Source organism: Erythrobacter sp. SG61-1L, assembly GCF_001305965.1.
Lineage (GTDB): Bacteria > Pseudomonadota > Alphaproteobacteria > Sphingomonadales > Sphingomonadaceae > Andeanibacterium.
The window spans coordinates 681,420-736,888 of sequence record NZ_JXQC01000003.1; the positions used below are offsets into that span (position 1 = coordinate 681,420).

General features: G+C 61.1%; 60 protein-coding genes (1 of these 60 only partly in view). 27 read left to right on the top strand and 33 right to left on the bottom strand.

Translation table 11 applies throughout. From position 1 onward, the window contains the following. The 4 genes from SZ64_RS03515 to SZ64_RS03530 all read left to right on the top strand — a co-directional run. On the top strand, window positions 1–469 hold the 3' end of the coding sequence (locus SZ64_RS03515) for a DUF2493 domain-containing protein (protein ID WP_054529550.1). Its footprint begins 485 nt before the window's first position; 469 of the gene's 954 nt are visible here — the last part of the coding sequence; the start codon falls outside the window, past its left edge; its stop codon occupies window positions 467–469. Between the two features lie 117 nt (window positions 470–586). Continuing rightward, window positions 587–1,024 carry a DUF6878 family protein gene (locus SZ64_RS03520; protein WP_054529551.1) on the top strand — a complete coding sequence of 146 codons (438 nt, stop codon included), beginning with the start codon at window positions 587–589 and terminating at the stop codon, window positions 1,022–1,024. A gap of 10 nt (window positions 1,025–1,034) precedes the next feature. Then, entirely contained in the window at window positions 1,035–1,463 is a 429-nt protein-coding gene (locus SZ64_RS03525; protein ID WP_054529552.1) for a hypothetical protein, read from the top strand. Between the two features lie 298 nt (window positions 1,464–1,761). Further along, on the top strand, window positions 1,762–2,151 hold the full coding sequence (locus SZ64_RS03530) for a single-stranded DNA-binding protein (RefSeq protein ID WP_054529553.1): 390 nt from the start codon (window positions 1,762–1,764) through the stop codon (window positions 2,149–2,151). Between the two features lie 116 nt (window positions 2,152–2,267). Here the strand turns inward: SZ64_RS03530 and SZ64_RS03535 are convergent, their stop codons facing one another. Continuing rightward, entirely contained in the window at window positions 2,268–2,498 is a 231-nt protein-coding gene (locus tag SZ64_RS03535; RefSeq protein ID WP_054532069.1) for a DUF6437 family protein, read from the bottom strand. A 326-nt stretch (window positions 2,499–2,824) separates the two neighbouring features. Here SZ64_RS03535 and SZ64_RS03540 point away from each other — a divergent pair, with 326 nt between their 5' ends. Beyond that, on the top strand, window positions 2,825–3,061 hold the full coding sequence (locus tag SZ64_RS03540; RefSeq protein ID WP_013832744.1) for a hypothetical protein: 237 nt from the start codon (window positions 2,825–2,827) through the stop codon (window positions 3,059–3,061). 102 nt (window positions 3,062–3,163) lie between these two features. Here SZ64_RS03540 and SZ64_RS19065 read toward each other — a convergent pair whose 3' ends face one another. Then, complete coding sequence (locus SZ64_RS19065; protein ID WP_054529554.1) at window positions 3,164–3,358, bottom strand: hypothetical protein; 195 nt, start codon at window positions 3,356–3,358, stop codon at window positions 3,164–3,166. A 441-nt stretch (window positions 3,359–3,799) separates the two neighbouring features. On the opposite strand from SZ64_RS19065, the gene SZ64_RS03550 reads away from it, so the two are divergent. The 4 genes from SZ64_RS03550 (at window position 3,800) to SZ64_RS03565 (ending at window position 9,792) form a co-directional block, all read left to right on the top strand. Then, a complete protein-coding gene (locus tag SZ64_RS03550; RefSeq protein WP_054529555.1) occupies window positions 3,800–4,132 on the top strand; it encodes a ribbon-helix-helix protein, CopG family in 333 nt (110 codons plus the stop codon). Further along, window positions 4,122–6,506, top strand: coding sequence for a type IV secretion system DNA-binding domain-containing protein (locus SZ64_RS03555; protein ID WP_054529556.1), 2,385 nt, complete (start codon window positions 4,122–4,124; stop codon window positions 6,504–6,506). The genes SZ64_RS03550 and SZ64_RS03555 overlap by 11 nt, the downstream gene beginning before the upstream one ends. A gap of 37 nt (window positions 6,507–6,543) precedes the next feature. Further along, complete coding sequence (mobF, locus tag SZ64_RS03560; RefSeq protein WP_054529557.1) at window positions 6,544–9,480, top strand: MobF family relaxase; 2,937 nt, start codon at window positions 6,544–6,546, stop codon at window positions 9,478–9,480. A gap of 72 nt (window positions 9,481–9,552) precedes the next feature. Continuing rightward, complete coding sequence (locus SZ64_RS03565; RefSeq protein WP_054532070.1) at window positions 9,553–9,792, top strand: hypothetical protein; 240 nt, start codon at window positions 9,553–9,555, stop codon at window positions 9,790–9,792. 33 nt (window positions 9,793–9,825) lie between these two features. Here the strand turns inward: SZ64_RS03565 and SZ64_RS03570 are convergent, their stop codons facing one another. From SZ64_RS03570 to SZ64_RS03580, 4 genes are read right to left on the bottom strand one after another with little or no spacing between them, the layout of a single operon-like run. Continuing rightward, window positions 9,826–10,023, bottom strand: coding sequence for a hypothetical protein (locus tag SZ64_RS03570; protein ID WP_054529558.1), 198 nt, complete (start codon window positions 10,021–10,023; stop codon window positions 9,826–9,828). Then, window positions 10,023–10,331, bottom strand: a complete 309-nt coding sequence (locus tag SZ64_RS18905; RefSeq protein ID WP_054529559.1) for a DUF5818 domain-containing protein — start codon at window positions 10,329–10,331, stop codon at window positions 10,023–10,025. The genes SZ64_RS03570 and SZ64_RS18905 overlap by 1 nt, the downstream gene beginning before the upstream one ends. Next, window positions 10,322–10,747 (bottom strand): hypothetical protein, encoded by a 426-nt coding sequence (locus tag SZ64_RS18910; RefSeq protein ID WP_082384421.1) that lies wholly within the window; start codon window positions 10,745–10,747, stop codon window positions 10,322–10,324. Before SZ64_RS18910 ends, SZ64_RS18905 begins: the two co-directional genes overlap by 10 nt. Before the next feature lie 11 nt (window positions 10,748–10,758). Continuing rightward, on the bottom strand, window positions 10,759–11,403 hold the full coding sequence (locus SZ64_RS03580) for a S24 family peptidase (protein ID WP_054529560.1): 645 nt from the start codon (window positions 11,401–11,403) through the stop codon (window positions 10,759–10,761). A 359-nt stretch (window positions 11,404–11,762) separates the two neighbouring features. On the opposite strand from SZ64_RS03580, the gene SZ64_RS03585 reads away from it, so the two are divergent. From SZ64_RS03585 to SZ64_RS03595, 3 genes are read left to right on the top strand one after another with little or no spacing between them, the layout of a single operon-like run. Then, the gene (locus tag SZ64_RS03585) at window positions 11,763–14,516 is read left to right on the top strand and encodes a DNA methyltransferase (RefSeq protein WP_054529561.1); all 2,754 of its coding nucleotides are present in this window, start codon (window positions 11,763–11,765) and stop codon (window positions 14,514–14,516) included. A 5-nt stretch (window positions 14,517–14,521) separates the two neighbouring features. After that, window positions 14,522–16,585: a DEAD/DEAH box helicase gene (locus tag SZ64_RS03590; protein WP_054529562.1), complete on the top strand. Its 2,064-nt coding sequence runs from the start codon at window positions 14,522–14,524 to the stop codon at window positions 16,583–16,585. Then, the gene (locus SZ64_RS03595; protein WP_054532071.1) at window positions 16,578–17,765 is read left to right on the top strand and encodes a GIY-YIG nuclease family protein; all 1,188 of its coding nucleotides are present in this window, start codon (window positions 16,578–16,580) and stop codon (window positions 17,763–17,765) included. The genes SZ64_RS03590 and SZ64_RS03595 overlap by 8 nt, the downstream gene beginning before the upstream one ends. A gap of 201 nt (window positions 17,766–17,966) precedes the next feature. Here SZ64_RS03595 and SZ64_RS03600 read toward each other — a convergent pair whose 3' ends face one another. Together SZ64_RS03600 and SZ64_RS03605 are read right to left on the bottom strand one after the other, a co-directional pair. Continuing rightward, window positions 17,967–18,869 (bottom strand): ImmA/IrrE family metallo-endopeptidase, encoded by a 903-nt coding sequence (locus SZ64_RS03600; RefSeq protein WP_054529563.1) that lies wholly within the window; start codon window positions 18,867–18,869, stop codon window positions 17,967–17,969. Next, a complete protein-coding gene (locus SZ64_RS03605; protein ID WP_038577034.1) occupies window positions 18,866–19,189 on the bottom strand; it encodes a helix-turn-helix transcriptional regulator in 324 nt (107 codons plus the stop codon). The genes SZ64_RS03600 and SZ64_RS03605 overlap by 4 nt, the downstream gene beginning before the upstream one ends. Window positions 19,190–19,320: 131 nt before the next feature. Between SZ64_RS03605 and SZ64_RS03610 the strand changes: the two genes are divergently transcribed. From SZ64_RS03610 to SZ64_RS03640, 6 genes are all read left to right on the top strand, one after another. Next, entirely contained in the window at window positions 19,321–19,554 is a 234-nt protein-coding gene (locus SZ64_RS03610; RefSeq protein ID WP_038575574.1) for a DUF2188 domain-containing protein, read from the top strand. A 52-nt stretch (window positions 19,555–19,606) separates the two neighbouring features. Beyond that, window positions 19,607–21,184 (top strand): adenylate/guanylate cyclase domain-containing protein, encoded by a 1,578-nt coding sequence (locus tag SZ64_RS03620; RefSeq protein WP_082384422.1) that lies wholly within the window; start codon window positions 19,607–19,609, stop codon window positions 21,182–21,184. 6 nt (window positions 21,185–21,190) lie between these two features. After that, window positions 21,191–21,913, top strand: a complete 723-nt coding sequence (locus SZ64_RS18470) for an E2 domain-containing protein (protein WP_347230274.1) — start codon at window positions 21,191–21,193, stop codon at window positions 21,911–21,913. A gap of 17 nt (window positions 21,914–21,930) precedes the next feature. Next, complete coding sequence (locus SZ64_RS03630; protein WP_082384423.1) at window positions 21,931–22,866, top strand: TIR domain-containing protein; 936 nt, start codon at window positions 21,931–21,933, stop codon at window positions 22,864–22,866. 20 nt (window positions 22,867–22,886) lie between these two features. Continuing rightward, window positions 22,887–23,600: an adenylate/guanylate cyclase domain-containing protein gene (locus SZ64_RS03635; RefSeq protein WP_054529568.1), complete on the top strand. Its 714-nt coding sequence runs from the start codon at window positions 22,887–22,889 to the stop codon at window positions 23,598–23,600. A gap of 260 nt (window positions 23,601–23,860) precedes the next feature. Further along, window positions 23,861–24,091 carry a hypothetical protein gene (locus SZ64_RS03640; RefSeq protein ID WP_054529569.1) on the top strand — a complete coding sequence of 77 codons (231 nt, stop codon included), beginning with the start codon at window positions 23,861–23,863 and terminating at the stop codon, window positions 24,089–24,091. Between the two features lie 12 nt (window positions 24,092–24,103). Here SZ64_RS03640 and SZ64_RS03645 read toward each other — a convergent pair whose 3' ends face one another. Genes SZ64_RS03645 through SZ64_RS03730 form a run of 18 tightly spaced genes read right to left on the bottom strand, consistent with a single transcriptional unit; the run spans window position 24,104 to window position 42,087 of the window. Next, window positions 24,104–26,806 carry a conjugal transfer protein TraG N-terminal domain-containing protein gene (locus tag SZ64_RS03645; RefSeq protein WP_054529570.1) on the bottom strand — a complete coding sequence of 901 codons (2,703 nt, stop codon included), beginning with the start codon at window positions 26,804–26,806 and terminating at the stop codon, window positions 24,104–24,106. A gap of 39 nt (window positions 26,807–26,845) precedes the next feature. Further along, window positions 26,846–28,270: a conjugal transfer protein TraH gene (locus SZ64_RS03650; RefSeq protein ID WP_054529571.1), complete on the bottom strand. Its 1,425-nt coding sequence runs from the start codon at window positions 28,268–28,270 to the stop codon at window positions 26,846–26,848. Window position 28,271: 1 nt separating this feature from the next. Further along, a complete protein-coding gene (locus tag SZ64_RS03655) occupies window positions 28,272–29,108 on the bottom strand; it encodes a conjugal transfer protein TraF (protein WP_054529572.1) in 837 nt (278 codons plus the stop codon). Then, a complete protein-coding gene (locus SZ64_RS03660; RefSeq protein ID WP_054529573.1) occupies window positions 29,089–30,810 on the bottom strand; it encodes a conjugal transfer protein TraN in 1,722 nt (573 codons plus the stop codon). Before SZ64_RS03660 ends, SZ64_RS03655 begins: the two co-directional genes overlap by 20 nt. Next, window positions 30,807–31,517, bottom strand: a complete 711-nt coding sequence (gene trbC, locus SZ64_RS03665; protein WP_241772975.1) for a type-F conjugative transfer system pilin assembly protein TrbC — start codon at window positions 31,515–31,517, stop codon at window positions 30,807–30,809. Before trbC ends, SZ64_RS03660 begins: the two co-directional genes overlap by 4 nt. A gap of 50 nt (window positions 31,518–31,567) precedes the next feature. Next, window positions 31,568–32,596, bottom strand: coding sequence for a conjugal transfer pilus assembly protein TraU (traU, locus tag SZ64_RS03670; RefSeq protein ID WP_054529575.1), 1,029 nt, complete (start codon window positions 32,594–32,596; stop codon window positions 31,568–31,570). Continuing rightward, window positions 32,593–33,237: a type-F conjugative transfer system protein TraW gene (traW, locus tag SZ64_RS03675; RefSeq protein ID WP_082384424.1), complete on the bottom strand. Its 645-nt coding sequence runs from the start codon at window positions 33,235–33,237 to the stop codon at window positions 32,593–32,595. Before traW ends, traU begins: the two co-directional genes overlap by 4 nt. After that, on the bottom strand, window positions 33,234–33,758 hold the full coding sequence (locus tag SZ64_RS03680) for a S26 family signal peptidase (protein WP_054529577.1): 525 nt from the start codon (window positions 33,756–33,758) through the stop codon (window positions 33,234–33,236). The genes traW and SZ64_RS03680 overlap by 4 nt, the downstream gene beginning before the upstream one ends. Further along, the gene (locus SZ64_RS03685) at window positions 33,745–34,152 is read right to left on the bottom strand and encodes a type-F conjugative transfer system protein TrbI (RefSeq protein WP_054529578.1); all 408 of its coding nucleotides are present in this window, start codon (window positions 34,150–34,152) and stop codon (window positions 33,745–33,747) included. The genes SZ64_RS03680 and SZ64_RS03685 overlap by 14 nt, the downstream gene beginning before the upstream one ends. Then, the gene (locus SZ64_RS03690) at window positions 34,149–34,544 is read right to left on the bottom strand and encodes a hypothetical protein (RefSeq protein WP_054529579.1); all 396 of its coding nucleotides are present in this window, start codon (window positions 34,542–34,544) and stop codon (window positions 34,149–34,151) included. Before SZ64_RS03690 ends, SZ64_RS03685 begins: the two co-directional genes overlap by 4 nt. A 32-nt stretch (window positions 34,545–34,576) precedes the next feature. Continuing rightward, on the bottom strand, window positions 34,577–37,123 hold the full coding sequence (gene traC, locus SZ64_RS03695; protein WP_054529580.1) for a type IV secretion system protein TraC: 2,547 nt from the start codon (window positions 37,121–37,123) through the stop codon (window positions 34,577–34,579). Beyond that, on the bottom strand, window positions 37,123–37,866 hold the full coding sequence (locus tag SZ64_RS03700) for a conjugal transfer protein TraV (RefSeq protein ID WP_054529581.1): 744 nt from the start codon (window positions 37,864–37,866) through the stop codon (window positions 37,123–37,125). Before SZ64_RS03700 ends, traC begins: the two co-directional genes overlap by 1 nt. A 5-nt stretch (window positions 37,867–37,871) precedes the next feature. Then, the gene (locus tag SZ64_RS03705; protein ID WP_082384425.1) at window positions 37,872–38,762 is read right to left on the bottom strand and encodes a DsbC family protein; all 891 of its coding nucleotides are present in this window, start codon (window positions 38,760–38,762) and stop codon (window positions 37,872–37,874) included. Further along, window positions 38,759–40,093 carry a TrbI/VirB10 family protein gene (locus SZ64_RS03710; RefSeq protein WP_054529582.1) on the bottom strand — a complete coding sequence of 445 codons (1,335 nt, stop codon included), beginning with the start codon at window positions 40,091–40,093 and terminating at the stop codon, window positions 38,759–38,761. Before SZ64_RS03710 ends, SZ64_RS03705 begins: the two co-directional genes overlap by 4 nt. Then, a complete protein-coding gene (locus SZ64_RS03715) occupies window positions 40,086–40,844 on the bottom strand; it encodes a type-F conjugative transfer system secretin TraK (protein ID WP_054529583.1) in 759 nt (252 codons plus the stop codon). The genes SZ64_RS03710 and SZ64_RS03715 overlap by 8 nt, the downstream gene beginning before the upstream one ends. Beyond that, a complete protein-coding gene (locus SZ64_RS03720; RefSeq protein WP_054529584.1) occupies window positions 40,844–41,416 on the bottom strand; it encodes a type IV conjugative transfer system protein TraE in 573 nt (190 codons plus the stop codon). Before SZ64_RS03720 ends, SZ64_RS03715 begins: the two co-directional genes overlap by 1 nt. Before the next feature lie 12 nt (window positions 41,417–41,428). Then, the gene (gene traL, locus SZ64_RS03725; protein ID WP_007011018.1) at window positions 41,429–41,716 is read right to left on the bottom strand and encodes a type IV conjugative transfer system protein TraL; all 288 of its coding nucleotides are present in this window, start codon (window positions 41,714–41,716) and stop codon (window positions 41,429–41,431) included. A gap of 26 nt (window positions 41,717–41,742) precedes the next feature. After that, window positions 41,743–42,087 (bottom strand): TrbC/VirB2 family protein, encoded by a 345-nt coding sequence (locus SZ64_RS03730; RefSeq protein WP_054532073.1) that lies wholly within the window; start codon window positions 42,085–42,087, stop codon window positions 41,743–41,745. A 348-nt stretch (window positions 42,088–42,435) separates the two neighbouring features. Here SZ64_RS03730 and SZ64_RS03735 point away from each other — a divergent pair, with 348 nt between their 5' ends. Both SZ64_RS03735 and SZ64_RS03740 read left to right on the top strand, forming a co-directional pair. Beyond that, entirely contained in the window at window positions 42,436–42,897 is a 462-nt protein-coding gene (locus tag SZ64_RS03735) for a transcriptional regulator (RefSeq protein ID WP_054529585.1), read from the top strand. 49 nt (window positions 42,898–42,946) lie between these two features. Next, window positions 42,947–43,198, top strand: coding sequence for an AlpA family phage regulatory protein (locus SZ64_RS03740; RefSeq protein WP_054529586.1), 252 nt, complete (start codon window positions 42,947–42,949; stop codon window positions 43,196–43,198). A 174-nt stretch (window positions 43,199–43,372) separates the two neighbouring features. Here the strand turns inward: SZ64_RS03740 and SZ64_RS03745 are convergent, their stop codons facing one another. Further along, on the bottom strand, window positions 43,373–44,005 hold the full coding sequence (locus SZ64_RS03745; protein ID WP_054529587.1) for a cation transporter: 633 nt from the start codon (window positions 44,003–44,005) through the stop codon (window positions 43,373–43,375). Window positions 44,006–44,136: 131 nt separating this feature from the next. Between SZ64_RS03745 and SZ64_RS03750 the strand changes: the two genes are divergently transcribed. The 7 genes from SZ64_RS03750 (at window position 44,137) to SZ64_RS03780 (ending at window position 52,032) form a co-directional block, all read left to right on the top strand. Further along, on the top strand, window positions 44,137–44,529 hold the full coding sequence (locus SZ64_RS03750) for a helix-turn-helix domain-containing protein (RefSeq protein ID WP_054529588.1): 393 nt from the start codon (window positions 44,137–44,139) through the stop codon (window positions 44,527–44,529). A 74-nt stretch (window positions 44,530–44,603) separates the two neighbouring features. Beyond that, on the top strand, window positions 44,604–45,224 hold the full coding sequence (locus SZ64_RS03755; protein WP_199797065.1) for a class I SAM-dependent methyltransferase: 621 nt from the start codon (window positions 44,604–44,606) through the stop codon (window positions 45,222–45,224). Between the two features lie 74 nt (window positions 45,225–45,298). Then, a complete protein-coding gene (locus tag SZ64_RS03760) occupies window positions 45,299–45,664 on the top strand; it encodes a hypothetical protein (RefSeq protein WP_054529590.1) in 366 nt (121 codons plus the stop codon). A gap of 113 nt (window positions 45,665–45,777) precedes the next feature. Next, the gene (locus tag SZ64_RS03765; RefSeq protein WP_054529591.1) at window positions 45,778–47,004 is read left to right on the top strand and encodes a TolC family protein; all 1,227 of its coding nucleotides are present in this window, start codon (window positions 45,778–45,780) and stop codon (window positions 47,002–47,004) included. Next, window positions 47,001–48,506 (top strand): efflux RND transporter periplasmic adaptor subunit, encoded by a 1,506-nt coding sequence (locus tag SZ64_RS03770; RefSeq protein WP_067184696.1) that lies wholly within the window; start codon window positions 47,001–47,003, stop codon window positions 48,504–48,506. The genes SZ64_RS03765 and SZ64_RS03770 overlap by 4 nt, the downstream gene beginning before the upstream one ends. Continuing rightward, a complete protein-coding gene (locus SZ64_RS03775; RefSeq protein ID WP_054529593.1) occupies window positions 48,503–51,667 on the top strand; it encodes an efflux RND transporter permease subunit in 3,165 nt (1,054 codons plus the stop codon). The genes SZ64_RS03770 and SZ64_RS03775 overlap by 4 nt, the downstream gene beginning before the upstream one ends. Further along, window positions 51,646–52,032: a copper-binding protein gene (locus SZ64_RS03780; protein ID WP_237233518.1), complete on the top strand. Its 387-nt coding sequence runs from the start codon at window positions 51,646–51,648 to the stop codon at window positions 52,030–52,032. Before SZ64_RS03775 ends, SZ64_RS03780 begins: the two co-directional genes overlap by 22 nt. 98 nt (window positions 52,033–52,130) lie before the next feature. On the opposite strand, the gene SZ64_RS03785 is transcribed toward SZ64_RS03780, so the two are convergent. The 6 genes from SZ64_RS03785 to SZ64_RS03815 form a co-directional block, all read right to left on the bottom strand. Then, complete coding sequence (locus SZ64_RS03785) at window positions 52,131–52,517, bottom strand: DUF302 domain-containing protein (RefSeq protein ID WP_054529595.1); 387 nt, start codon at window positions 52,515–52,517, stop codon at window positions 52,131–52,133. 22 nt (window positions 52,518–52,539) lie between these two features. Beyond that, a protein-coding gene (locus SZ64_RS18155; protein ID WP_193391501.1) for an IS630 family transposase occupies window positions 52,540–53,603 on the bottom strand; the annotation gives its coding sequence in 2 pieces (ribosomal slippage) (window positions 52,540–53,109 and window positions 53,112–53,603; 1,062 coding nt in all). A gap of 68 nt (window positions 53,604–53,671) precedes the next feature. Beyond that, complete coding sequence (locus SZ64_RS03800) at window positions 53,672–54,010, bottom strand: hypothetical protein (RefSeq protein WP_241772976.1); 339 nt, start codon at window positions 54,008–54,010, stop codon at window positions 53,672–53,674. Between the two features lie 35 nt (window positions 54,011–54,045). Further along, a complete protein-coding gene (locus tag SZ64_RS03805) occupies window positions 54,046–54,531 on the bottom strand; it encodes a DUF6692 family protein (protein WP_054529596.1) in 486 nt (161 codons plus the stop codon). Next, complete coding sequence (locus SZ64_RS03810; protein ID WP_054532075.1) at window positions 54,528–55,040, bottom strand: DUF305 domain-containing protein; 513 nt, start codon at window positions 55,038–55,040, stop codon at window positions 54,528–54,530. The genes SZ64_RS03805 and SZ64_RS03810 overlap by 4 nt, the downstream gene beginning before the upstream one ends. Window positions 55,041–55,104: 64 nt before the next feature. Continuing rightward, window positions 55,105–55,455, bottom strand: coding sequence for an ion channel (locus SZ64_RS03815; RefSeq protein WP_082384710.1), 351 nt, complete (start codon window positions 55,453–55,455; stop codon window positions 55,105–55,107). Window positions 55,456–55,469: the final 14 nt, after the last annotated feature.

Sequence of the window (55,469 nt, forward strand, 5' to 3'; positions counted from 1 at the left end):
CCGCGAGTTCGTCCGAGCCCGGTCCGAAGCGAAACGCCGCGCCGCCATGCCAGAAGGTACGCCGGTGATCTTTGCCGGTGGCCGCACACGCCATCCAAACGAGCAGGACGCTCTTACTTTCGCCAACAACGTCTGGGCTACTCTGGACAAGGTTCACGACCGGGTTCCTGACATGGTGCTTGTCCATGGTGGCGACACCAAGGGCGTTGACCGTCTGGCATCCTCGTGGGCCGAACGACGCAACATCCCGCAATTCAGCTTCTCCCTCGACATGCGCCTCGGGGCACGCGCAGGCTTCAAGCGCAACGAGCGTATGCTCTCGCTCGACCCCCGTTATGTCGTGGCCTTTCCCGGAAACGGGGTCCTGGAGCGCCTCGTCATCGAAGCGAAATCCCGACGGATTACCGTCGTCGATCGCCGCGGTCCGCTTGGAACTTCTCCTAAGCGCGCGGCTCAAGATGCCGACTGATGCGTTTGGCATCGCGCCAGCGCCATCGGCGCTGGCGCAGCCCTTCAGAGGAAAGAATTCGCCTGTTTTCGTGGGCAAGACGATCGGTGCTTGCCAGCACATCTCAGGAGAAACTTCATGACTGATTTTCAGGCAATCATGGCGGACTTTGCTGTCCGCCAGGCCGAACGCGCTGCGCAGGCACAAAGTGAAATCCAACGGCTCAAGGCAGCTATCATTGCCCCTCTGCGGAATGCCGAAATTGCCCGCGTAGAAATCCGCTTCGATGGGTGCGGCGACAGCGGTGCGGTTGAAGAATTCGTATTCTCTGACGCCGTCGGGGCGAGTGTTCCGTGTCCCGAAGTGACGATCGATTGTGCTGGAGAAGGCGACGACCAGAGCCTCAGTTCCGCCCTCGAGCAACTGACTTACCTTGCTCTCGAACGCCATCATCCCGGATGGGAAATCAATGATGGCGCCTGCGGCGAACTGGTCATCGACGTGGCTACGCCGAGTTTCGCTCTGGACTGCCAGCTGCGTTACACGGCGACCGACGACCATTCGACTGATCTCTAGGAGAGGTGCGATGGCTCATTGCTATTATCACGCCCTATCGTCGGTCCGGAAATGGGGAGGGGTGGTGGAAGATTACCTGCCGCTCCACCAATGGTTTGACCAGTCGAAGGCGATCTTTGCTGATCCGCGGCACCGGGCCCTTCGGCACCATGCCGAAGGCATATTCATGCTCGAAACGCTGTTCGGGCCTACTATCGTCAACGCCGACAGCCGTGTCGTGCCCGTTCGCCTTGTAGGCGAGCAGCACATCCGCGAGGACTTGGGTACGATTCCTTCCTTTGCGGATTGGGGGCGCCTCATCACGCCCCAAGACTGGATGTTGCGGGGTCATCGTCTGGACGAGCCTATGCCGCTTGGTACTGTGGAGACTGGTGCCGACGGTGCGTTTTCAGGTGGTCATTCGTCGGCTTCGGGAGGAGCTTTCGTTGTCGAGATATGATGTCGCCTTCGAGGTAGGCGAGGTCAGGGGGCACGTCGCAGCCCGATAGTACGAAAAGTCATGGCTTAACCTGTGCAAGGCACTCGGGACCAATCCGGCCTGTAAGCAAACCTTTCCTGAAGCACCCCCGTCGAGACGCGCAACCCCGATCAGGTCCGGCCGAGTTGCCGGGCTGCGCCCGGCTGCCCGCACCACCCGAACCAGATCGAGGTTTCCCTTCGGTGCGCTTCGCCGTGGCCGCTTCCTAGTCGGGTTTGCAGCCGGGATGGACCCGGAATGCTCGATCAGGAGAAAGACCATGACCAATCTCGTTATCCTCGTTGGCCGCATCGCTCGCGATCCCGAAACCCGCACCACCCAGGGCGGCACCAGCATCACCTCGATCTCGGTCGTCACCGACCGTCCCGCCCGCAAGGACGGCAAGACCTACAAGGACGAAAACGGCTACACCGCCAAGGACAGCGAATTCCACCGCGTGACCTGCTTCAACGGTCTCGGCCAGAACGTCGCCAAATACTGCACCAAGGGTCAACTCGTGACGGTAGAGGGTCGCATCCACTACACGCAGTGGGAAGACCAGGACGGCACCAAGCGCTACGGCTGCGAGATCATCGCTGACAAGGTGGATTTCCTCACCAAGGGGCGGGCGTCGAACAATGAGGGTGCGCCCGACATCGATGAGGACTGAGCGCCTTCCGCAAACCACAAGGCTCCGATGGTTCGCGCCATCGGGGCCTTTTTTTTGCTCGCTGGCGTGAACGGCGGGGCGGGGCATCGAGCCCACACCCCGCCGCGGTTGAAGTGTCAGGCGGGGGAAAGCCGCTTGAGAGCATCGTCGATCCCGATGGTAAGCGATGCGCGGATGAGCTGCTTCAGTTGCGCGGGTTCGATAGTCTCGGCTCCGCATTCAAGAAGAACCTTGCCCAGTTCGCCGGCTGCTTCATCACGGAGCTTGGCCTCCTGTGCATCGAGTTCTTCGCGCTGCTCGCGCAGCTTCTTGAGCGCATTACGCGCGCTCGGTTTGGACCTGGCCATCAGATTGTCCTTTCGCTGGCCGTTGGTCCCCTCCACGCGCGACAGTGCCAGCATGGGGCCATGTAGGAAAACGGTTTTTGCCGCGATGCCAGTGCTGCTTACGCTGACGTTGGAGAGGTCTCTCTCGCAGAAAGACCAAGTGTGATGCGGGCTTTGGGGCCGCGTCAAGGACGACGGGGCCCCACCATTTTTACCGGGCAAGCCCGGCAAAAATCGTTTCCCCCATCGCCGCTTCGCGGCCGCGCTACGCGCGGTCCCTGACCCGGCTCGTCACCCACATCCTCGCAGCTCCTGATGCGACGCATCGAACATCAGGAGGAAAGATCATGTACGCTTCACTGAATATCGCGCAGGGTTCATTCCAGGCAGATCAGGCAGCCTTCGTTGCCGCACTCGACAAGGCTCATGCCCGGTCCCTTCACAGCTACTTCACCCAATATGTCCTGACCGATGGTGAGGCAGGTTACATCGCGGTCGATGAGGGCGATTACGGCGCACTGCCCAAGGCCATGCTGGACCGGGTCATCGACACAGTGCCTGGAAAGCTGAGCGATGAATTCTGAGGCTACGCACAAGGAGGAAGTCCGTCAGGGCTTCCTCCTTTCTTTTTGCTCGGGTCCCGTATTGTCGCTCCCGTAGGTATCGCGCGAGCATTCCCTGCAGCATCAGTCCTCAGCGTCCGACGCATCGAATTTCTCCAGCCGATCAGGCATGTCGAGTACCTTCATGGCCGCTGCTGAAATGGCTTCAGCCTTCGTCGGAAAGGCTTCTGCCGAACAGATCGAAACGCCGCTCGAATAGGTCACGGTCGCCTGGAATCCGTTGCCTTTGGGTGTCGCGCTCAGTGTTACATCCGCCATAGCCATGCTCCCGGTGGGATCCCCGCGACACCATTCTTCCTGCCGGCGGACTCGATCGATCCTTAACACAAACGGCAATCGAACGGCATCAACTTCATCCCTTGGACTTGGGACTTCAAAACCGCCGATCCCGTGCTGGTGATGACACTGGGACCTACCCTCTAAGCTGGGGACAGAGGTGCACACCGTACGCGACAAATCGCAAGCGGGATGCGGTAAAAAAGAGGGTAAAGACAGCGTGTTGATGGATTTTTGCAAAAATGGCAGCTTCTCAATCAGAAATGAATGGTCGCCAATTCGCCAATCGGATTTGATTGAAGGCAGCCAGAAATGGCGCATTCCTGCGCATCTCACATGTTCTTGACATGTTCTCGTTTTTGATTTAGACAATAGCCGCCTTTCGCAGTGCCTTCCGGGCTCCTGACCACAAGGAGTCCGTGCATGACACGGCCAAAATCTCTCCAGGTACATGTCACCGTTGAGCTCGCTGAGCGGGTTCGTGCTGCAGCAAAGCGGCGCGATATCAGCGTCAGCGAATGGATCCGGTCGCTGCTTTCGCAGGCATGCGAAAACGACGATCTTGTATCGAAGCTCGAGACATCGGTGGACCGCGTCAGCCGTCAATCGGTGTTCACGATGGTCGGCGTCGATGCCCTTCTTGCAGGGCATGCCGATCACGGTCTGCGTGAGCGAGCCCATCAAGCATACGCGCGTAAATGCAAGGAACTGGGGCTCACCGCAAACGCCGGCGAGGGAGGTTCCGATGAAGCGTAACCTCGTTAACTTCACGCGCGGAAGTCAGTTGCTTGGGCACTTCAGCTTCATGTTTGCAGCGGGTCTCAAGGGGCCGCTGATCATCGCCGCCATCGGCATTTCCTGGACAAGCTGGTGGACCATTTCGGCAGGGCTGAGCGATCACGAAGCCTACCTCGTCTGGATGCGAATTTATGCTGCCATCTACGGCTTCATGGAGTTCGATCCGGCGAAACAGGTCGCACTCGAAACGGGGTTGGGAGGCACCGTCCAGCTACCCATCATCATGCTCGATGCCTATCCGCCGGTGATCCGTGCGTGGGATCATCTGATCGACTTGCTGGGCGATGCTCTGGTGCGTTCGGCCTTGCTTCTCGTGCCGGCGTTCGTGCTGTTCTACTGGTTCGCAGCGCGCTTCGGCAGCCGTTCGAAAGAGCGCAAGCATGAGCGCGGGGCCATGCTCGTGACACTCCCTGAACTGGTTGATGAGCTGCGCGGGCACAACCAGCGCGAGCGCGCCCGTGAGCTTTCGAGCGTCCTGGGTTGGAAATGGCATCTGTGTTCGCCCAAGGAACTGTCTTCGGCATTTCCATACCGGCCCTCGCATCTTGCAACGGTTGTCTATCCCTGGCGGCTCGAACAGAGCCACGCCATGCTCATCGGGACTACCGGCATGGGCAAGACTGTCGCCATGTCGGACATGATTGCCGAAGCCCGCGCCAAGGGACAGCGCTGTGTCGTATTCGACCTCACCGGCGCTTTTATCGAACACTTCTACCAGGCCGATCAGGACATTATTCTGAACCCGCTCGACGCGCGCTGTCCGCAATGGAGCCTCTTCGACGAATGCCGCACCGAAGGTGAATTCTGGGCGGCAGCGGAAGCCCTCGTACCCCATGACGGGGGCGGGGAGGCGCAGTTTTGGGTCATCGCGGCGCGTGCGCTGTTCGTCGAATTCTGCCTCAAGCTGGTGGCCGAAGGACGGGGCACCAATGCCGCGCTTGCCCGCGAACTGATGACTGCCGATCTCTCGCGGGTCCACGCCATGATGCGAGGCACGATCGCTGATCCCCTGACCGCTCCCGAAGCCGCGCGCATGGCGGAATCGATCCGGGCAGTGTTCAACGTGAACGCCAAGGCGCTGAAGCTGCTGCCCACTTCGGGGCGCCGCTTTTCGGTCCGCGACTGGATCGAGGAGGGCGCCCATGAAGACGAAGGCGCAAACGCCAAGAGAAGTGGCTCGATGGTCTTCATCTCCGCGCGCTACGTCGACATGAGCGTGTGCGCGCAGCTGCTCACGCTGTGGCTCGATACTGCGATGAATACGCTGATGACGATGCCCCGCACCAAGGATCTCAAATGCTGGTTCTTCATCGACGAGCTGGGCGCGCTTCACCGGCTCCCCGCTCTCGAAAAAGGCCTGCAGACGGCGCGCAATTTCGGCGGCGCGATCGTCACCGGCATCCATGCCTATGCCAAGCTCAAAGAGGTCTACGGTGAGAACATGGCGATGACGCTTGCATCGCTTGCCAGGACAAAATTGATCCTCGGTACGGCAGACCGCGAGACAGCTACCTGGTGTTCCGACTTCATCGGCCATCGCCAGGTTCGCGACATGGAAGAAGGCTACACCTATGGCTACAACAATGCCCGCGACGCCGTCAGCCTGACACCGCGCAAGCATATCGAGCCTTTGCTGCTGCCGGACCAGTTGATGAACCTTCCGCGCCTGTCGGGCTTCATCAAATTCCCCGACGGCTTTCCGGCAGCGCCGGTCCGCCTGAAGCCGATAGACCGGGAAAGAATCGCACATGTTTTCGTCGGTCGGGCTAAGGATCGACAGCCAATCCGGAAAGTCGAAGGCAAGAGTGAAGGCGGCGAGACAGTTGCCAATCCCCCAGCAAATCAGAGCGAACATCCCTCGTCGAACGATGACGGGGCGGGCAAGCCGGTTGTACCAAAGCAAGGTACTCTTCCGCTAGAGCCGGTAGTCGAGGCGGATGCCAAGCAATTGCGCCAGCAGGCGGCGAAACAGGATGAGAAGGACATTCCCGACGACCCCAGGAAGCCGTCAGGCAAGTCCGGTTATCCGCGAAAATCGTCGCCCAAAGCGCACAAGGCAACGCCGCGCAATTCCCGTCCGCTGCTGCCGACGAATGCGGCGCTCCGCAAAGGCGATCATCCCGATGAGAAGGATCCATCGAATAGCGTGAAGGAGGGACGCCGAAGCGACTTGCCGAGGGCCAATCCGCCCTCGGATAAGCCGCAAGCCGTCGACCGGACAACCCAGCGCCAGCGAGAGACAGAAGCACGCAAGCTCATGCTCGAAGACGGCGTTCCCGAGCAGGATCAGCCATCGCACGAGGGTCCCGATCTCGGCGATTTTGAACTGTGACGCACGAGGCAGACGTCGCCTGGCGGAGTGAGACCTGATGCTCTCTGTAGCCAATGTCCGTACCGCCGGCGGCGCTGCCAACTACTTTGCCGCCGACAACTACTATACCCGCGCCGACGCCGAGAGATCTGGCGAGTGGCTTGGCAAAGGCGCGGAGACGCTTGGACTGCGAGGCGTTATCGAAGCCTCGCAGTTCGAGGCCGTGCTCAAGGGCATGCTGCCCGATGGAAGCCGTGTCGGGAGCGACAACAAGGCGCATCGCGCCGGCACCGACCTCACATTCTCGATGCCCAAGAGCTGGTCCATCCTTGCCCTCGTCGGCGGCGACAGGCGTATCCTCGATGCCTATGGCGCCGCCGTCCGCGAGACGCTGGCCTGGGCCGAGAAGAATCTCGCCGAAACCCGCATGGATGTCCGAGGCAAGGAGCGAGTGGTCGCGACGCGCAATCTCGTGATCGGGCTGTTCCAGCACGATACGAACCGCAATCAGGAACCCAACGCGCACTTTCACGCCGTGATTGCCAATGTCACACAGGGACCCGATGGCAAATGGCGAGCGCTGAGAAACGACAAGCTCTGGGAGCACAACACGCTGCTCAATGCCATGACCATGGCGCGCTTCCGCCTGGCGGTCGAAAAGCTCGGCTACCAGGTTGGGGAATACGGCAAGCATGGCAATTTCGAAGCGGTGGGCGTTCCTAAACCCGTGCGTGATGCCTTCAGTTCGCGCCGCGCCGAGATCCTCGACAAGCTTTCGACGATGGAGAGCAAGGGCCTCGCGGCGCGCAACGCGGCCAATCTGATGACCCGCGCCGACAAAGGGCCAGTGGCAGACCGCCAGGCTCTCGTGAGCCAATGGCGTGAGGCAGCCGCGCAGCTGGACTTTGATCCGAGACTTGTCATTGCGCAGGCCAATGCACGGGCCGCCACCGACATTGGCTCCGTCTCCGGAATTGGAAATTCGGTGCGATCGATCGGCCAGCGGGCGCGCCTTCTGGCTGCGACCTTCGCGGAGCGTCTGGGGCTACGTGAGGGCGACCCGCTTGTGCCTCGCGACATGGGGCGCCGGACGCCCGAGCAGATCGCGGCGGTTCATGCGGTTGCATCGGCGATCCGGCACTTGGGCGAACGCGAGGCGGCCTTCTCGCGGACCGAGATTTATCGCTCAGCGCTTGGCTTTGCTTTGCCCACCACGCTCACCGACATCGAACACCGCGTCGACCAATTGCTGCGCCAAGGCCACCTGCAAAAAGGCAGGGGCGCAGATCGGAATCTTGTCACAACCCGCGATGCGATCGGGCTTGAACAGCGGATCATTGCGGCCGTCGAAAGCGGACGGGGACATGGCACAGCCGTGGTCGAAGCTGATGTAGCCGGAGAGCGCCTTCAGGCACTCTCCCAGCTCAAATATGGCCTGACCTTGAACCACGGCCAGGAAGGGGCAGGGCGCCTGCTTCTCGCCTCGCACAACCGGATTGTCGCGATTCAAGGCGTAGCTGGCGCCGGTAAGAGTACCGTTCTCAAACCCGTTGCAGACATCTTACGCGAGGAAGGCAAGTCCGTGCTCGGGCTCGCAGTCCAGAACACGCTCGTGCAGATGCTCGAGCGTGACACCGGCATACCCTCGATGACGGTTGCGCGCTTTTTACGCCAACATCAGGGCCTTCTGGAAGGAGCGGACCAGGCGAGGCTGGCCGAAGCGCGCGCGGCCTTGCGCGGCACCACAGTGCTGCTCGACGAAGCCTCGATGGTCGGCAATGCGGACAAGGAAAAGCTCGTGCGTATCGCCAACCTGCTTCAGCTGGACCGCTTCGCCAGCATTGGGGACAGGAAGCAATTGGGGGCGGTCGATGCGGGTAAACCATTCGATGTGATGCAGAAGGCAGGCGTCGAAACCGCGATCATGAGCACCAATCTGCGCGCCCGCGAAAGAGCCTTGCGCGATGCCCAATATGCAGCCCAGGGCGGACATATCGATGAGGCCTTGCGGCATCTTGGTCCGCATGTCGTCGCTTCGGGCAATACAGCCGCCGTCGACGCTGCGGCCGCCTGGCTCTCGCTATCGCCGGCCGAGCGCGAGGTCACCGCGATCTATGCATCGGGTCGCAACTTGCGCGGACAGGTCAACGAAGCGGTCCAGACCGGGCTCAAGGCTAATGGGGAATTGGGGCCGGGTTCCTTGCGTCTCAATGTGCTGTCGCGGGTCAATCTGACGCGTGAGGAAATGCGCTATGCGCGCAGCTATGCAGTCGGCATGGTGCTCGAAGTTGACCGCCGGCAAAGGGGGCAAGGGCTGCAGAAGGGCCGCTATGACGTGATCGCGACCGATCCCTCCCGCGAACGCGTGATGCTGCAGAGCGAGCGGGGCAAGCGCTTTGAATTCCGGCCGGGCCAAACGCGACCGCAAGGTGATCAGGATCCGCTGCGTCTGTTTGAGGTTCGCCCGCTAGAAATCCACGATGGCGACCGCATTCGCTGGACGGCGACCGATCACAAGCGCGGCCTGCTCAACGCCGATCAGGCGCGCATCGTGGCGGTTGATCCGAAGGGTGTCACAGTGAAAACCTCGCTTGGCGTCGAGCACCGGCTGGGGCCGGGCGACCCCATGCTCGAGCGTCTTGACCTCGCCTACGCGCTCAACGCGCATATGGCGCAGGGCCTGACCTCCGACCGCGGGATTGCCGTCATGGACAGCCGCGAACGCAATCTTGCGAACCAGCAGACATTCCTCGTGACGATAACCCGTCTGCGCGATGGTCTGACCCTGTTTGTCGACAATGCGGGCAAGCTCGAAGCTTCGGTTGAGCGCAATCCGGGCATGAAGCGCTCGGCACTCGAAACGGTCGATCAACTGCGCGATGCGGCAGCAATGGGCCAGGCGAAGGGCAAAGCGAGGGACAAGGCGCCGGAACCCCGCCGTGAGCCGCCCGAACTCGATCGCTCGATCACCAAGCCTTTCGAAATCGGGATCTGACACAGCGTATATCCGCATGGGTCCATATGGCACCGGTTGACTGTTAGTTCTGTTTTTGTTCTCATGGCGACCATGTCCCGAATCGCCGATGAGATCCTGTTTACGCACATCGAGGTCGCGCTTGCGGTTGCGTCCGAAGCAACGCTTGTCGGGCTCGGTGCTGACGACCCGCGAACCCAGCGCAATGCTCGTGTCGATCTCGCGCGCCATCTGGTCGAACGCATGCAGGGTTTGGAGTTCGAAGGAGAGGGGAATGCCGGCAGGAGCTCTCAGCCCACTCTCTTTCCGGGCGATCTCTCGCCGATGGGCTAACCAGCATTGAGACGTGGTTGAGGTAATATTGGCTTATTGCAGCCGCGTCAGGCGATCCTTGCCCATCAGCTCTGCCACGCGTTTGGCGATGGCTTTCCAGGTGGCGATGCCCGTCTCGTCCTGTGCCAGCGCGAGCGCGCCGATCTGCTCGGCGACATGAAGCGGTGCATTCTCACCATGGGTCTTCAGGACGTGGTTGGCACATGCCCAGAGTTCCCAATCGCTCAGCATCAGCCGAGACGTCCAACAAGGCCCATGAAGAATGCGATCAAACCATAGCCCACGACACTGCACGCCAGGAGAAGTTCAATATTGAATTTGGAGCGAGGAGGGCGGGGGTGTCCTGCTGGCCAGATCTGATCGCAGATGAGCTCGTTGAACCCGGCGCGGCGTCCGCAGACTTCCACCTCGCGTCCGAGCAATCGACGTGCTCCACGCCCGGTGTCGAGCTCCCACACGCCGCCTCCCGAATGGAGTTCAAGTCCGAAGGGGCCTTCGGCAAGACGGCCTGTCAGATAGAGTTCCGGGCCTAGCGGCATGCGGGCCCTTTCCAGTAGCGATCCCAACGCAGCACTGTGCGTGTCTGGATCATCGAGCAGGAGAGATTGGCTCCGTTCGGCAGTCGGCACCAGGCAGCCGTCCGGTTGCCGCCTGCCGAACCTTCCGACCGGCATGTCAATCTCGGTCCACGAACCACGACGTGCCCTGTCGAGATGGTCCCTCGAGGGCCGCCAAGAAGATCGACGAGCGCGTCGCGCGCTTCGATAGCCGACCCGTCGGGGCAGGGCTGGTTGGTCCGGCATGTTCCGTCCATTTCGCGCGCGGCGATCCCGGCGATGCGAACATGAGCGCCTTCGGCGCACCATATGGGCCCGTCGCCATCCCAGACATGCGTGGGTGTGCAGGTAAAGGTCTGGCCGGCAGCGACGATCGAGGCAGCAAGAAGCGCAAGCATGGGTTCGCTACCTAGCGCAGCGCGCGACCGAACCAAAGCACGCGGCCGACAATATTGATCGTCCGCTTCTCCAGACCGCGCCAGCTAGGATAGGCCAGATTGTCGCTGAGTACCGAGACCCGCTTGCCTTGCGGCTCGATTGCGACCCGCTTGACGCTGAGCATGTCATCCATGCGCAGCACATAGATCCCGTCGCGCAGCCGCGACTGTCCATCATTCAGATCAACCATGACTTCATCGCCATCGTGCAGGGTCGGTTCCATCGAATCCCCGTGCACGGCGATGATCGAAAGGCTCGTCGCTTTGCTTGCGGTCAGACGGCGCAGCCACTTCTCGTCGAACCCGAACTGGGCGCATTTGGATTCCATCTCGGCCAAAGCGCCGTGCCCTGCCGAGGCTTCGACATCGAGAACCGGGACATGGACCAGTTCGACGACAGGGCCGGATCGCCGCTCGGGCGCGCCAAGGATCTTCTCGTCTACTCCGAAGAAGCGGGCGAGCACGGAGCGGTCCTGCTCGTCCAGTTGCCGGGGACTGCCGCGGCGGATGTATTGCTGGATGTAAGCCGCGTTGCGTCCGAGAAGGCGGGAGATCGAGGAGTAATTACATCCTCGTTGCTGGATCAGATCGTCCAGGGCTTTGCGTGCATCTTCCATCGCTGCGGGTCCTATCGCATCCGTCTAGGAAATTCGATCCTAGACTCTAGGAAGCCTCCCTAATAAGAACATAACAAGAACACAAGCGGAAAGCGAGTCGAAGGCGATGGAGCTCCTGGACCAGATTGAGGGCTATATGACGCGTAGCGGTACGAAGGCCAGCACGTTTGGTAGGCAGGCCGTCGGGGACCCACGGTTTGTTCAGGACCTTCGCGAAGGTCGCCGGCCGAGACGTAAGACGCAGGAGCGGGTGAGGCAATTTCTAATGGAGAAGAGCTCTTAATGTCCAAGCCGTTGAGAAGTGAACCGTAGGCGGTCTCGGCTTGTTCTCACCCCCGTTCACGTTCTAGTGATGGCGCATGAATGCAGTTGAGATCGAACAGGCAATTTCGGAGTTAGCGGAGCTTCCCTTTGACCGGGCTGAGTTCCCGTTTGCGTTCCTTGAAGCATTTGGAAATAAAGCCACAACGCTCAAGAAGCTGCGTAGCGGGGCCTCAAACGCGTCCGATCTGCCGAGCGGCGTGCTTCAGCGTAGCAACATCCATATCGCCACCTGCGACGTCGGAGCCGTTGACCAGGCGCTAAAGGCGCTGCGCGAAAGTCCTAAGACCGCCGCGGCTAAGGCCAAGTTTATTCTTGCCACCGATGGAGAGGATTTCCAGGCGGAAGACCTCAATACCGGCGAAACGGTCGCCTGTACCTTTGCCGACTTCCCTAACCACTTTGGCCTGTTCCTGCCCCTTGCCGGCATAACCACGGTCAAACAGATCCGCGAGAGTACGTTCGACATTCGGGCGACGAGCCGGCTGAACAAGCTTTACGTCGAGCTGTTGAAGGACAACCCGGAGTGGGCGACGGCCGAGCGCCGGGCCGACATGAACCACTTCATGGCCCGGCTGATCTTCTGCTTCTTCGCCGAGGATACCGACATCTTCAACGGTGAGGGCCTGTTCACCCGGACTGTCGAGCAGATGAGCGCGCGGGATTCGAGCAACACGCATGACGTCATCAGCCAGATCTTCCAGGCGATGGACACGCCGACGCGGCACGACGGGAAGCTGGACGAGCGCTATCGCAAGGCAGCCGGCACGCCGCGCTGGGCGGACGTGTTCCCCTACGTCAATGGCCAGCTGTTCTCAGGCAACACTGATGTGCCGCGCTTTAGCCGGATCGCGAGGGCTTACCTGATCCAGATCGGCAACCTAAACTGGAAGAAGATCAATCCCGACATTTTCGGCAGCATGATCCAGGCGGTCGCCGACGACGAGGAGCGCGGCGCGCTAGGCATGCATTACACCAGCGTGCCCAACATCCTGAAGGTGCTGAACCCGCTGTTCCTCGACGACCTGCGGGCGGCGCTCGAAGACGCGGGCGACAATGGCCGCAAACTGCTCAATCTGCGCAACCGCATGGCGCACATTCGCGTGTTTGACCCGGCATGCGGATCGGGAAATTTCCTTGTCATTGCCTACAAGCAGATGCGGGAGATCGAGGCCGAGATCAACCTGCGGCGAGGCGACGCCAACCGGAAGTCGGCCATCCCCTTGACCAACTTCAGGGGTATCGAACTCCGTGATTTTCCGGCCGAGATCGCGCGCCTGGCCCTGATTATCGCCGAGTTCCAGTGCGACGTGATTTATCGAGGGCAGAAGGAGGCGCTGGCCGATTTTCTTCCTCTCGACAGCCAGAACTGGATCACGAACGGGAACGCGCTGCGACTTGATTGGCTGGCACTTTGCCCGCCGGCCGGGTCCGGGGTCCGTATGCAGGCCGATGACCTGTTTGGCACACCGCTGGACCAGTCTGAGATCGACTTCGAGAATGAAGGTGGCGAGACCTACATCTGCGGAAACCCACCTTACATCGGAGACAAATACCAGACCAAAGAGCAGAAGGACGATCTGCGGACCTTTAAGTCCGGAAAGCAGGAAGTCCGCGCGGTCGACTATATAGCAGGCTGGTTTTGGAAGGCGTCAGACTACATCAGGCACGGAGGACGCTTCGCCTTCGTGTCAACCAACTCGATCTGCCAAGGGGTTCAGGTCCCGCTGATCTGGCCGAAGATCTTTGCTAATGGTCAGGCCATTTTCTTTGCGCATGAGAACTTCATGTGGGGCAACAACGCGGCGCGAAACGCGCAGGTGACCTGCATCATCGTCGGTGTGGCAGATGCCCAGGAGCGTAGGAAATTCATCTATTCCGACGCAGCTCGAAAAGAAGTTGCCAACATCAACCCTTATCTCTCGCCAGGCGATACAGTCATTGTAGCGAGGGCGTCGGAGCCCATTTCGGAGCTGGGTGTCATGTTCGGAGGCAACATCCCTCGGGACCAAGGCAACCTCTTGCTGTCGACCGACGAGGCCCGCACTCTGCTCGATGACTACCCGCAGGCCAAGCCCCTGATCAGGCCGATCGTAGGCTCGGCTGAGTTCATCAATGGCTTGCAGCGATACTGCCTATGGATCTCGGATGATCAGGCTGACCTTGCCTACGCGATTCCCCCGATCGCGGAACGGCTTTCAAAGATCCGGGAGTATCGGCTGAACGGTAGCGAACGCGGGCGCGCCGGTTTAGACACTCCCTACAAGTTCGAGCGGACGATTATCGGTAACAAGCACACCATCGTGGTGCCAAGCGTCTCGTCCGAACGTCGTGAATATTTGCCGTGTGGGTTGATGCCGCCGGACGTGCGGGTATCTAATCTGGCTCTCGCCATCTACGACGCGCCTCTCTGGAACCTTTCAGTTGTCGCCTCCCGGCTGCACCTCGTTTGGGTCGGCGCCGTCTGCGGAAAGTTGGAAACGCGTTACCGCTACTCCAATACCATGGGATGGAACACTTTCCCGATACCGACCACGTTGACTGAACAAGGCAAGGCCGACCTTACCCGCTGCGCGGAGGACATCCTTCTCGCGCGCGAGGCCCATTTCCCGAAGACGATTGCCGAACTCTACGATCCCGCGAAGATGCCCGACAACCTTCGTCATGCACATGAGCGTAATGACGAAGTGCTGGAGCGGATCTACATTGGACGGAAGTTCCGTAACGACACCGAACGGCTCGAGAAGCTTTTCGAGCTCTATACCAAGATGACCGGCAAGAAGGCGGCCTAAACTGCATGGCAAACGGCGATATCATTCCCACGGTCACCTTCTGCCCCGCCGGCACCGGTGCGACGGCTAAGGCGAACGAACTCGGCATGCGGCCGATGCAGGCCCGCGCCTATGACAAGCGGGGCGAGCAGTACCTGCTGATCAAGTCGCCGCCAGCCTCTGGCAAGTCCCGCGCTCTCATGTTCATCGCGCTCGACAAGCTGACAAACCAGGGCGTGAAGAAGGCGATCGTCTGCGTGCCGGAGCGCTCGATCGGTGCGAGCTTTGCAAGCGAACCGCTCAGCAAGCATGGCTTTTGGGCCGACTGGGTGGTCGCCCCCCAGTGGAACCTGTGCAACACGCCCGGCGCGGACGATCCCAAGGTGGCCAAGTCCAAGGTCAAGGCCGTCGGCGAGTTTCTCGCCGGGGATGATCGGGTGCTGGTCTGCACCCACGCCACGTTCCGCTTCGCATTTGACGAGTTTGGTGTGGAGGCCTTCGACGATACTGTCATTGCCATCGACGAATTTCATCATGTCTCGGCGGATGCTGGCAACCGGCTTGGCGCCCAGCTTGCGCAGCTGATCGGGCGCGACAAGGCTCACATCGTCGCCATGACCGGCAGCTATTTCCGGGGCGATGCCATCCCCGTGCTGGCGCCGGAAGATGAGGCGAAATTCGAGACCGTCACCTACACCTATTACGAGCAGCTCAACGGCTATGAGCATCTGAAGGTGCTCGACATCGGCTACAGCTTTTACATCGGCCGCTACACGGACAAGATCTCAGCGCTTCTGGACCCGACAGTGAAGACCATCGTCCACATTCCATCGGTCAATTCGCGCGAGAGCCTCAAGGACAAGCACCGCGAGGCCGAGGACATCATGAACCACCTCGGTGACTGGCATGGCGTGGATCCAGACACGGGCTTCCATCTGGTGCGCACCGCTTCTGGCGGTACGATCAAGGTGGCCGACCTGGTCGACGACGACGCGGCCAAGCGCGACAAGGTCGTGGCCTCGCTCAAATCGCCTGAAGCCCGGGCCAACCGGGATTTCGTCGACATTATCATTGCGCTTGGCATGGCCAAGGAAGGGTTTGACTGGATCTGGTGCGAGCATGCGCTAACTGTCGGCTATCGCTCCAGCCTGACCGAAATCATCCAGATCATCGGCCGCGCAACCCGCGACGCTCCCGGCAAGACGCGGGCGCGCTTCACCAACCTGATTGCCGAGCCAGCGGCAGACGATCCGCTCGTGGTCGATGCGATCAACGACTACCTCAAGGCAATTGCTGCCAGCCTGCTGATGGAGCAAGTGCTCGCGCCCCGGTTCGAGTTCACGCCGAAGGATGCCGGGTCGAAGGAAGGGTTCGACTACGGCGAAGACGGCTACAAGCTCGGCGAGACCAATATCGGCGTCAACGCCCAGGGCCAGATGCATTTCGAGATCAAGGGCCTGAAGCTGCCGACCAGCATCGAGGCGACGCGGATCTGCCGCGAGGACCTCAACGAGGTGATCGCCAACTTCGTGCAGGACAAGTCGGTGGTAGAACGCGGCATGTTCGATCCTGACGTAGTGCCCGAGGAACTGACCCAACTGAAGATGGGCAAGATCATCCGCGAGAAGTATCCCGAACTGAGCGCCGAAGACCAAGAGGCCGTGCGCCAGCATGCGATCGCGGCGATGAACGTGACGCAGCAGGCCAAGGCCATGATGGGTGGAGACGTCGTTGACGGCGAGATCAAGGCGAACACCGCCTTCATCGACGGCGTCCGCAAGTTCGCGCTCAGCGTAACTGACCTCGACATCGATTTGATCGATCATGTCAATCCGTTCGACGCGACCATAGCGGTGATGGCCAAAGCCATGGACGAGAAGACGCTGCTCCAGGTGCAGGCGGTGATCAATGCCAAGAAGGACAAGCTGACATACGAGGATGCCCGGGCGCTGGCGGAGCGCGCGCTGGAGTTCAAGCGTGAGCGTGGTCGGCTGCCCTCGCTGACCTCGCAGGACGCCTGGGAGCGCAAGATGGCTGAGGGCATTGCCTTCCTTCAGCGCCATGCCGCAAAGGCCAGCGCTGATGGCTGAACTGAGCGACCTCGAACTGCTGGCGGAACTTGGCGTCGACATGACGCCCGAGGTGCAGCGCGCGCTCACGCCGCTGCAAGAGCGGATTGTCGCTGGGTTCGAGGACATTCAGCGCTTCGTTGCCGAGAATGGCCGGTTGCCGCAGCATGGCGATGACCGCGACATCTTTGAGCGGCTCTATGCCGTTCGTCTCGACCAACTTCGCGGCATGCCGGAAGCGCGTGACCTGCTCGCGCCGCTTGATGCCGACGGCATTCTAGACGCAGCGACACTTGCAGCCGCACCTGCTGCGCTCGACGACGAGGCCCTGCTCGCCGAACTCGGCATCGCGAGCGGTTCCGGCAACGACATTACTCGACTTCGCCACGTATCGTCGCGCACGGAGAAGCGGGCGGCCGAGGAGATAGCCAACCGTGAACCTTGCAAGGATTTCGCGGAATTCAAGGGACTGTTCGAGCGGGTGCAAGCGGACCTTAAGGCGGGAGCCCGGCAGGCCAAGGTGCTTGATCAGACCGAGGTCACCTTAGCGGAGATCCAGCCGGGCAACTTCTTCATCGTCGGCGGACAGCTTGCCTACATCGCCGGCTCGACCGAGGATTTCGTTACCCAGTACGAGCGCAAGGACCGCCGTGTCCGCGTCATCTACGACAACGGAACCGAGGCGACAGTCCTGTCCCGATCCTTCCAGAAAGCGCTGTACCGGGACGACACGGCGCGCCGCATCACCGAGTTTAGTGCTGGGCCTTTGTTTGGCAATACTGCCGAGTCGGATGATCTTGCCAGCGGCACGATCTACGTCCTGCGGAGCAAGTCAGCTCACCCTTACGTGGATCAGCACCGCGAGCTGATCCACAAGATCGGGGTCACGGGCCAACCTGTCGCAAGCCGGATCGCCAATGCCCGCAATGACCCGACCTTCCTACTCGCCGATGTCGAAGTCGTTGCCGAGTACAAGCTCTACAACATTAATCGTAGCAAGCTTGAAGGACTGATTCACCGCGCTCTTTCTCCAGCGCGGCTTGATCTGTCTGCTGGGGACCGGTTCGGCAAGACCGTCCAGCCCCGCGAATGGTTTCTCGTGCCGCTAAATGCGATCGACGAACTCGTGGCCCGGATCAGCGACGGGACGGTGACTGATCTTAGATATGATCGGGAGCAAGCACGCTTTATTTCGATCTGACGCTAAGCCAAACTTGGCCAATGTCACGCCATGCTATGGGGCCAGTAAAGCGCCATGCGAAATGGATATCGTCCGACACCGCCGCCATAGCCGTCGTTCAGCCGTTCAAATCGGTTTCACGAAACCTCCCGTTTGTTCATCAAGCTCTCACGGTGGACCGACCGGCCTGATCTGGGGACAAAGCTGTCGTGCCCCACGCCACTATTCATTGCGCAACTTGCGCCGCATCAGGTCGAAGGAATCTTCAACCTCGTCTTCGTCCATCCACGTCCGCTTTTCGGCTCGACCAAGATGCAGCAGCGAGATCGTGAAATCGTAGTGGTCGGAGACGAGGGCGATTTCCTCACATGGCTCGGCCAACCATACGTCTGCGCCATGCTCGATTGCGCCCTTGCTATTCAGAGGATCGGAGCGCGCGGCGAGGGACAGAGCGGGCACCGCAATCGGTGGGCGGCCAACCGTCTTGAAATATGCACCGGTCTTGAGCGCACGATCACTCGATCTTGCCCAAAGAATATAGCCGTCTCGCGAAACGACGAGCACGGACCGGCGCTCGGTGAATTGAAGCCAACGTAACGTCGCCGCTATCAGCGAAACGTCGTATCTCGCAGCGCAAGCGCCGATCTCATCAAGGGTGGGTTTCGCTTTTGGGTCGATTTGTCTGCGGAAATCATCGAGAGGCATAAGCAGGCCGACGGCAAATTCGTTAGCCTGTTGCTCGATCTGTGCGTATTCGCTGTCCCAGCGCACCATGTCCTGGTCGCCGCATTCCATCCCATCGGGATATGCAAGGCGGTGAAGCAGGTAGTGACCGAACTCATGTCCCAGCGTGAAATTGATCCGGCCTGGCGACCTGATCGCATCGTTGTAAACGATCCCCCAACCTTTCTTCGCCGATGGGGCGCGGTAGAGCGCGCCATCGAACCCCGGCAAGGACGCACCCTTCACCAGCGTGATCGGGTCGTCAGGGAAACGCTGCCTTGAATATTCCTTGGCGAGCTGTGGAATGTTGACCGGAAAACGCTCCGGTGCATCGCCGTAGACTGCATTGAGCATTGTCGTGATGGAGTTTGCCCAGCGTTGCGGCGACCAGCTCTTGGTCATGTATCCTCATCCCAAAGCTTTATGATCTGACGCACTTTTGCCTTCGTTGCGGAATCCATCTTTCGATATTGACGATAAAAACGCGCATCGGCCGCATCTTCCTGCGAGAGTTCATCACCTTCGTCGAGTAAAAACTCGATTGTCGTTTCAAGTTGTTCGGCAATTTTTGCGAGTTTTTCCGCAGACGGCCTTGGAGGGTTCTTGTTTTCCAGCTCCCATATATAGCTTTTGCTCGACCCCGTTAAATCGGCGAGCTTGTCCAGCGTCAATCCTTTCTCTTTGCGCAACTTACGAATCTTTTCCCCAAGGATATTTGCCAAAACCGCTTCTCCCGCCTTGCTGCGTTCGGTGTAGAGGTATTTTATAGGCTTGACTGCCGAATAGCAACTGTGCAAGCATGTTCGGAGTAGAGGTATAATGTGTGCCTCGCGAGCTTTACGGAGCGCAGTTCATGGGCAAAGGGCCAAAGTCCCACCACGTCGTACCAAATCCAAACGGCGGATGGGACGTGAAACGGGGTGGAGCAGGACGCGCGAGCGTACATGCGGACACCAAGCGGGAAGCTATCGATCGGGGGCGCGAGATCAGCCGCAATCAGGGCACCGAATTCCGCATCCACAATAAGGATGGCCGCATCGCCAGCAGCGACAGCCATGGCAACGATCCCAATCCGCCAAAGGGCTGATTGCGGTCAACAATGGAAGCGCAGCCTATGATGCTGCGGAGAGTGAGGTAGAATGGCCTGGAATCAGGAACGTGCAGCACTACGCATCCAGCGGTTCAAAGAGACCGTTCCGCAAGGCGAAATTGTCGTCGAGGATTTTGCCCGGTATCTGGGTGAGAGGCGACTCCTGAAGGCGAGCGGTGGGCTTACCGACGATAAGCTCGCAATTCTTCGTGTACCCCGCAACCGCGCCATCACAACGCACGGTGCGCATATCTATGCGAACCTCATCGATTTCAACGGTGTCCTTGAAGACGCTGGCATTGAGACCGAAGCGAGCCATCGGCGCGCTTTGGAATTCCTGCATACACACTACAGTGCCTGCGACAGCCTTATCGATGAATTCGAAATCCAGCGCGTCGATTTCCACGGCTCACGTCTCCATGCTGTCGTGCTCACCCCCGAAGGGCGAGAGAACGAACCGGAGCGCATTCGCAAGGCAATCTCTTTTGCAGCGGCATTTCGCCAGATGGTCGAACGCCTCGGCAACGATTTTCCCGAGTTTCAAACGGCGGTGCGGGTCGGCATAGACAGCGGTCCGGCGGTGGCAATCGATAGCGGCAAGCGTGACGAGCCCGACCCCCTTTTCATCGGTAGCCCTGCAAACCATGCGGCCAAGCTCGCTGACGGAGACGAAGAAGGCATCTTTCTCAGCAATCGTGTGCAGCACGCGAGAGACCAGAACGCGCCAACTTCCTTCACCGCTCTAACAAAGGCCGTGGAAACAGGATTTCTGCAAGAGGGCGTCAGTGCCCGAGGCCAGACATTCGATGCCGACGCGCGTCTGGCGAAAGCCTATATTGATTTTGAAACTCAGATGAAGCGCCGCGAATTTCCCGAGCAGGCTTCAGATGCAGCTTTCCGCTTTCACCATAAGGAACCGCCGCTCAAGGACATCGTGTTTGCCGAGCATCCCCCCAGCAACGCGATACGCATGCCACTGGCCTCGATATTCGCAGACATCGACGGTTTCACTGCCTATGTGGATCACGCCATCCAGACCGGAAATGTAGCTGAAGCCGTTGCCAATCTGCATGTGCTCCGCGCCGAGATGGCGGCTGTGCTGCGGGAAGATTTTGGGGGCCGCAAAGTGCGCTTCGTCGGCGATTGTGTGCACGGACTTCTCGCAGAGGGAAATTCTCGCGAGACCAACGCGATGGATTCCATCCGTGCCTCAGTGAACGCGGCAGGTGGTATTCGTTCCTCCTTCGATCTTTGCAAGATGGCCTTGCCAGGTATCGCGGGCCTCGGCCTTGCCATCGGCATCGACTTCGGCCCGACACCAATCTGCCGCATCGGGCTTCGCGGTGCGGCCAGCGTCAGGACTGCGACAAGCCGCGCCACCTGCGTTTCGGAGAACGAACAGCGCCGGTGCACAGGAACGGAAACCGCGATAGGCGAGAAGGCCTATGCGGTTGCGCCTGCCGTCGTTCGGCAAATCTTTGGGAGTGAGCGCGTCATTTCCAACATGGATTATGATGCGTCGGCAATGCTTCTGGGAACAATGGCATCGCCTTACATTTCGTCTGTGCAGGCGGAGCCGATGCGCGCGCACGCACCCGAGCCAATGAGGGCACATGCGAAGCTGTGAGTGGCCATGCCATCCCGTCATTTAGAAGGCAAATGCCCCGCCTGGTTTTCGATAGAAACATCGTCGCCGCTGTTTCTTGTAGGCACAGCGTATGTGCCCGGCACTCTCTGGTCGGGCTCCGGCGTCAAATTGCACATACAGGGATATTCGACGCTCAGCGTTAGGGAAGAATCTCCCGGCACAAAATTCCCGGCCCGTTGTCCCGAACGCCACATACAACGCGATCAGACCTTTTGTCTGGGCCTGCATACTCTCGAAGTGGTATCGGACGAGACGGCCATTCAATGGTGGGAGCAACTAAGACAGTACCTTTGCTGCCAGTCGATTGCCGAAAAGACAGGTATCTGGCCGCCAGCGCACGCGCTCGACCATGGCGGTGCAGGCGAATGGCACGAAAAGGCGCTCATCGCGGCACGCGAGCTTGGCTTTGAAGAGGAATACGCCGCCGCCTATCTGGGCGAGCCCTCATGGATAACCGATCCCAATCTTCGTTTTTTCGACAAGAAGGGCAACCCGATCAACGGTCGGGCGCCATGCCCAAGAGGGTGCAAGCACAAAAGTCGTCGCAAGTGGCCGATTGTGCGCAAGGATTGCAAGAAGCGGACGCTAATGCTGGAACTTGTCTCTTGTGAGCAGAAGAGGAAGTTTCATCTTGAAAAATACTGGAAGGATGCCCGCGCTTTGGGCGAAACTTGTTGCGGTAAAATGAAGTTGTGCGGATTACGCTGAAAGGATTGGAGAATACTATGGGCGCATTGCTGGATAGATTTAGTGGAGACGAAAAAAAAGTCAGGCTCATAGAAGCGGTTTGCGGCCAGGATTTGGTCGCGAATGACAAGGACCTTGCCGAACAGATCGTTGCCGCCGGGGTGTTGCAGGAAATTGCCGATGGCGATGTCATCATCAAGCAAGGCGACTGGGACGACGACCTGTTTCTCATTCTTGCCGGAAAGATGCAGATCACCATCAACGGGCGTCCGCAGGCGGTACGCGAGGCTGGTACGCATGTAGGGGAGCTTACTGGTACATCCCCAGCGCGGCCACGCACGGCTACCGTTTCGGCGATCGGCGAGGCGCTAGTACTTCGCCTCAAGCGCACTGCGCTGGATGAGATTACACGCGATAGCCCTGCCTATTTGAAGCGGATGCTTGATGTGGTCGCAGGACGGCTTGACGAGCGAAACAAGGGCATTGGGCAAACAAATGACATTCCCAGAATTTTCGTGATTTCGTCATCTGAGAAGATCGGTATCGCGAATGAAATCGTGCGAAATCTCGATTCCAAGGAAATTGCAGTTCAACTGTGGGATAAAGGGACATTCGGCATTTCCGATTATCCCATAAGCTCGCTGATGGACGCGATTGAATCGTCCGACTTCACGATTGCCGTTGTCGGTGCGGATGACACCCTCACCATGCGAGGCGAAACCCATCAAGTTGCTCGCGACAATGTCCACCTCGAATTTGGGATTTCTCTCGGTGTGCTGGGGCGTCGGCGATCAATGCTTCTGGTTTGCGCCGATGACGGCGTTCGTCTGCCGAGCGATGCCGCAGGTTTGACCACGTTGCGATATCGGACCGGCTCCGATGATGAAATGAAGCGCACGGTGCGCAACGCCTGCATTGAAGCGAAGGAGCACATTGAAAAGGAAGGCGTGTTCACCGACAGGCGCGCCTGCTGATTGCTTGATGTGAGGTCCGAATGTCTTCTTTCGTCGATACGTTGAGCGATTCCGTCGATGACATTTTTTCCGTCGCCTGGGATGAGCGCGAGGGTCGTACCGTGCCGGATTCCGACAGCGTGACGCTCCGCAACGGTGCCGTGAAGCTCGATGCTGTGTTCCTCTACGCCGATTTGGCTGGATCGTCTAGCCTTGCCCGCGTTTGCCAATGGCAAACGACGGCGAAGATTATCCGGGCCTATCTTGACGTTGCCACCCGCCTCATCAGGGCCTGGGGCGGAGAGATTCGCAGCTTCGACGGTGATCGCGTGATGGGGGTCTTTATCGGAGACACTCCAAACAGCAACGCTGCGAACTGCGCGAGAGAGATAGACTACGTCGTTGAAAAGATCATCGCGCCGAAAGCACGGGAAAAATTTAAGTCCGTGCGCGACAACGACTTGCAAATCACCCACTGCGTAGGGATCGACGTGGGTGTGGCCCGCGCCGTTCGCGCTGGCATCAGAAATAATAACGATCTCATTTGGATAGGAAAGGCACCGGCATTCTCGGCCAAGCTTTCCGATGTGCGGAACTATCCGTGGTGCGTCTATATTTCCTCGCGTTCGTATAAGAAGCTCACTAATAGCGCGAAATACGATGGCGACGGCAAAGATATGTGGGTCGGTGTCGAACGCACAGTCGGCGACGTTAAAGAAACTGTCTACAAGACCAAGGTGATCAGAAAACCTTGATGCTCGTGGCAGTCCGACTTTTGCCGCATTGCAAATTCCCGTTTCGCCCTCGACTACCTGCCGATTAATGCCGCGCCCTTGCGGGCCGTGCTCTCGTGAACCGCGCCAGCCCTTGGCCGTCACGCCAGTCGAGTGTCCGGACCGTCCCCAACACTCGCCATGCGAGAGGAGAGAGCCCTGCTTATGGTAGGAGCCCACCGGCGTCTGTCGAATTTCCTGTCCCCTGACTCTGTTTCTGCTATGTTCTAAGGAGAGGCGAGATGAATGCGATCATGACTAAATTCGATATCGATGCAGCAGAGTCACGGCGCCCAAAATGTTGGGAGGGCTTCTCGGAACTCGATCAAGCGATCCGTGACAATCGCCTGATGGAGTATCGGATCAAGAAGTCCTGGGCCGACCCTTGGGGGCGGAAGCTCACAATTGTCGGTGTGACCGTTATCTTAGCGGTGTTCTTGTTCCTGGCAGGTGCCTCGTTCGGGCTCTGGTGATTGGGCTGTAGATCACCATTCCTTCACTTCATCGGCAGACTCCGCGCTCGCACCCTGTGCGCCCTTGGTAACCGCATCAAGGCGGCCTCTGGGTCCGCGGATCCGTTGACGACCGGCATCCTGAGCGCGCAGCACTTCGTCGTGAATAGTGCCTGGGTCCACCTGCGGCACGCTTCCTGAACTCCCTCCACCGATTTGGGCTCGACTGCGGACATATCCCAGTCCTGAGACTGTCGGGCGAGAGATTGGTTGCCCTGACGTCAGTACGAGCCTGTCCTCGATCCCGTCGCGCAGCTGTTCCGCGTAGCTTTCGATGAATTTGCCCTGCAGCGCCTGACCTTCCGGACTGAGCTGAAACGTCAGGTCGTCGAACCGGACATTGCCGTAGAAGTCGCGATTGCGTTCGATTTCGACCAAGCCCCATTCGCGGTAGGCCTGTGACAGGTTGAGGCTGCCAGCGGCGCTGTTACCTTCGAAGAACGATGCCTGGCTTTCGAGGCGATTTGCCAGTTCTTCAGCCCGCCGCGCTTCGCGGCTGTAACTCTGCGCCTCGGTTAGCGATGCGTTCATGCCGCTCGCGGTCGACGAAATCGAGGAACTCGACGAGGTGCTGACGCTGCGAACAAACCCGTCGCGCGTGCTCGACCAGTTCCGGCTGTCCGACATCTGTGCGAGGCTGCCGAAGATGCGTGAGCGGTCCTCGGAAGCGATGCCGATATCGCTGTCGGTCCATGTGCGGGTACCGCCAGCTTTCGCTCCTACGTTTGCCGAAAGAACACCATTAGTAACGCCAGCATTTGCGCCAGCTTCGCCCCCAAGGAACCACGCGGTCGAAATGTCGTCAGCGGCCCTTCGTGAGAGGCCGAACTGGCGCTGTAGGTTGGTGGATGCCTGGTCGACTTCGTTGAAGGCGGTCTGGATGCTATCGGAGTTGGATGTGCCGGTTGCGCTCTCGAAAGCCGATCCGCGGCTGAATTGGCTGCGCAGTTCGCGGAACTTTGTGACGGCGCTGGTGGTCGATTCCGTCGCAATGTTCGCATAGCTCTCGCTGTTCGAGCGCGCCTGCGATGCCATTGTCGACAGGCGTGAAGTGAACTCCTGTCCGAGACTGGGCGTGAATGGATAGCTCGAGTTGGGAAGCTGATCGTAGCTGGCTTCGGGGAAACTCGTCGTCATCGAGCCCGTATCGCTGAACGTCCGCGTCTGCGCCGCGCCATAGGTGAAGCTTGGCGCGATCGTCCCTTGTGCGAACTGGCGCGTCAGAACGCTCGAATTCTCAAAGCTCGTATTGCCCAGCGAGACGTTGCCTGTGCTTGCCTCGCGCGCTGCTTCCTCGGCCGCATTCTGGCTCGGATTGAGATAGCTTGTCGCATGGTGCGAAATCGCCATGGCGCCCTTGGCGACGCCGCCAGCCAGAAACGGCACCGACGCGATGAGATAGCCTGCGAGCAGCCCGATATCGCTGTTCACATCGGCCATGCCGGTGAAGCTTGCAAGACTGAGCCCGCTGCTTCCAGCAACCGCGCTCATGTCCGCGGCCCCCTTGTACATCAGCATCATGTGCAGGATCACGAACAGCGGTCCCCATGCCGCCAGGTAGAAGAAACCCGTCACATAGCCTTTGAGTGCCAGCGGCCCGGTCTTGGGCAGCAGGAACAGCGGGAAGAGGACCGGAAACAGGGCGTAGAAAAGCACGGTCAGCACGACATTGAGTAGCGGCACCCATTTCATCGCGTTGCTGGCAATCGAGCCATAGGTCCGCTCAGTCTGAATATCGGCGCGTGTCTGGGCGTAGACATCGACATTGCCCGCGCCGCTCGTTGCCGCCATCGAATGCATGGCCTGGCTCATCGCGTTGATCGTCAGCGTCTGCTTGAATATCTCGGTCGCATTGGCCGAGACCCCGGTGAGGTACTGGTAGGCCACTGGCAGATCGGCAAAGAGCTTGGCCTTGGCGAGGGCGGCGGTCTGGTCGGGATAGAGCTGGCGCCCGAAAACCGTGCCCATGCCGTCGATCAAACCGGCCCACTGCGCGTTCAGGGCGTCATAGGCTTCGCGGCAGGTGATGATATTCGAAGTCACCTGACCGGTCCCCGTGTCGCGGGTCAGGAAGCGCTGGGCCCGCGCCTGGCTCCCAGGCGCAATGGTCGTCCAGATGTCGCTGGTCTCGGCGAGTTCCTTCATCGAATAGCGGCCAAGCAGCACGTCGTAGAAGACGCATTGCCGAAAGTGCTCGTCGAGATTGGCGGCAAACTCCGGGTCGGAAATGCGCAAGGAGCGTGTGGCATCGTAGAGCCGCGCGCCGTAGATCATGCCATTCTTCGAATAGTTGAGATCGCCCGGCAGCCCGAACACGACCTCGGCCGAGCCGGTCAGATAGTCGCCGACCTGGCTCGTGAAGCTCGCCATCAGCGCAAGACCCAGCGGCACATTGCTGACATTGGCCGGAGCAAGACTAGGGTTGAGCCGGTCGGTCACATGGACGTCGAGCCGCGGCACCATCAGGCACGAATAGATCAGCGTCGCGCCGAGGAACCAGTTGATCCAGGCCCGCCAGTCCTGATTGAACGCCAGCGTGATGGCGGACAGGCCAAGCCCCATGACCATGACGACCTGCAGGAGGCTCTTGTAGCCCCCATTGCCTGTCCAGGCGGCGACCGCCTGAAAGACATTAACCAGGTAGTCGCCGCCGCCAACTGTGAAAATCTCGACCATGATGCTGGGCTCCCGCCGCTGTCGGCGCGCTGAAAGGGGTCAGTGGGTAAGGGCGCGCGACTGCACGCCGCGCGACCAGTCGAGCGAGGCGGCCATGCCGGGCGACATCGAGGCGGCGAGCACGTTCTCGATGAATGCGGTTTTCTCGATGATCTGCATGATGGCGTTGACCTTCAGATGCGTGTTTGCCTGCCTGTCGGCGAGTGCCTGCCGGACGACATTCACCTGGCCCTGCCACATCGCGATCTTGGCTTCGTCCGCGCCGATGAAGCTCGACATCGAGCGGCCCGCCTCGCTGACGATCCGGTCGAGGACTGCGAACAGCAGGTCGACGCTGGCGATCTCCGCCAGTGTCTCGCGATCGTCGGTTGGCATACCGCGGCCATAGGCCGCCTGGACCGTCAGGATCTTGTAAAGCGGGATCGAAGCAACCTGGAGCAGCTCCTTCTGCGCGTCGGTGATCGCGGTGTCGTCATGGATCGCCTGGATCATACCGGCAATCAGGGCCGCAACCCGAGGGCGCAGCGCCTTGGATGCGGGAAGGCTGAGCGACTTGAAGCCTGGATCGAGGCACTTGTCCGGCTCGTCACAGTCGAAGATCAGGACGTTTCCGTTGCTCGTCCCATCGAGCAGTGAGGTGACAAGCGTCGAGGACGCTTCCCCGACGATCGGCACGAACTTGCCCGGCTCATCATCCTTGGGCGGGACGTAGATAATCGTGCCCAGCAGCGTCATTGCATATTCGGCGAGTTCTTCGTCGAAGGTACCATTTGGCGAGAAGAACGCGGACTTCTTGAGGATCGTCCAGGTGTAGTTCCTTGCCACGGCGGGATTGACGTCGTCATATTTTCCCGAGCCCTGCGCCGTCGTGCTCGACCGCTGGCCCTTGGTGCCGCATCCATGCTTGGCGGCTGCATAGTCGGTGAAGATGCCTTCCGAATTGCCGATCGCCTCGCAGATCGCCTTGTCGGCCAGATCGCCCTTGGGCCAGATGCCGCCCACCAGCCCCTGCGCCATTTCGCAGGAGTTGATGTTGAGGTTGTTCATGAGCTGAGCCTTCTGGCTGAACTCCTGCATGATCTTCGAGCATTCCGGGCAAACCGTGTCGATCGCCAGGCTGAAAGCAAAGCCCACCGCATTGTTGGCGACAGCCTTCAGCATCGCGACGATCTCGCTCGCGTTGATGAAGCTGAAGGATCCGGCGAAGATGTCGATGCCGCCGCAGCCTGCGCGAGCGCGTGGCAGCTGCAGATTGGCGATGTTGGTCGTCTTCTGCGGGAAACGCGTCCAGACGTTGCCGAGGCTGTAATAGCCTGCCGACTGGCCCTCGAACGCGGTCGGCCCATTGACGTTAGCGGCGCCGCCAACATCGTTGAGGAACGAGTCCATCGAACTGCCGACATCCGCCGATACGCTGGTAAGGGGGAGGGTAGCCGCAAGGATCGCGGCGACGGCACGTTTCATCCTAGTAGTCACGTCCGGCTTCCTTCGATGTGAGGAGATAAATGCGGTCCTGCAGCTCGTCGGCGCTCATTACGCCGTAGCCGATCGGGATGGGCTGGCCCTTGGCGGCATCCCAGAGCACCACCGCCGGCGTGACCTTGGGCTCGAGCCCCATGCGGCTGCGCTGGTTGGTCTCGACCGTGTAATTCGGGAAATGGCGTGAGGGGCCGCCGTCGGTCGAAATCGCGCGCACCGTGATGTGCCAGGTCGAAGCGACGCTCTGGACGATCGGCGACATGACTTCGCAGGCGCCGCAGCTCTGGGCGAAGAAGTAGAACAGCCCGTAGCGTTCAGAGAGCTGCGCCATCACAGCATTGCGCTCGGCATTGCGCGAGTCCTGCCACTGGCGCTTGCCGAGCGTCGAGACTGGCCGCTGGAGCGTGTAGTCGAGATCAGGATCCTGCCAGATCGCCCGCTGCCAGACATCGCTGAACAGCGATGCCCGGTCGAGCTGGGCGCGCTGAAAACGGATGTAGGCCGTCACATTGGCCGGCGTCGGCTCGAGAATCGCCTTGGCTTTCAGTTCGCGCAGATTTGCAGTGATGGCATCGAGCTGGCTCGTCGCACTCGGAGCAGGCTCGGAGGCATCCTCCTGCACTTCGGGCGGCTTGGGCCTGGCGCAATAGAACCAGTACCCAAGGCGCCGCTCCTCGCAGTAGAAGCTGTCCTGGCTGTCGCTGGTCGTGACCAGCGGCGGTTCCTGGCCGTGTGCCGGAACACTGAGCGCGGGCGCAACGGCGGTGAGCGAGAGGCAGGCGGCAAGCAGCCGCCGGGCGGCCTTATTGGCTGGCGCGGGCATAATAGTCCTCGATTTTCTGCTGGATTTCGGTGGCGGCCTGGAGCTCGTCGGGCAGACGCGCGGCGTCGGTGAATTCGGCGTAGACCTCGCTGAAATCCATCTTCGAGAGATCGAGCCGCGAAAACTCGTCGATGGTAAAGCCAGGGCACTGCTCGGTCTTGGGCTTGCCCCAGGGCTTGTTCAGCTGCTGGCGGCCCTGTTCCTGCAGGATCCGCGAGAGCTTGGATTCAAAGCAGCAATAGACCTTCTTCTTGGTCAGGCAGACGCCCAGGAAACTGTCAGAGCAATAGGTCCCGACATAGGCGCATAGGCCCTGCGCATCGCGCTGGTGAAGCAGCATTTCCTCGCGGCTGCAGCCGAGAGCGACAAGCAGCTGGATACCCGGAATGAGCGGGAAACCCTTGCCCTTGCAGCAATTGAGCACGCCGAAGACCTTGGACGAGCAGGTGTTGCGCGTACCCTTGAACAGGGTGAGCGTGTCGGGATCGAACTCGCGCCGTGCCTGGTCCATCGCGTTGAGCGCGACAACCGCGTCCTTGAACTCGTCATTGGCCTCGCGATCGATCGTCTCGCACGAGCCATCGATGCAATAGATGTCGCCGTCGCAGATGAACTGGCTGGTATCAGTAGGCTGGTCCGGGACAGGGCAGTCGTAGACCCGCTCCCAGGTTCGGCAGGGCTCACCCGAAAGGCAGTCCTCACGCACCAGCGAGCAGCCGGACGTGCTTTCCAGCGTCTGGCAGTCCTGGGCTTCGGTAAATTCGGCGCAAGTATAGCTGCGCGACCATGCCCAGCAGGGCTCGGTGACCGCAATGCCGTCGACGATCCGGGTGACAGGATCGCTGTCTGTGCAGGTTTCGGTGTCCTGCTGACATGAATTGTCCGCAGCAAGGCCCGCGCACTGGCTTTCATCACGGCTCGTCGTGACGACATTTTCACCGGTCACGCTGTAGGGCGTCGCGCCATCAACCGGTGCGGTGCAGCTCACGAGATCGACGCGCAGGTCCCCCGAGTTGCAGCCCCAGTAGATACCCAGATAGGGATCGCACAGATTGATCGGATAGGACTGCGTGACCGTGCATTGCGGCGCCGGGTAGCGATTGCAATTGTAGATCGACGCCGGATCGACGCCGCTCCCGCCGACGCAGTAGTAGCCATATACCTGCCGCTGCTCGATCGTCGCATTCAGCGTCACCGGGCAGGTTCTGTTCTCCTGGGTCGCGGTATAGCCGACATTGCAGGTCGCCATGTAGCGCGCTGCCGTGCCGGTTCCCGGAGGCAGGGGGACGCAGCGGCCCTGACTCCCGCTAATGCTCATGCCGCTCGTGTAGGAGAGCGGATCGTCGTTGATGACGTTGCTGCGCGCGACAACCGCGTCGAGGTCCTGGGGCGCGAACTGCGCACGGCGATCCATGGAATCGCGCACGGTCCGGTATCCGGTGTTCGCCGTTGCCTGACTCGCGGCTTCACGCGCCATCCGGTCTGGATCGTCGAAATAGCCCGACTGGTTCGGCACACCCCCGAAATTGGGAATACGGTTTGCGTCCGGGTCGGTTGTCGCCGCGCTCTGTGCTGCGGCCGCCTGGTCGCGCCCGAACGCTTTACCGTCCGCCTTGGCCGCATCGGTCGTGCTTTGGGCCGAGACGCTTGCCGGCAGACAGGCGCAGGCGAGGCAGAGAAGGGGGAGGAGAAGCCGCTTCATGGGTCACTCCGTTGCAGGCGGGCAAGATGCTGGGATGCGAGAAGGGCGCCGGGACCGCCGCCTCGGGCGAAGGTTTCGAGCGCATAAGACACGCTCACATTGCCGCTCATCCGGTCGTGGGGCGGAACCTGGGTCCGGCAATCGAAGCCATCGCAGAGATCGAAATCGCTGCTGGTCACCACATAGGTGGGGACCGTCTCGATTCCGAAGGCGCGAAACAGGCGCGGATCGATGCCGACCGCGTCGAGCTTGCCGCCGTCCTCTGCGACTTTCGCGAGCGCTGCGGTCAGGGTCTTGGCGCTGCCCCCTGGCAGCCCTCGAAGCACGACCACACCGCCTGCACGGGCGACGTCGTCCGCCATGGCGCGCAAGGCCGCCGGCGGCATCGAGAGCGAAGCGAAGGCGATAAAGCGGGGTGCTTCACCCAAGCCCTCGCTGGCCATGGTGCCCGCGTCGGCCACCATCTTGTCGAAGTCGAAGACGTCCTCACTTTCTGGCCGCGCGGATCTTGCCGCCTGCTCGGTGTAGCGCTTGCCGTGCGCCTGGGCTTCGGCGGCGCTGTCATTGGCTTGGCTAAGGACAGCTTCGGCGCGCGCACGGGCACTGGCGGCAAGCGCCTCGGCTTCGCTCGCCTCAACCTTGGCGCGGGCGCGTATCGCTTCGAGATCGAGCTCCTGTTCGCTGGTCTGTGCTGCGGCTCCCGCCATAGCGGCCGCGCCAGTGATCGACGCAATTACAAGAAGATGAGGGAATAGTTTCATAGCGCGCAGCAGTTCCGTTTGCGCCAGACCAGATAGCCCATGTCCTCGCCGATGGCGGGATAGACCTGGCCTGCCGACATGAGGGTGGTGGAGGCGCCAATGGGCGCGCAGGCGTAGCGGCCCTTGGTCTGTGGGTTGGGATTGGTGGCCTGGAAGCGGTATTGCTGCTTCCTCATCACCGGCATCAGATACTTGCCGCAGAGCCCCTTGCTGCCCATCGTGCCCCAGGCGACGAGTTCGCGGTGGAGCTTGTAGGAGAAGCGGGCGAGGGCGAGCCGCGATGCCTGGACATGCCCGATCGTCGCCGAGACATTGCCATTCAAAGGATACATGCTGCCCTGGCATCCCGCGCACCAGAAGAGTTCGTCGGTCGGGAGCTTGGCCGTCGCAGCAACGCAGTCAGCCGCACAGGCCGCAAGCGCGAGCGGGTTGGCGAAGAGCACGGCCTCGGGGTTGATGATCGCGGTGAGCTCGGAATCCTGCCAGAGCGGATCGATCTCGGTGATGTAGAGAATGTCGACCGAGCCCTGCTCGAGGCACAGAAAATCGGCAACGATCTCCATCCAGTAGATCAGGGGATAGGCATACCAGTGGACATGCCACTGCGAATTGTACTGCGTCGCGCCGCCCACCGCCGAAGGACCGGCCATCGACTTGAACCCGATGTCGAAGCCGGGATCGAGTTTCATCCCGCCGAGATTGACGAAGCACCAGGGCTTCATGCTGACGTCGGCAAGTCGCACCGGCTCCCAGAAGCCCATGGCGATGCCCGGCCGCAAACCGCAGAGGCAAACGGGAAGCGTCGGGTTGCTCGTGTCGGGACGGCTCGACGGCCAGATCTTCAGACCGCCAACCGAGATCGGAAACAGGCACGACCAGCAGATGTCGGTGATCGGATTGACGAACTTGCCCGTGCAGCGGCCCGGACCAGCAGATGCCTGCGCTGGCGAAGCCGCAGCAAGGCTGAGACTGCAGGCAAGGAGCGCGCAGCATATCCATGTGAGAAGACGATTTTTTCTGCTCATGACGATGCGCGCTCCTTGGATCGAACCGGCTGCTCGGTGATGATGAGCACGCGGCCCTGCTGTTCGACGGTTGCGGGCACGGCGCGGATGCCGAAATGCTTCACGAAGCTGCCGCCCTGGTCGAAATAGAAGCGGCGCTGGCGGGCCTTCATCAGTTCAAGCGGCGCGCCGCGAACGAGGATGAGTTTGGCCCTGGTGCTGGCATAGCGCCGGGTTGCCCAGGCAAGCTGCTCGGGATCATCGCCGTCGAGGAATACCAGCGGCACACGCAGCGGTACGGTGTCGAGCGGATTGACTCGTGTTCCGGCCGCCACGATCACCCGGCCCTTGTCGTCGGCAATGTCGCGCTCGACGCTGATCGTCGGATCAAACCGCCAGCTACGCGCCGCCGCCGCGGCACTGATCCCCGCGACCGGCTCAGGGCGGTTGACGCGCGCGATCGTTCGCCGCTTCAGTTCCTCGTTGAGCTTGGCGGTCTCGCCGGTCTTCTCGAGATGGGTGAGGCGCGCATGGATTTGCTCGAGCAGGTCAGGCTCGATCACGGACCAGACCGTGCCTTGCTGGCCGTAGTCGCGGGCGCCTGCCGGCGCGGCCATCAGAAGACCGGCTACGAGGAATGGGGCGGCGCGAAGCGGTGTCACAGGATCGGCCTCCCGACCCCGAGAATGCGCCTGGCGCAGATCCACCCGATCGCCGCATAGCGGCTGTCGAAGCCGTCCTTGTGCGCGGTGGTGACGAAAAAGCAGCCTTGAGGCACCACGCCAGTCGGACCGAGCGCCAGCGGCTCGCCGAAACGGCTTGCGCGCTTGGCTACCGCAACCTTGTGGCCATTGACGAAGAAGCTGCGCTCCTTCTCGGTCACGATATCGCCTGGCATGCCGCTCACCTTCTTGCCGAACGGCTTGGGCTTCTTGCCGAAGTGCCTTTCGAGCAGCGGCGAGGCGGGCGGATCGAACAGAACGATCTCGCCGCGCTGTGGCAGCGCGCCGCGATCGAGCCAGATCGCCCAGTATGGCAGGCTCGGACTGGCGTTGATCATCAGCGCATGATCCTTCGAGAAGGCGGCGAGCGAGGTGAGCGCGAGCGCTGCCGCACCAAGCCCTGCCCACAGCGCGAGGCGCCGCCCGGTTGGCGAGTGGAGGACAAGATCAGCGGCGCGCATCGGGAATGGACCTCACGCGGCGCGCGACATCGGCGCGCACGGCTTCGGTGAGATCAGGCGTGCTGCCGGCCACCACCGCTTCGGCGACGAGTACCGTGCGGCCCTCGCGGCCCAGATGTTCGACCGAGGCTTCGACCGCCTGGAGATAGGCCTGGACGCGCATCTTGGTTTCTTCTGGCGGTCGGCCTGCGCGCGCCTCGGCTTCGATGAAGTCGCCCATGATGCGGCTCAGCTGCACGGTCACCACTTCGCGCTTGTCGAGCGCGAGCAGCTTGTCGGTGGCCCAGACGCCCCAGAGCGCCGAGCCGACCATGCTCAAACCGAGCGCGACGGCGGTCCAGTTAACCGCACCCATGCGGCCGCGCAGGGACTGTGTTGCCAATATGTTCTTCACAGCTTTTCTCCCGAAAGCTCGCGCTCGAGATCGTTGATGAAGCGCGGCAGGCGCCAGACCACGACGAGCGTTGCGACACCGATGAGGACGAACTTGAACTCGTCGAGGAAGCCGAACTGGCGGCCTTGCTCGGCGCCGAGAAAACGGTCCGAAATATTGGCGAGATGGGCGAAGAAGACCCCGGCATCTCCGCCGGAAATTAGAAGGAAGAAGAGCAGCGGCAGCCCGAGCGCCATGAGGTAGCTCGAGGCGAGGAAGGTGCTGCCGCGAAGCACGATGTAGCAAAGGTCGGCTGCATGGGAGCGCCAGCACTTTGCCGGCAGATCGAGGCTTTCGCCGTCGGCACGTGCGTCTTGGGCCCGGTCGATCGGCGTGACGAGATGGAGTGGCATCGGTTTTGGGTGTCCTTGGATGGAGGGAGAAGTCAGGTTCGATTGGGAAAGGCGATCCGTTCGATCGCGTCGGCAAGCTGGTGGCCGCGCGCGATTTCGGCATCGATGGCGGCAAAGGTCTGGGGCGAGCTTGAGAACAACGTCGCCGAATAGTCGTCGAGGACGAGCCGGCCGATGGCTTCGGTCTCCGGGCCCTTGATGAAGACTTCCGAATAGTCGCTGCCCGAACGCTTCAGGCTGCGGATCAGGGTCTCGGTGCGGTCGTCCATGTCGAGGCGCTTCGACGCCTTGAAATCGGCGATCGTCTCGGGCTTCTGCTGGAGGATCAGCATCCAGTCGCTGTTTTCCAGCGCAGCGGTCGCCCCATCGGACTTGTAATAGTCGTTGAGTGACTGCGTCGCGGTTGCCAGCGCCCCGCCATATTTGCGGCAGGTGCGGGCATAGGTTTCGACGAACTCGCCCATCGAGCCGCCCTTGAGCATCGACCACGCCTCGTCGATCAAGAGCAGCTTCCTCACCGAGCGCGGGCTGCGGGTCATGGCCTGGCTGGTCATGAACATGATCGCCGAGAGTACGACGCTGCGCAATTCCTCGCGGGCGGCGAGGTCCGACATCTCGAAGACGGTAAAGTCGGTGTCGAGATCGAGGCTCGCATGGCCTTCGAAGAAGGCGCCATAGGTGCCGCCGGCCATGTATGGCGCGAGCGCGGTGGCGAGGTCGCTCGCGGCTTCATTGCCGAGACCGGCCAGTGCTTCGCCGACGCCGGTGATCGAGGCATCGACGCCCCGTTCGCTCCAGACCATGTTGACCGCCCGGTCGATCAGGCCGCGCTCGGTGTCGCTCAGCTTTGCGCTGTGCCGCGCCATCTGGCCGACAATGGCCTTGACCATGCCGAAGCAGTCGAGCCGGTAATCCTCGTCTTCGGCCGCGCGCTCGCCGTCGATCATCGAGAACGGATTGAGGCAGAAGCCCGCCTTCATCGTGAACTCGACGAACCGGCCGCCTTGCAGCTTCACCGAATGCTCGAAACTGCGACCGTCGTCGATGACCACGACCTGCGCGCCAGCGCCGCGCAGCGCCGCGCACATTTCCTGCAGCAGCACAGACTTCCCCGAGCCGGATTTGCCGCAGATCGCGACATTGTGGTTGCCAGCATCGTTCTCGAACGGCGACCAGAAGAAGGGCTGGCCGCGTCGGCCCACGAACAGCAGGTGCGGATGGACGCTGCCGAGATACTCGCCCTGCATGGGAGCGATATTGGCCGCTGTCGTCGACAGCACGGTCTTGAAGCGCTTGAGGCGCTCCATGTCCGCGCCAAGCCCATCGGCCAGCGTCATTGGCATGGCCGCGAGCAGCCCCTGGATCTGCAGGTATCGCTCATCGGCAAGATCCCAGCCCGCCGCCTTGTAGATCGACTTGATCGCGCGTTCGTCGCGGTCCCCGCGGCCGAGCGGGGAGTAGGTCGTCAGACCATAGAAGACCCGCACCAAACGTCGGCCTTCCTGCAGCTCGGATTGCACATGCTGCCACTCGGCTGCCTGCTCGCCGATGCGGGGCAGAAAACGCGCGCTGCGCGTTCCGGCAAGGCTCGTCGTACGCATGAATTTGAAGCCGGCCTTGGCCGAAGCGGCTTCCTGGTCGGGATAGACGAGGCACAGCATCGTCGCCGCCGGGCAGGGGAAGCGCAGCTTGTCGGTGAACATGTCGCCGATGAGCCGCGCGCATTCCCACGGCGCCCAGCGCTGGGGCATGTTGCGCGAGGAAAAATGCCGAACGTCGAACGCGTCGGGATAGACCGTGCCGATCTCGGGAACGCCGTCTTCGATCTTGCCCGTCGCACGAAACCGCTCGGTGACGAGCCGCATCCGGTCTTCATGGATGACGAGCTCGATATCGTGCCGGATCGCCTGGGCCGCGATCGCGTCGTTGGGATTATAGGGTACGGCATCGTCTTGCGGCGCGGTGGTCGGCGAGGTCAGGTCGTCGATGATCGCGATCAGTTGCTGGGGCTCGACTTCGGCCACACCCAGATTGAGCGACTTCAGCATGGCAATAAGGCCGTCGCGGGTCTGCTTGAGATCCTCATTGCTGACCGCCTTGGCGGCAGGCACGCCGACCGAGACGATGACCTGATGATGCCGGGCGTGGAAGGGCGCATCCTGCGAGCCCGATTCCCAGACAAGGCCGTAGAGCCGCCGTGCGCGGTGGCGGGCAATCGCCTCGTAGACGCCGCCCTGAACATAGCGCGGCGCAAACCAGGGTGCGACGATCCGGCTGATGCGCGGAGAGGCGAGATGCAGGACCTGGAGACAGGCGCCTGCCGGAAGCCCTTCGGAAAAGAATGACCCGAGGATCTCGCCAGTGCGTTCGTCCGCCCCGATCAGAGGAGTGACCGAGAGCACGAAGCCTTTGGAGCGCGCGTTGAAATAGAGCCGGCTCGTCGGATCATAGATCCGGTAGGGGAGCCAGTCCGACAGCAGATCGAGCATCAGGGCAGGCCGGTCCTGTTCAGCGTGCTCGGCATCGCCCAGAAGGCCGGTGAGGAGCCTGTCGACGATCGTCTTGAGTTTCTCGGCCATCACTTGGGCTCCTTTTGTGCCTTGGCGGCGTTCTTGGCGGCCTCGATCGCCTCGATGGTCGGGAAGATTAGCGGGGCTTTGTCGGCAGATGGCCGAGGGGTTCGATCATGCGGGGGCTGCGCCATGTCGAACCCCTCGACCGCCGGTGCGCTCGCACCGGCAACCGCCTCGCGCGCCGTGGAGGGGAGGACCAGCGGCGAGGCAGAGGGGATGTCCTCGAGCGAGGACGAAGGCTGAAAGGGCTGACCGAGATCGAACGTCTCGGCTTCGGACTGTTCGGCCGGGGGAAGGGTAGTGGCTTCGTTCAGGAGATCGCTCTTGGCCTGTGCGGCCTTCAGCTGGCGCCTGAGCTGCCGCATCAGCGGCGGGGCGGTATCCTCGCCTGCCTTGCGGCGCAATTCTGCGGCCCAGCGCGGATTTTCGACGACCGCCCAGGCGACCGCATCGTCGTGCAGCGTCCCGGTTTCATCGATGTGCGCCGGAAAGACGATCCTGAGTGTACGCTCGGAGGTGCGGCCTTGGTCACCGGATGCGACGGGGACAGGAGGACGCAGGCCGTCCTGGACCGGTCCGGTTGCGGACAAATCCTTGGTCGCGCGCGCATCGATCACCTGGCTGGGTGCGCAGTCGCCCTTTGGGGCACGGCAAGTGAAATCGCCTTCGATATTGGTTCCGAAGGTGGCGCAGCCGCTGGTCAGCACGGCAAGGCAGGCAGAGGCGAGAATACGGCGGGAAAATCCCATGACGATTATCCTTTCTTGGCCGGAGCGGGGGCAGCCGCTTTTGCGGGCTTGAGGAATTCGCGGAGCACGGAAGCCGGGCGATACCCTTCAAGGATCGCGCCATCCGACGGGCGTACGATCACCGGCGTTCCGTTGAAGCCATGGGCCTTGGCAAAGGCCTCGTTGGCATCGAGCCCGCTCGTGTCACACGGCTTCGGGTTGGCGAGGGCGAGACCCGAATAGGCCATATGCAGGGACAACTCGGGGCGCGGCGAGCACAGCACCCGTTCGGCATCGCGGCGGCTGTCGGCCCCGAAGATCGAAATGGGCCGCTCCTCGACGCGCGCGCCGATCGCTTTCAGTTCGGCCTCGAGCTTCTTGCAGTAGCCGCAGTGGAAATCGGAGAAGACGACGACCTTGGGGCCGTTGGCTGGTCCCCAGGTGATCGCGCCGTTGGCGGGCAGGCCGGCGAGCGATACCTTCTGCGGGGTGGCGCGCGGAACGGGCTGGCTTTCTTCGTTGGCATTGCTCCGCCGTGCCCCGCCCGCTGCCAGCAAGTCCGGGTTGAGTGCGAGGAGACGGGCTGCCGTCAGGTCCTGACGCGCCTCCATGTCGTAGATGCGCCCGATCACCAGATATTTGGCCGCGCGATCGACATAGAACAGCGTCGATTTTGAGGCGACTTCGCACAAGCCGCCAAGGCCATCGCAGCTAATGGCATCGATCGGCGTCTTCGGGAGGCGCAGCTTGAGCGCGGCGCGCACCTTTGCCGTGTCGGGAGCCTGGGCCGGGGAGGCGAGGCTGGCCACGCCCCAACCCGTTGCGGCTGACAGGGCGACGACGGCAGCAACGGTCGCCACCGGTCGCAGCCAGCGCCGCGGCTTGGTGGGGGTTGGATCGTTTGCGGCAGGGGTCATTGGGAGTTCCTCACGTAGACGCCGTCGAGGAAGACGATCTCGACATCGATGCCGGTCGGCATCTCGACGACGGGTTGGTATTGTTCGGCGCGCTCGATCAGATATTTGCTGACCGTATCGGCGGCATCGGCAGCGCCCTGGCCGAGCCCACCGCCGAGGATGTCGCCGGCAGAGAGCTTCGAGCGAGTGCCGTCGGCATTGGTCGTGACGCCGGAGAAGACGCTGTTGGCGTTCGCCGAAAAGCCGCGCCCGAACCCGCCGACAATCCCGGCAAGCAGAGCCTGGCTGACAAGGCTGCCCTCGCGGCTGACGACACGGCCACGCACGCCCGATTTTCCAGCAAAGCTGATGAAACCTTTGACCTCGCTCACCGCGACGCGCCCGCCGGGCTGGTCGCAGGTCATCCGCGCCAGCTTCACATAGACCTTCTCGGACGAGAGATCGCCGCGCGCTGCGCCATTGACGATGCAGCCCTGAAGCCGCGTGGTCAGAACCTTGCCGTTCTGCATGACCGATCGCGCCGGACCGGTAATGCGCAGCACCACGGGTAGCGGATCGGTCTGGCTCGCGACCCCCGCCGACGCATCGACGCCGACGATGACCTTGGCAGGAGCATAGGAATTGGGCGGGAGATAGTCCGGCGAGTCCTCGACCACGACCGGCGGCGCTTCGGGGCGAGCCGCTCGCAGTCCAATGGCTCCTGCCTTGTCGGAGGTGAAGCTCATGAGTTTGACTTCGCCGGGACCAGGCAGGCCGGTTTCGCTCGCGCCCAACGCGGCACCCGCGGGAGCAGGCTGAAGCGGTCGACCGCGCGCATCGTAGCCACCCGCCTGCGGGCCATAGGCCGGTGGCGGCAGGCTTGCGGCTGCCGGGGCGGACTGGCTGGCAAGGCGCGACTTGAGATCCGCGTTCTCAGCGGAGATCGCATCGATCGCGGCCTGGCCGTCGACTCGCATGGCCTGGTTCTCAGCCTTGAGCGCAGCCAGCTGGGATTCGATTTCCTCGCGCGGGAGGCTCGCGTCCTTCATGGCCTTCTGCTCGCGGGTGACGGCATCGAGACGGTTGCCGTAAGTCGCGACGAACTCGCGCTGCGAAAGGTCGCGATTGATGAGTCCTGCGGTGTCGATGGTCTGCGCGGCGGTGGGATCATCGCTCTTCGCGCCGTCGTCGCCGCCCAGGATGAACCAGCTGCCGCCGACCAGCGCGAGTGCGCCCAAGGAACCAAGCAGAAGCTTTTGCCGCCGCGCGGTCTTCGCGTTGAGGCTGGTCACCGGCGATGGCGATGCCGGATCGGCCTGGACCGGGTTTGAGTTCGTGGGAGCATCAGTCATGGCCCAACCCTCCGTTCGAACCGACGATGAAGGCGACCGTGCTTTCTCCCGATTTGAGAGTGGGCTGAGCGATCGAGATTGCGAGTGTCTGGGATGACGCGAGATCCGCTTCGGCAAGCGTCAGCGGCTTGCGGCCACGGTTCGCCAGGCGGATGACCTTTCCGGCGAGCGCGCTGCCGCGGTAATCGGCGATGAGCTGGATTTCGAGATCGCCGACCCGTGCCGGAAGGGCGGAGGACTGCCTGACTTCGAAGCCATCGACCGTCTGGTCATTGGCCATGGCCTGGATGAGCCGCACTGCGCTCGTCTCCAGCGGCGTTTCGCTTTCCCAGCCAGATGCCTTGTTTGTCGCGATCGCCGGGTTGGTGATGAAGACCTGCACTGCCGGGACAGGCTCGACCTGGCAGGAAACCTTGTAGACGAAGCCCTTCTTGGTCGTGGCGAAGAAGCTGATCGACCGCGCCGAATAGGTCTCGGGCACTGACACGTAGATGTCGCCGCGCAGCGGTTCGTTGGTAACCGCAAAATCGTTGTAGGGCGTGCCGGTCGAGATCTTCGAGACGCTGGCAAACTGGTCGTCGATAAGCGCGAAGCGCGTCAGCTCGCGGGCCGACACGGCGCATTCGATGCTTGCTCCATCTGCAGCCTGTTTGAACTGATCGGCGGCCTGAGCGCCGCTTGCTGAAAATGCGAGGATGGTACTGGCACAAAGAGCCATGCTCCACGCGCGCGTCTTGCGTCGGTAAGCCATTACTGGGCCTCCTTCGTTGGGTCTTTGGGGGGCAACTGGCTGAAGCCTGACAGCGCGAGACGCAGGCCCCGGTAGGTCCAATTGAAGCGGAAACGGCGTTCGTCGCTCGCGATGACCTGGGCGCCGACAAAGGTCTTGAGCGTGCCTGTCACATCGGAAGTCAGCCCCTTGGGGTCGACGGTCATCGACCGGATGACGAAGGCCTGGGTGACATCCGAACCCCGTTGCTCTTCGACAATCCGGACGAGATCGGCCTTGAGGCGCCCGTAGCTTGCCGGATCGGCGAGCTTCAGGATCTCGTCCATCCAGTAGTCGAGGCCCTCGGGGCTGCGATTGAGGAGAACGAGCGCGGCATCGCGGGTCACGAGTTCGAGATAGTCGGCCTCGACCCCCGCGCTGCTGACAGTGAGCTGCTTGGGGAGCGTTGGAAGGAGGACGACTTCGCGGTCGCGGGTGGTAGCAAGGCTGACCGCTACGACGAGCGCAATGCCAAGTCCGGCGCTGGTGAGCGCAAAGAGGTTGCGCTGGCGCAGCAGCGACTGCTGACGCTCGTGTGAAATGTCGGCAAACATGGATATCTCCCCTCAACCGGCAAGCAGGCGGCAGTGGGAAGGCGGCGTCGATTTCAGACCCAATAATCCGGCCGGCAGATACCAATAGGCGGCATGGGCTACCCAGGAGCTGGCGCGTCCTGCTTTTGCCTTTCGCAGCGCGAACCAGGCGCCGAAAGCAACGATGATGCCGACAAAGATATGCTGACTGAGGATGCCCCAAGTGAAGGGGATGAGCATCCCGGCGAACTCGTCGATGGTCCAGAAGCCGATGAGCTCCGGATCGTCGAGCCGACGCGGGATGATATATGGGTCTGCCATGGCGACGCGCCTTCCCGTCCGATGCGTCAGATGACCGCGGTGACGACCGAGGTGACGATCGGAACACCCGTGCCGACGCCGATGCCGACACCGACCGGAACAGCGACCTGTCCGAGCGAGAACCGGCCCGAGGCGAGACCGATGAGGCCGCCTGCAAGACTGAGGACGGTGATGATCTTGCCGCCCGAGCCTTCGAGAAAATCGGTGAATTTCGTCAGGGCAGGGGTGAAGGTCGTGTCGGCGCCAGCGTAGGCGGCGCTCGCGGCCAGTGCTGCGACCGCAAGCGGTACCGCGAATGTCATGGCCCGCCCGAACTTCGAGGGGTTCTGATCAATGGCGCCGGAACGCCGGGGGAGGGTGAGAGACTGCATATGGAGCTCCATCTGGAGGGGGAAACCCAGCGTTCTTTCGTTCGCTGTGTGTTCCACATGCATCTAGGAAATCGATGTAGGAAAGTCGGATTGCCGCTGGGGCTGAAGTGGCGGACGGATATGGACGCATCAATTGGCCGGCGTCGGCGATAATACGCAGAAACAGCGGCTTATCTGGTAATCAACGTCGACGAGTTCCGACAAGCGTGGCGGTGATTGTCGGCGACTCGGGCCTAGGAGATGATTCGCCTAGAAACGAGATGTTCCGTAAATGTTCTTTTCATTTTCCTACATCGATCGCGCGCGATATGGCTACGACTCAGTTCCTCATCGTTGGAGTTTTTGTCGATGCATCAGCCCGCGCCATTCCGAGGCGAAGCCAACACCAGCCTCGCGCACATTCTTGCCCATGCAATCGAGTCGTCTGACAAGCCCAAGCACCAGATCGCTCGAGAAGTCGGGATCCACCGCGAGACCCTGCTTCGTGTCATGCGCGGCGATCGGCCGATCGGCCTTGATGAAGCCGCGCGCGTTCTCGATGTCTGCGGCGCCTTTCCCCGCGCCAGCATGATCCTCGCCCTGGCTGGTCAGGAGGATCTCGCCTGCGAATGGATGCGCAGCGAAATGGGGGAGTTCCTTGAGGACTTCTTTACGGCCTTGCCAGGTCAGCTCGAACGCACGCTTGGGCGACGCGTCGAGGATTTGCGGCCCCGGTGGGCGAACGGCACTTCGCAGCTCGTTGCCCGTATGCTTGCCAAGCATATCGATGATTTTGCCAACCGCGACATTTCGATGGCGCTGCCGCGCTGATCCAATTCACCTCGGAGGGGACCGAGAAATTGACCCGACAGGAGCGATCATGAATGCACATCCCCAGCCTACCGAGGACGGCGCAAGCGCAAACCAGGCGTCGCCACAAGTCCCCCCGCCGGCAAGGCTTTTGCGGCTGCCTGAAGTCATCGACCGCGTTGGCCTGCGTCGTTCGGCTATCTATCAGCGGATGAGCGAAGGCCGCTTTCCGAAATCCCGTTCGCTCGGCCCCAAATGCGCTGTCTGGGTGGAAGCAGAGATCAACGACTGGATCGATGAAATTGCAAGACGCAATACTTGAATATTCAAGGGGGATAGCGAGGCCTTTGGAAATCCCGAGGGCTATAAAGTCGAGCAATGATTTCATCGTGTATGGAGTTTTAAGCCTCTTGCCCGTCCACCCGGGCCTTCAAGACGACCATAGTCGAGAAAGATCGCAGTCGGGTGTTATTACTCGCCCGGGGTGTCGACAGCCTCAACCCAGGCTTGCTTCTCGCCATGCCGGCACAGCGTCGCGAAGGACGCGCCAGGACGATCTGAGAAAGATGAAGGCAATGAGCCCACCCACCACAATGTCGGGCCATACTGAACCACTCATATGGACCAGACCTGCAGCGACAATGACACCGAAGTTGGAAACCACATCGTTCCGCGAGCATTCGAATGTGCTGCTCATATTCACGTTGCGGTTGCGGAAGCGCCACAGTAGCGCAAGGCACACGACATTCGCGGCGAGCGCGGTACCTCCGAACAACAGCATGAGCGACGATGATGGCGGGACACCATTGACGATCTTGTCGGCAATCTCCCAGAGTACTGCTGCGCCAAAGACGAAAATGATGATCCCCTTCACGATTGCCGCGCCAGCCTCCCATTGCGCTCCGCGATGCAACGCGTAGAGGCTCAAGGCGTAAACCACACCATCTCCGAACATGTCGATTGAATCTGCCATGAGCGCAGATGATTGCGCGACCACCCCACCTGAAAACTCGACGATGAACATCGCGAAATTGATCGCCATTACAATAATGAGAACGCGACGCTGATCCCGTTTTGTCGCCATCTCAGCGATCGCTTCGCTCTTCTTCGAGCAGCAGTCATCAGCCATTTGAACCCTCTAATTACGACGGAACGAATGGGATGGCCGATGCCGGTCGCTGTCGTCTCCGTTGATTGATTGCACACTATGAACCTTGTAGGAACTACAAGGTCAAGAGGGCGACGGTCAGGACCAACACGATGAGGATCGGAGAACTTGCTCGCGCAACGGGCGTGAGTGCGGAGACAATTCGCTTCTACGAACGCGAGGGCATTCTAAAGCGGCCGGCTCGCACTGCGAGCAACTATCGCGACTACGGAAAGAATGATCTGGCATTGCTCAAATTCATCCGTTCCGCGCGCGATCTGGGATTCTCGATGGCGCAGGTGCGTGAGCTACTGGATTTAGCAGACGACCGCTCCCGATCGTGCGTCGCAGTAGACGAGTTGGCTCGTGCGCATCTTGCCGACGTTGACCGCAAGATCGCGGAGCTTTCGTCGCTTCGCAACGAACTCGCCCGATTGCTGTCGAAATGTGAGCAAGGCTCTATTGAAGACTGTCTGATAATTGAAGCTCTCGGACAGCAAGGATAGCGCGAGTGAGGCCGCGCTCATTCGGTTCGCTTGAGTTGCCCTATTTGCTAGTCCGTCGGCGAGGAGGGTGAACGGTGAGCAGCGACATGGAGGCACATTGGAACCGGGTCTACCGGCAAAAAGGTAGCAATGGGGTTAGCTGGTATCAGGAGAAGCCCACACTGTCTCTCGCAGCCCTTGATCGCTTCGGTGCGCGGCCCACGGATGCACTCATTGACGTAGGTGGAGGAGCGTCTTCGCTTGTCGACCATCTGCTTGACCGTGGCTGGGAGGATCTTTCTGTACTCGATCTAGCGCAGTCGTCACTTGATGCGGCCCGTTTGCGACTGGGTGATCGTGGCGAACAGATCGTGTGGATTCGTGCGGATATCACGCAGTGGACGCCACCCCGCAGCTATGACGTCTGGCATGATCGGGCTGTTTTTCATTTTCTGACGGAGCCGGCCCAGCGCTCAGCATACAAGGCTGCACTTGCGCAGGGTCTCTTACCGGGAGGATTGGTCATCATGGCAACCTTTGCCCCTGACGGTCCGGAAAAATGCAGCGGTCTGCCTGTCGTACGCTACGACGCGGAAGGTTTGCAGGCGGAACCCGGCGACAGCTTTGAATTGCTGGAGGACTGGCGCGAAGAGCACGTTACCCCGTGGGGCGACAGACAGGCTTTTGTCTGGTGCGTATTTAGAAAACGATCATGAGAGCACGACGAACAAAAGGCTGGCAATAGGTATGCCAGCTTGATCGCATTCGCGGCTACGGGTATCGAAGCCTGGTGACCATCCTGCGCGCCTTTGCCGTATTGTGCATGAGCTTCGGCCTGTTCGTGCAGGTCGCCGCGCATGCGGCTGCAGTCCCGCAACTCCAGGTGGCCGAAATGGATTGCGCGGAAATGCACCAATCGGCTCCCGGTCAGATGAGCATGCAGGATCAGGTTCCCGATGACAGCGGGCCTTGCAAGAACAAGACGCTCGACTGCCTTGTCGCGATGAACTGCATCCCCCCGCTGTTCATGTCGGATACAACGGCCGGTTCGGTCGCTCTTCAGTTCCATCGGCCTCTCTACCAGGCATCGGGCAAGGACTGGCTCCCGGGTTCGTCGTCCGCACCTGAACCACCCCCTCCAGAAACAATTTCCTGATCTTCGCTAGTGCGGGCGCTGCCCGTGCTCCCCGACTCCAGCAAAGCTTCGTGCTGGCCTGGAGTGCGAAGCCGTGGCGGCAGGGCCGCTAACGGCGAGCCAGGAATTCAGACATGAGGTATTTCCTCGCATTCTGCGGGGCTTTGATGTCGGGCATGTCGCCGGTATTGGCCCGGCCGGTCAGCTACGACGAAGCCTTGCGCGGCGCTGTTCTGGGACAGCCGCAAGTAAGATCGCGCGAACTGCAACTCGATGCGCGTCGCAGCGCCGCCGATGCTGCCGACGAACTGCCCGATCCGACACTGCGCGCGGGCATCCGCAATCTTCCCGTTACCGGCCCCGATCTCCTGGACCCGACAATGATGACCATGCTCGAGGTCGGGATCGAACAACAGATACCCAATCTTGCGGAGAGGCGCGCAAGGGCCGGTATCGCCACTGCCGATATCGAAACTGCCAGCGCCGAACTTGCCCGTACCCGATATCTGGCGCGACTGGGGGCAGGCGAATCCTGGGTTCGGCTGGCCTATGCCCAGCGTAGGCTGGTGGTCGCGGATACTGCGCTCGATCAGGTTTACGAACTTGTCCCTGTCTCCCGCAGCGCGGTCTCATCGGGCTCGGCGCGCCCCGCTGAAAGTCTCGAGGTTCGCCGCGCTGTTCTCGAGATCGAGGACGCACGAACTGCCATCGAAGCCGACGAGGCGGCGGCGCAGGCGCAGCTTGCACGATATATCGATGAAACCGATGCGGTCGCGGCAGGCGAACCTCCTTCCGCCGAAATCGATCCCGAAGAATTACGGCGAAGTCTAGCGAACCATCCAGAGATCCTGCTTGCGGGTGCCCAGTTACGCGAGATGCAGGCAAGGGTCGATCTCGCCCGGTCCGACAACCGGCCCGATTTCGGAGTGAGTGCCAGCTACGGGGTTCGCGAACGCCAGTACGGCGATATGTTCACTGTCATGGGGAGCATAACGCTTCCCCTCTTCGGCAAGCATCGCCAGCAACCGCTGATTGCTGCCGCGGACGCAGAAGCCCAGGCCGCAATCGCCAATCGCGAAGACCGGATGCGAGCTCTGAACGCTCGGTTCGAAGCCGATCTTGCCGTTTGGCGAAGCGCTTTTCGCCAATGGCAGAGGGCACGCGAGGAACTGCTGCCATTGGCCAGGGACAGGGTATCCCTCGAAACTGCCAGCTATGCCGCCGGACGTGCCGACCTGATCGACGTCATCGCGGCGATCAAGGCGTTGGCACTCCTCGATATCGAAATCCTGAGGCGTGAGGAGGCCACCGTGGCAGCCGCCACGAGGCTCCGCCTGGCTTACACGGAGGATGTTCAGTGACAAATGCGTGGAGCAGGCTCACCCCGCGTCACAAATCGTGGATGGTCACCGGCGTTATCGTCCTGACGACCTTTGCTGCCGGATACGGAATTGCGCGACTGGGAACGCAGGGCGATTCCACTGTTGCCGTAAGCGCTGATTGCGAGGACGTGCTGTACTGGTACGATCCGATGGTGCCCGGTCAGCATTTCAACGAGCCCGGCAAATCACCGTTCATGGACATGCAACTGGTGCCCAAATGCGCTGGAGAGGAAGCATCGACCGGTGTGCGCATCGATCCGGGACTGGTCCAGAACTTTGGCATTCGCACTTCGGCTGCCGAATATGGCGTCCTTGAACCGGAAATCACGGTCACCGGGGTGCTTGCCTATAACGGCCGTGATGTCGCCATCGTGCAGCCACGTGCGGGGGGATATGTTCAACGCACTTATGGCCGCGCTCCTGATGATGTCGTGGCCCGCGGTGCCCCTATCGCCGACATTCTCGTTCCCGAATGGGGCGGAGCCCAGGAGGAATACCTCGCAGTGGCCCGCACCGGGAACAGCGAACTTGCTGCGGCAGCGCGTGAACGGATGCGGTTGCAGGGCATGTCCGACTCCCTGATTTCTTCGGTCGCGCGCAGCGGACGCCCTCATTCCACTATTACGGTTACAGCTCCTATCAGCGGTGCAATCACCGCGTTGGGAGTGCGCTCGGGAATGACGGTCGCCTCGGGCCAGACGCTGGCCGAGATCAGCGGGTTCTCACCCATCTGGCTCGAGGCCAATGTTCCGGAGGCGCATGCTAGCTCCGTGAGGGTTGGCCAGCCAATCGAAGCGAGCCTGACCGCCTTTCCAGAAGACCGCTTCAGCGGCCGTATTGTCGCCATCTTGGCGACCGCGCAGGCTGCGAGCCGGACGATCACCGTTCGCGCGGAACTCTCCAACCCCGGCGGGCGGCTGAAACCGGGGATGTTTGCGCAGGTCACGCTCCTACCCGAACGGCGCGAAGCGCTGCTGATCCCGTCGGAGGCGGTAATCCGTACCGGCCGGCGCACTATCGTCATGCTGAAGCAGGATGCCGGGGGATTTGCGCCGGCGGAGGTTCGGATCGGCCGGGAAGCGAACGGTCGGACCGAGGTTCTCGCCGGACTCGCCCCCGGCGAGGAAGTGGTAACTTCCGGGCAATTCCTGCTCGATTCCGAAGCCAGCCTGACTGGCCTCGATATCCGGCCAGTCGACGCGGCTAGCGGGGACACAGGCAGTGGCGGCGGCGCGCGCACTCAAGGTGCCGGTAACGCGACCCTTAGCGCAACGGGGACGATCGAGAAGATCGGTGAGCGCTCAATCACGCTTAGGCATGGACCGGTACCGCGACTCGATTGGCCGGCAATGACAATGGCATTCGCCGTTGAGGGCAGCGCGCAGCTACGCGGACTGAAACGTGGCGACCACGTTCGCTTCACCTTTACGCAGAGCGAGGCCGGACCACGCATCGCGTCGATCACGAAGGTGGATCAATGATCGGCCGGCTTATCGACTGGTCGATAGCGAACCGGCTGTTCGTAGTCCTCACAGCGATTGCCGTTACGCTTGGCGGGCTTTGGGCTGTCCGGACTACGCCGGTGGATGCCATTCCAGACCTGTCAGATGTGCAGGTGGTGGTTCGATCCAACTATCCCGGCCAGGCACCGCGGATCGTCGAGGACCAGGTTACCTATCCGCTTGCCACGACAATGCTGTCGGTGCCCGGCGCCAAGACCGTGCGCGGTTACTCAATGTTCGGCGACAGCTATGTCTACATCATCTTCGAGGATGGCACCGACCTCTACTGGGCGCGTTCGCGCGTCCTCGAATACCTCAACCAGGTGCAGAACCGGCTTCCCGACGGCGTAACCAGCACATTGGGACCAGATGCCACCGGCGTAGGATGGATCTATGAATACGCAATAGTCGACCGGTCCGGAGGGCATGACCTTGCAGGCCTGAGATCGCTCCAGGACTGGTTCCTACGATACGAGCTCAAGACCATTCCGGGCATCGCCGAAGTCGCCAGTGTCGGGGGCATGGTCAGGCAGTACCAGATCGTGCTCGATCCCTATCGTATGGCCTCCTTCGGGGTGACCCATGCCGAGATTGTGAGGGCGATCCAGGCCTCCAACCAGGAAACCGGCGGGTCGGTGGTCGAGATGGGCGAAGCCGAATACATGGTTCGGGCGTCAGGATATCTTACTTCGCTTGACGACTTCAGGCAGATCCCACTTAGGACCGTTGGTGTCGGCGTCCCGGTCACGCTCGGTGATGTCGCGACGATCCAGGTCGGGCCGGAAATGCGTCGGGGCATCGCCGAACTCGACGGCCAGGGCGAAGTTGCCGGCGGGATCGTGGTCCTGCGCCAGGGCGCCGATGCGCGTAGCGCGATCGCAGCAGTCGAGCAGAGGCTCGCCAGCCTACAGGCCAGCCTGCCGCAGGGTGTCGAAATCGTCACGACCTACGACCGGTCACGGCTGATCGATGCCTCGGTCGAGAACCTGACACACAAGCTCATCGAGGAGTTCATCGTCGTGGCGCTCGTGTGCGCCCTGTTCCTGTGGCACGCGCGCTCGGCTCTCGTCGCCATAGTGACCCTGCCGTTAGGCGTCCTTGCCGCCTTCGTAGTCATGCGGTTTCAGGGCGTGAACGCGAACATCATGTCGCTCGGCGGCATTGCCATCGCCATAGGCGCGATGGTCGATGCGGCGGTGGTGATGATCGAGAACGCCCACAAGCATTTGGAACGCTGGGAGCAGGAAAATCCTGATGTGCTTCTGTCGGTCAAAGAGCGCTGGCGTATCATCGCCGATGCCTCCAAGGAAGTAGGCCCGGCACTGTTTTTCAGCCTGCTTATTATCACGCTGTCGTTCCTTCCCGTTTTCACCCTGCAGGCGCAGGAAGGACGGCTGTTTGCACCACTCGCCTTCACCAAGACCTATGCGATGGCGGCGGCTGCGATCCTCTCGGTCACGCTGGTGCCGGTGCTCATGGGCTGGCTGATCCGGGGCAAGATTCCCTCGGAAGACAGCAACTTTATCAATCGCGGGCTGACCCGGGCTTACCGGCCCGGCCTCGACTGGGTCATGCGACGACCGAAGCTGACACTTGCCATCGCGGGAGCCATTTTCCTCACCACGGCCATACCTTTCACCCGGCTCGGCGGCGAATTTCTGCCCCCGCTCGACGAAGGGGACCTGCTTTACATGCCGAGCGCCCTGCCTGGCCTGTCTCCGGCGGAAGCCTCCGCGCTCCTCCAGCGAACGGACCGGCTGATCAAATCAGTGCCGGAAGTCGAGACGGTGTTCGGAAAGGCGGGGCGGGCGGACACGGCGACCGATCCTGCTCCCCTGACGATGTTCGAGACCACCATCCGCTTCAAGCCGCGCGACGAGTGGCGTGCCGGAATGACACCCGACAAGCTCGTCGAGGAACTCGACAGGGTGGTCCAGGTGCCCGGTCTGGCCAACGTTTGGGTCCCTCCGATCCGCAACCGGATCGATATGCTGGCTACCGGCATCAAGAGTCCGATCGGCGTCAAGGTGTCCGGCGAGGATCTGGGCGAGATCGAACGGGTAGCGCTGAGAATAGAAGATATCGCCGGAGATATACCGGGTGTCAGCTCGGCGCTCGCCGAGCGGTTGTCGGGCGGGCGCTATGTCGATGTCGACATCGACCGGGCAGCGGCCGCCCGCTATGGCCTCAACATTGCCGACGTGCAGCAGATCGTCTCGGGCGCGATCGGCGGTGCAAATGTTGCCCGGACCGTCGAGGGGCTGGCGCGCTATCCGATCAATGTTCGCTATCCGCGCGAAATCCGCGACAGCATCGACGAATTGCGGGCGCTCCCGGTGCTCACGCCTTCGGGTCAGCAGATTACCCTTGGCACTATAGCGACTTTGCGCGTGAGCGACGGGCCACCGATGCTCAAGAGCGAACAGGGCCGTCTGACCAGCTATGTCTACGTCGATGTGCGCGGCCGCGACCTTGCTGCTGTGGTTGCGGATCTCCAGCAGGCAGTAGCGAACAAACTCGAAGTGCCCCCGGGTGTCAGCCTGTCCTACGCGGGGCAATTTGAATACCTTACGCGCGCCTACGAGCGGCTGCAGGTCGTGGTGCCCGCAACGCTCGCGATCATCTTCCTGCTACTTTATCTTATATTCCGGCGGGTCGATGAGGCACTGCTGATCATGGGAACGCTGCCGTTCGCCCTGACAGGCGGATTCTGGCTTCTTTATCTGATGGGCTACAATCAGTCCGTCGCAACTGCGGTCGGTTTTATCGCGCTCGCCGGGGTCTCGGCAGAATTTGGCGTGGTCATGCTCATCTATCTGAAAGCTGCGCTGCAACGGCGTGGCGAAGACCCCGCCGGCAATGAAGTCGGAGAAGCGATCCGAGAAGGGGCCCTGCTGCGCGTGCGGCCCAAGGCGATGACCGTGGCGGTTATCCTCGCCGGCCTTTTCCCGATCCTCATCGGGAGCGGAGCCGGCGCAGAAGTCATGAGCCGCATTGCCGCGCCCATGGTGGGCGGGATGATCACCGCGCCGCTGCTCTCAATGTTTCTGCTGCCCGCAGCCTACCTGCTGATGCGGCAGCCGAAAGCTAATCCCACGAAAGACAAAGGAGATGAAGAATGCGTACCCCAACCAGGTTGATGATTGCCATCATCCCATTCGCACTTGCTGCCTGCAGCGAACAAAGCGAGCCGGAGCAAAGCGAGAATATGCCCATGGCGTCCCAGGATATGCCTATGAACGGCGCCATGCCGATGGGCGGGCAGATGGGCGAGGCGATGGGACAGATGGCTAATGCGCAAGGCACCGTTACAGCTATCGACGATGAGGCCGGAACGATCACGATTGATCACGGCCCGGTTGAAGCAGTCGACTGGCCTGCCATGACGATGGCCTTTGAAGCGGACGAAAGCGAACGGATGAAGGTCAAGGTGGGCGACGAGGTCACCTTCGGCTTTCGCATGGCCGACTCAGGAAGCGAGATAACCTCGATAGAAAAGAAGTGATGCTGGTGGGGAACGGCCAAGCATCCAACGCCGCCGTTCGCTGCAACTCCTGCTTTCACTTTTCAGCGGTCGATAGGAGCCGACAGGAGCAACTCGGCTCACAGCCGATCGATTGCCGCTTCAAGCTTATTCTTGACCTGGTTCGCAGCCTTTTTCAGTTCTTCGTTGTCGATCGCACTCATCGAGGCGACCGGGTTGATGGCAGCAACTTCGATCTCTCCGGAGGGCAGCTGCTGGACGATCACGTTGCATGGCAACATCGTGCCAACCTTATCCTCAATCTGCAGTGCTTCGTAGGCGAGAGCCGGATTGCAGGCGCCAAGAATTCGGTAGGGACGGAAATCGGCCCCGATCTTTTGCTTCAATGTCTTGGACATATCGATTTCGTTGATGATCCCGAATCCTTCGGTTCCGAGCGCGGAGCGAACACGTTCGAGTGCCGCTTCGATCGGGCCATCGAGTATTTTTGAATAGTAGTAGCTCATATCTAATACCAACCTGCATTGATCATGACCCACGGGCCCATTTGCGGCGGCCGATGGTCATGATGCGCCATGGCTGATCGGTGAGCTTGTTCCACGCCTCGCAGCAGTGATCGACGATGTTATCGTGGGAGGTGAACACGCGGTTGGAGAGCCAGTTGTCGCGCATAAACTGCCAGATGTTCTCGACGGGGTTGAGCTCTGGGCACTTGGCTGGCAGCGCGATGATGCTGATGTTGTCGGGCACGATGAGCTTTCCGGTCATGTGCCAACCGGCCTGATCCATCAGCACGACCGCGTGAGCGCCGGGGGCGACGGCGAGGGAGATTTCGGCAAGATGCAGGGACATCATCTCTGTATTGCAGAAGGGCAGAACAAGGCCGGCACCCTTGCCCTGCTCGGGGCAGATCGCGCCGAAGATGTAGGCCGATTTCGTCCGCTGATCCTTGGGCGCTGATGGCCGGGTCCCGCGTCTGGCCCAGCGCCGCGTGATCTTGTTCTTTTGGCCGATCCGCGCTTCGTCCTGGAACCATATCTCTATGGGCGTGCCCTTGGGGAGGGTTGCTCTGACCTTTGCCAGCTCGGCGGCAAAACCCCCTTTTTGAAGGCCTCCGCGGCGAGTTCGTTCTGGGCATGGTGGCGAGGCCGAGCCGTGAGCTTGACGTAGCCCAGCTTCTTCAGTTCGCGCGACACGGTGCTCACATCGAGCGAAACCGCAAACTCATCATGAAGCCACTGCACCAGATCGATCAGCCGCCAGCGCACGACGCCATGCACCGCCGGGATCGGACCACGCTCGACAACCTCCAGAAGCGCGCGGCGCTGAATATCATTGAGCCGGGATCGAGGACCGGGTGCCTTGCCATCCAGAAGGCCATCCGGGCCACGGGTATTGAACCGGACCACCCAGTCTCGCACGATCTGCAGACCCACCCCGCCGATCCGCGCCGCCGCAGTCCGGCTGCCACCGTCGTAGATCTCGGCCAAGGCTAAAAGCCGCCGCGTCTGGTTCGCGCTCTTCGACGCACGCGCCAATCGCCTCAAGGCAGCGCCATCATAATCATCACGCAAGCCGATCGCTGAACCCATCAAACTACCCTCCAGAACAGGGCGTCATAGATTCAGACTTTCAGGCTCTTGGGAATCCCCATCGTGAGTCAGCGGCCGCACAAGTTGGTATAATTTCCATCTCCACGACGCTCCGCCCGTTCGAGAAGCCGGAGCATTTCTGCGCGGGCCAACTCGGTGAGCGGATGATCGACTGCGTCTGGTCTCGGCCGGATCTCGTCCGCCCGCTCTCGTACGCGCCTACGGGTTTCCTGGTCCGATCCGGCAAGGACGGCGAGCAGAAGGTTCTCCATCGCGATCATGCGAATGCGCATCTGGACGAGCTCCGCATGTCCGGGCTCGCTCGCATCCCAGTGACCATCAACGCCCGGTGTTTCGTTCCCGTCGCTATCCATCATCATCTCCGCAGTTGTTTCCGGAAACAACACCGGGCACCCCGGGTCGTCCGGTGCCACAAGTCACATTATGCCGGACATTTGACATAGCCACGGTAGCCGATCTCGTCGTTCGCCTCTGGAGGAACGACGATCACTTCCATTGCTTGCATTCCAGCGTTGCCTGTTTCGTCAACGGCGCGTGTCGCGACGAGAAGATTGTCGCTGGTGAAGCGATCCTTTCCAGCTGCCTGCAAAGGAATGAGCTTGCCGTTGAGTTTGATGAACCCCTCGCCCCCGGCCTCGTAAATGAAACTGGGAAACCCGACCTCGGTGAGCCGGAAGACGCAGCGGTCATCGGTGCCGCCGATCGCCTTGACGTCGGCCGGGGTCATTGTTTCGGGTTTGATGATCGCTGTTGCGACATTGGCGAGCGCGACTGAAGCGGGTTCGATCGCGGCAGGACTGGCCGGAGGTTCGAGTTCGGCTTCCCGGTCGTTGCCCGGGGCGGTGTTCTGGTTGCAGCCCGCAACACCGAGCGCCAGCGCGGAGGCCGCGAAAATGATCCTGTTCACTGGACGTCTCCTTCCTGTGGTGCCGGCGAAGAGACCGCTGCTGCGGGGGCCTCGAGCCACTCCGGCAGACGCTCAGACGTGCGTTCGCCATTCTCGCGTATATCGGCGATCAGGTATTTCATCTGCGCAATTTCACGCCGCTGCGCGACGATGATGTCGTGTGCCAATTTACGGGTACGCGGATCGCGGAGGTGCGCACGTTCGCTGGTCATGATCGCGATCGAGTGGTGCGGGATCATGGCCGACATGTAGTCCACATCGTCGATCGTGCTCTGACTGCGCACCAGCCACAGAGCGAGCGTAAAGACGAGTGCGCCCACTCCGATGATGATCATGTTCCTCTTCCGGTCTTTGTACATGCCCCACATAAAGAGAAGCATGACCACCATCATCATCGCGCCCATAACAAACATCATCCAGAAGCGTGTTTCGCTCCAGAAGAAATGATCGGCATCATAGGTGTTCGCGTACATGAGGAAAAACATGATGACGGTCGACGTTGCGACCATCGCCATGAAGCGCCAGTAATTGCTGCCGCCTCCGCCCTCCTTTTTGTGTTCCGCGTGATCCATCCTAGGCCTCCTGTTTTTTCATTGTCGAGAACACGAATTGCGCGGTGCAGCTGATCAGAAGGAATCCGGTCAGCGACTCGATCCCCGCCAGAGCGCTCAGATGCCCGGTCGGATAGATATCTCCGAGACCGAGCGTCGTGATGTTGATGAGCGAGAAATAGAAGAGGTCCATCGCACTCATGGCAGGCTCCTTGTCGAAACCGCCGAGGCCCATTCTCGCAGCACCCGCGAAGCCGAGGGCGAAAAGACCGGTCACAAGCAGATGACTGGCCAGCACGACGAGATAGGCGAGGCTCAGTCGCAGAGAATTAACCGAGGTAGGCTGGACGGCCCGCCTTGCCAGGCGGATCATGCCAAGGTGCAGCC

Bases quoted from the DNA above. Each gene is read 5' to 3' on its own strand.
- SZ64_RS03520 (WP_054529551.1), top strand. From the start codon at position 587: ATGACTGATTTTCAGGCAATCATGGCGGACTTTGCTGTCCGCCAGGCC.
- SZ64_RS03525 (WP_054529552.1), top strand. From the start codon at position 1,035: ATGGCTCATTGCTATTATCACGCCCTATCGTCGGTCCGGAAATGGGGA.
- SZ64_RS03530 (WP_054529553.1), top strand. From the start codon at position 1,762: ATGACCAATCTCGTTATCCTCGTTGGCCGCATCGCTCGCGATCCCGAA.
- SZ64_RS03535 (WP_054532069.1), bottom strand. From the start codon at position 2,498: ATGGCCAGGTCCAAACCGAGCGCGCGTAATGCGCTCAAGAAGCTGCGC.
- SZ64_RS03540 (WP_013832744.1), top strand. From the start codon at position 2,825: ATGTACGCTTCACTGAATATCGCGCAGGGTTCATTCCAGGCAGATCAG.
- SZ64_RS19065 (WP_054529554.1), bottom strand. From the start codon at position 3,358: ATGGCGGATGTAACACTGAGCGCGACACCCAAAGGCAACGGATTCCAG.
- SZ64_RS03550 (WP_054529555.1), top strand. From the start codon at position 3,800: ATGACACGGCCAAAATCTCTCCAGGTACATGTCACCGTTGAGCTCGCT.
- SZ64_RS03555 (WP_054529556.1), top strand. From the start codon at position 4,122: ATGAAGCGTAACCTCGTTAACTTCACGCGCGGAAGTCAGTTGCTTGGG.
- mobF (WP_054529557.1), top strand. From the start codon at position 6,544: ATGCTCTCTGTAGCCAATGTCCGTACCGCCGGCGGCGCTGCCAACTAC.
- SZ64_RS03565 (WP_054532070.1), top strand. From the start codon at position 9,553: ATGTCCCGAATCGCCGATGAGATCCTGTTTACGCACATCGAGGTCGCG.
- SZ64_RS03570 (WP_054529558.1), bottom strand. From the start codon at position 10,023: ATGCTGAGCGATTGGGAACTCTGGGCATGTGCCAACCACGTCCTGAAG.
- SZ64_RS18905 (WP_054529559.1), bottom strand. From the start codon at position 10,331: ATGCCGCTAGGCCCGGAACTCTATCTGACAGGCCGTCTTGCCGAAGGC.
- SZ64_RS18910 (WP_082384421.1), bottom strand. From the start codon at position 10,747: ATGCTTGCGCTTCTTGCTGCCTCGATCGTCGCTGCCGGCCAGACCTTT.
- SZ64_RS03580 (WP_054529560.1), bottom strand. From the start codon at position 11,403: ATGGAAGATGCACGCAAAGCCCTGGACGATCTGATCCAGCAACGAGGA.
- SZ64_RS03585 (WP_054529561.1), top strand. From the start codon at position 11,763: ATGAATGCAGTTGAGATCGAACAGGCAATTTCGGAGTTAGCGGAGCTT.
- SZ64_RS03590 (WP_054529562.1), top strand. From the start codon at position 14,522: ATGGCAAACGGCGATATCATTCCCACGGTCACCTTCTGCCCCGCCGGC.
- SZ64_RS03595 (WP_054532071.1), top strand. From the start codon at position 16,578: ATGGCTGAACTGAGCGACCTCGAACTGCTGGCGGAACTTGGCGTCGAC.
- SZ64_RS03600 (WP_054529563.1), bottom strand. From the start codon at position 18,869: ATGACCAAGAGCTGGTCGCCGCAACGCTGGGCAAACTCCATCACGACA.
- SZ64_RS03610 (WP_038575574.1), top strand. From the start codon at position 19,321: ATGGGCAAAGGGCCAAAGTCCCACCACGTCGTACCAAATCCAAACGGC.
- SZ64_RS03620 (WP_082384422.1), top strand. From the start codon at position 19,607: ATGGCCTGGAATCAGGAACGTGCAGCACTACGCATCCAGCGGTTCAAA.
- SZ64_RS18470 (WP_347230274.1), top strand. From the start codon at position 21,191: ATGCCATCCCGTCATTTAGAAGGCAAATGCCCCGCCTGGTTTTCGATA.
- SZ64_RS03630 (WP_082384423.1), top strand. From the start codon at position 21,931: ATGGGCGCATTGCTGGATAGATTTAGTGGAGACGAAAAAAAAGTCAGG.
- SZ64_RS03635 (WP_054529568.1), top strand. From the start codon at position 22,887: ATGTCTTCTTTCGTCGATACGTTGAGCGATTCCGTCGATGACATTTTT.
- SZ64_RS03640 (WP_054529569.1), top strand. From the start codon at position 23,861: ATGAATGCGATCATGACTAAATTCGATATCGATGCAGCAGAGTCACGG.
- SZ64_RS03645 (WP_054529570.1), bottom strand. From the start codon at position 26,806: ATGGTCGAGATTTTCACAGTTGGCGGCGGCGACTACCTGGTTAATGTC.
- SZ64_RS03650 (WP_054529571.1), bottom strand. From the start codon at position 28,270: ATGAAACGTGCCGTCGCCGCGATCCTTGCGGCTACCCTCCCCCTTACC.
- SZ64_RS03655 (WP_054529572.1), bottom strand. From the start codon at position 29,108: ATGCCCGCGCCAGCCAATAAGGCCGCCCGGCGGCTGCTTGCCGCCTGC.
- SZ64_RS03660 (WP_054529573.1), bottom strand. From the start codon at position 30,810: ATGAAGCGGCTTCTCCTCCCCCTTCTCTGCCTCGCCTGCGCCTGTCTG.
- trbC (WP_241772975.1), bottom strand. From the start codon at position 31,517: ATGGCGGGAGCCGCAGCACAGACCAGCGAACAGGAGCTCGATCTCGAA.
- traU (WP_054529575.1), bottom strand. From the start codon at position 32,596: ATGAGCAGAAAAAATCGTCTTCTCACATGGATATGCTGCGCGCTCCTT.
- SZ64_RS03680 (WP_054529577.1), bottom strand. From the start codon at position 33,758: ATGCGCGCCGCTGATCTTGTCCTCCACTCGCCAACCGGGCGGCGCCTC.
- SZ64_RS03690 (WP_054529579.1), bottom strand. From the start codon at position 34,544: ATGCCACTCCATCTCGTCACGCCGATCGACCGGGCCCAAGACGCACGT.
- traC (WP_054529580.1), bottom strand. From the start codon at position 37,123: ATGGCCGAGAAACTCAAGACGATCGTCGACAGGCTCCTCACCGGCCTT.
- SZ64_RS03700 (WP_054529581.1), bottom strand. From the start codon at position 37,866: ATGGGATTTTCCCGCCGTATTCTCGCCTCTGCCTGCCTTGCCGTGCTG.
- SZ64_RS03705 (WP_082384425.1), bottom strand. From the start codon at position 38,762: ATGACCCCTGCCGCAAACGATCCAACCCCCACCAAGCCGCGGCGCTGG.
- SZ64_RS03710 (WP_054529582.1), bottom strand. From the start codon at position 40,093: ATGACTGATGCTCCCACGAACTCAAACCCGGTCCAGGCCGATCCGGCA.
- SZ64_RS03715 (WP_054529583.1), bottom strand. From the start codon at position 40,844: ATGGCTTACCGACGCAAGACGCGCGCGTGGAGCATGGCTCTTTGTGCC.
- SZ64_RS03720 (WP_054529584.1), bottom strand. From the start codon at position 41,416: ATGTTTGCCGACATTTCACACGAGCGTCAGCAGTCGCTGCTGCGCCAG.
- traL (WP_007011018.1), bottom strand. From the start codon at position 41,716: ATGGCAGACCCATATATCATCCCGCGTCGGCTCGACGATCCGGAGCTC.
- SZ64_RS03730 (WP_054532073.1), bottom strand. From the start codon at position 42,087: ATGCAGTCTCTCACCCTCCCCCGGCGTTCCGGCGCCATTGATCAGAAC.
- SZ64_RS03735 (WP_054529585.1), top strand. From the start codon at position 42,436: ATGCATCAGCCCGCGCCATTCCGAGGCGAAGCCAACACCAGCCTCGCG.
- SZ64_RS03740 (WP_054529586.1), top strand. From the start codon at position 42,947: ATGAATGCACATCCCCAGCCTACCGAGGACGGCGCAAGCGCAAACCAG.
- SZ64_RS03745 (WP_054529587.1), bottom strand. From the start codon at position 44,005: ATGGCTGATGACTGCTGCTCGAAGAAGAGCGAAGCGATCGCTGAGATG.
- SZ64_RS03750 (WP_054529588.1), top strand. From the start codon at position 44,137: ATGAGGATCGGAGAACTTGCTCGCGCAACGGGCGTGAGTGCGGAGACA.
- SZ64_RS03765 (WP_054529591.1), top strand. From the start codon at position 45,778: ATGAGGTATTTCCTCGCATTCTGCGGGGCTTTGATGTCGGGCATGTCG.
- SZ64_RS03775 (WP_054529593.1), top strand. From the start codon at position 48,503: ATGATCGGCCGGCTTATCGACTGGTCGATAGCGAACCGGCTGTTCGTA.
- SZ64_RS03780 (WP_237233518.1), top strand. From the start codon at position 51,646: ATGCGTACCCCAACCAGGTTGATGATTGCCATCATCCCATTCGCACTT.
- SZ64_RS03785 (WP_054529595.1), bottom strand. From the start codon at position 52,517: ATGAGCTACTACTATTCAAAAATACTCGATGGCCCGATCGAAGCGGCA.
- SZ64_RS03810 (WP_054532075.1), bottom strand. From the start codon at position 55,040: ATGGTCGCAACGTCGACCGTCATCATGTTTTTCCTCATGTACGCGAAC.
- SZ64_RS03815 (WP_082384710.1), bottom strand. From the start codon at position 55,455: ATGATCCGCCTGGCAAGGCGGGCCGTCCAGCCTACCTCGGTTAATTCT.